Origin of the sequence: Bacillus sp. NPDC057893 (genome assembly GCF_042796455.1) — a bacterium.
GTDB lineage: Bacteria > Bacillota > Bacilli > Bacillales > Bacillaceae_G > Bacillus_A.
Window position 1 is genome coordinate 114,799 of record NZ_JBHVNG010000004.1, and the last position, 57,671, is coordinate 172,469.

At 34.2% G+C, this 57,671-nt stretch carries 53 protein-coding genes and 1 other annotated feature (1 of these 54 running past the window's edge); of the genes, 36 read left to right on the top strand and 17 right to left on the bottom strand.

Going from position 1 to position 57,671, the window contains the following annotated elements; all coding sequences use genetic code 11:
• Window positions 1–390 precede the first annotated feature (390 nt).
• The 4 genes from ACFVQC_RS19045 (at window position 391) to colA (ending at window position 7,461) form a co-directional block, all read left to right on the top strand.
• On the top strand, window positions 391–1,557 hold the full coding sequence (locus ACFVQC_RS19045) for a serine hydrolase domain-containing protein (protein ID WP_377898922.1): 1,167 nt from the start codon (window positions 391–393) through the stop codon (window positions 1,555–1,557).
• A 381-nt stretch (window positions 1,558–1,938) separates the two neighbouring features.
• The gene (locus ACFVQC_RS19050) at window positions 1,939–3,693 is read left to right on the top strand and encodes an adenine deaminase C-terminal domain-containing protein (protein WP_377893436.1); all 1,755 of its coding nucleotides are present in this window, start codon (window positions 1,939–1,941) and stop codon (window positions 3,691–3,693) included.
• 113 nt (window positions 3,694–3,806) lie between these two features.
• Window positions 3,807–4,313, top strand: a complete 507-nt coding sequence (locus tag ACFVQC_RS19055; protein WP_377893438.1) for a hypothetical protein — start codon at window positions 3,807–3,809, stop codon at window positions 4,311–4,313.
• Between the two features lie 511 nt (window positions 4,314–4,824).
• Window positions 4,825–7,461, top strand: a complete 2,637-nt coding sequence (colA, locus tag ACFVQC_RS19060) for a collagenase ColA (protein ID WP_377898923.1) — start codon at window positions 4,825–4,827, stop codon at window positions 7,459–7,461.
• A gap of 217 nt (window positions 7,462–7,678) precedes the next feature.
• Here colA and ACFVQC_RS19065 read toward each other — a convergent pair whose 3' ends face one another.
• Window positions 7,679–9,058: a catalase gene (locus ACFVQC_RS19065; protein WP_377898924.1), complete on the bottom strand. Its 1,380-nt coding sequence runs from the start codon at window positions 9,056–9,058 to the stop codon at window positions 7,679–7,681.
• Window positions 9,059–9,361: 303 nt separating this feature from the next.
• Here ACFVQC_RS19065 and ACFVQC_RS19070 point away from each other — a divergent pair, with 303 nt between their 5' ends.
• From ACFVQC_RS19070 to ACFVQC_RS19090, 5 genes are all read left to right on the top strand, one after another.
• Entirely contained in the window at window positions 9,362–10,579 is a 1,218-nt protein-coding gene (locus ACFVQC_RS19070; protein ID WP_377898925.1) for an aspartate aminotransferase family protein, read from the top strand.
• Window positions 10,580–10,934: 355 nt separating this feature from the next.
• Window positions 10,935–12,482, top strand: coding sequence for a spore germination protein (locus ACFVQC_RS19075; protein WP_377898926.1), 1,548 nt, complete (start codon window positions 10,935–10,937; stop codon window positions 12,480–12,482).
• A gap of 4 nt (window positions 12,483–12,486) precedes the next feature.
• Complete coding sequence (locus ACFVQC_RS19080; protein WP_377898927.1) at window positions 12,487–13,590, top strand: GerAB/ArcD/ProY family transporter; 1,104 nt, start codon at window positions 12,487–12,489, stop codon at window positions 13,588–13,590.
• Window positions 13,587–14,690 (top strand): Ger(x)C family spore germination protein, encoded by a 1,104-nt coding sequence (locus tag ACFVQC_RS19085; protein WP_377898928.1) that lies wholly within the window; start codon window positions 13,587–13,589, stop codon window positions 14,688–14,690. The genes ACFVQC_RS19080 and ACFVQC_RS19085 overlap by 4 nt, the downstream gene beginning before the upstream one ends.
• Window positions 14,691–15,068: 378 nt before the next feature.
• Window positions 15,069–16,520: an MFS transporter gene (locus tag ACFVQC_RS19090; RefSeq protein ID WP_377898929.1), complete on the top strand. Its 1,452-nt coding sequence runs from the start codon at window positions 15,069–15,071 to the stop codon at window positions 16,518–16,520.
• Window positions 16,521–16,588: 68 nt separating this feature from the next.
• Here ACFVQC_RS19090 and ACFVQC_RS19095 read toward each other — a convergent pair whose 3' ends face one another.
• The 3 genes from ACFVQC_RS19095 to ACFVQC_RS19105 are packed head-to-tail and all read right to left on the bottom strand — an operon-like array spanning window position 16,589 to window position 19,762.
• Window positions 16,589–17,698, bottom strand: coding sequence for a DUF4018 domain-containing protein (locus ACFVQC_RS19095; RefSeq protein ID WP_377898930.1), 1,110 nt, complete (start codon window positions 17,696–17,698; stop codon window positions 16,589–16,591).
• Entirely contained in the window at window positions 17,673–18,836 is a 1,164-nt protein-coding gene (locus ACFVQC_RS19100) for a DUF58 domain-containing protein (RefSeq protein ID WP_377893448.1), read from the bottom strand. Before ACFVQC_RS19100 ends, ACFVQC_RS19095 begins: the two co-directional genes overlap by 26 nt.
• Window positions 18,833–19,762 carry an AAA family ATPase gene (locus tag ACFVQC_RS19105; RefSeq protein ID WP_377898931.1) on the bottom strand — a complete coding sequence of 310 codons (930 nt, stop codon included), beginning with the start codon at window positions 19,760–19,762 and terminating at the stop codon, window positions 18,833–18,835. Before ACFVQC_RS19105 ends, ACFVQC_RS19100 begins: the two co-directional genes overlap by 4 nt.
• Before the next feature lie 206 nt (window positions 19,763–19,968).
• Here ACFVQC_RS19105 and ACFVQC_RS19110 point away from each other — a divergent pair, with 206 nt between their 5' ends.
• Both ACFVQC_RS19110 and ACFVQC_RS19115 read left to right on the top strand, forming a co-directional pair.
• Complete coding sequence (locus tag ACFVQC_RS19110; protein WP_001013434.1) at window positions 19,969–20,286, top strand: PadR family transcriptional regulator; 318 nt, start codon at window positions 19,969–19,971, stop codon at window positions 20,284–20,286.
• Window positions 20,287–20,293: 7 nt separating this feature from the next.
• Entirely contained in the window at window positions 20,294–20,821 is a 528-nt protein-coding gene (locus ACFVQC_RS19115) for a DUF2812 domain-containing protein (protein WP_377898932.1), read from the top strand.
• A 107-nt stretch (window positions 20,822–20,928) separates the two neighbouring features.
• Here the strand turns inward: ACFVQC_RS19115 and ACFVQC_RS19120 are convergent, their stop codons facing one another.
• Window positions 20,929–21,225 carry a hypothetical protein gene (locus ACFVQC_RS19120; RefSeq protein ID WP_377898933.1) on the bottom strand — a complete coding sequence of 99 codons (297 nt, stop codon included), beginning with the start codon at window positions 21,223–21,225 and terminating at the stop codon, window positions 20,929–20,931.
• 191 nt (window positions 21,226–21,416) lie between these two features.
• On the opposite strand from ACFVQC_RS19120, the gene ACFVQC_RS19125 reads away from it, so the two are divergent.
• Window positions 21,417–22,526: a lactonase family protein gene (locus ACFVQC_RS19125; protein ID WP_377898934.1), complete on the top strand. Its 1,110-nt coding sequence runs from the start codon at window positions 21,417–21,419 to the stop codon at window positions 22,524–22,526.
• 168 nt (window positions 22,527–22,694) lie between these two features.
• On the opposite strand, the gene ACFVQC_RS19130 is transcribed toward ACFVQC_RS19125, so the two are convergent.
• Window positions 22,695–22,943 (bottom strand): DNA alkylation repair protein, encoded by a 249-nt coding sequence (locus ACFVQC_RS19130; RefSeq protein ID WP_328043700.1) that lies wholly within the window; start codon window positions 22,941–22,943, stop codon window positions 22,695–22,697.
• A gap of 281 nt (window positions 22,944–23,224) precedes the next feature.
• Between ACFVQC_RS19130 and ACFVQC_RS19135 the strand changes: the two genes are divergently transcribed.
• The 5 genes from ACFVQC_RS19135 to ACFVQC_RS19155 all read left to right on the top strand — a co-directional run bounded on the left by ACFVQC_RS19135 (window position 23,225) and on the right by ACFVQC_RS19155 (window position 25,834).
• Window positions 23,225–23,608 carry a VOC family protein gene (locus ACFVQC_RS19135; RefSeq protein WP_377898935.1) on the top strand — a complete coding sequence of 128 codons (384 nt, stop codon included), beginning with the start codon at window positions 23,225–23,227 and terminating at the stop codon, window positions 23,606–23,608.
• A gap of 15 nt (window positions 23,609–23,623) precedes the next feature.
• Window positions 23,624–24,166, top strand: a complete 543-nt coding sequence (locus ACFVQC_RS19140) for a GNAT family N-acetyltransferase (RefSeq protein WP_377898936.1) — start codon at window positions 23,624–23,626, stop codon at window positions 24,164–24,166.
• Complete coding sequence (locus ACFVQC_RS19145) at window positions 24,166–24,753, top strand: kinase (RefSeq protein ID WP_377898937.1); 588 nt, start codon at window positions 24,166–24,168, stop codon at window positions 24,751–24,753. The genes ACFVQC_RS19140 and ACFVQC_RS19145 overlap by 1 nt, the downstream gene beginning before the upstream one ends.
• Window positions 24,754–24,784: 31 nt before the next feature.
• Window positions 24,785–25,369, top strand: coding sequence for an HAD-IA family hydrolase (locus tag ACFVQC_RS19150; RefSeq protein WP_377898938.1), 585 nt, complete (start codon window positions 24,785–24,787; stop codon window positions 25,367–25,369).
• Window positions 25,370–25,522: 153 nt separating this feature from the next.
• Entirely contained in the window at window positions 25,523–25,834 is a 312-nt protein-coding gene (locus ACFVQC_RS19155) for a hypothetical protein (RefSeq protein WP_002147034.1), read from the top strand.
• Between the two features lie 135 nt (window positions 25,835–25,969).
• Here the strand turns inward: ACFVQC_RS19155 and ACFVQC_RS19160 are convergent, their stop codons facing one another.
• Window positions 25,970–26,185, bottom strand: a complete 216-nt coding sequence (locus tag ACFVQC_RS19160) for a helix-turn-helix domain-containing protein (protein WP_377898939.1) — start codon at window positions 26,183–26,185, stop codon at window positions 25,970–25,972.
• 10 nt (window positions 26,186–26,195) lie between these two features.
• Window positions 26,196–26,678, bottom strand: a complete 483-nt coding sequence (locus ACFVQC_RS19165) for a DUF2975 domain-containing protein (RefSeq protein WP_377898940.1) — start codon at window positions 26,676–26,678, stop codon at window positions 26,196–26,198.
• A 341-nt stretch (window positions 26,679–27,019) separates the two neighbouring features.
• On the opposite strand from ACFVQC_RS19165, the gene ACFVQC_RS19170 reads away from it, so the two are divergent.
• From ACFVQC_RS19170 to ACFVQC_RS19200, 7 genes are all read left to right on the top strand, one after another.
• A complete protein-coding gene (locus tag ACFVQC_RS19170; RefSeq protein ID WP_377893468.1) occupies window positions 27,020–27,808 on the top strand; it encodes a DeoR/GlpR family DNA-binding transcription regulator in 789 nt (262 codons plus the stop codon).
• A 164-nt stretch (window positions 27,809–27,972) separates the two neighbouring features.
• Window positions 27,973–28,839 (top strand): carbohydrate ABC transporter permease, encoded by an 867-nt coding sequence (locus ACFVQC_RS19175; RefSeq protein WP_377893470.1) that lies wholly within the window; start codon window positions 27,973–27,975, stop codon window positions 28,837–28,839.
• Window positions 28,840–28,849: 10 nt separating this feature from the next.
• Window positions 28,850–29,668 carry a carbohydrate ABC transporter permease gene (locus ACFVQC_RS19180; protein ID WP_377893472.1) on the top strand — a complete coding sequence of 273 codons (819 nt, stop codon included), beginning with the start codon at window positions 28,850–28,852 and terminating at the stop codon, window positions 29,666–29,668.
• A gap of 25 nt (window positions 29,669–29,693) precedes the next feature.
• Window positions 29,694–31,055, top strand: coding sequence for an extracellular solute-binding protein (locus tag ACFVQC_RS19185; RefSeq protein ID WP_377893474.1), 1,362 nt, complete (start codon window positions 29,694–29,696; stop codon window positions 31,053–31,055).
• A gap of 79 nt (window positions 31,056–31,134) precedes the next feature.
• The gene (locus ACFVQC_RS19190; protein WP_377893476.1) at window positions 31,135–32,562 is read left to right on the top strand and encodes a CehA/McbA family metallohydrolase; all 1,428 of its coding nucleotides are present in this window, start codon (window positions 31,135–31,137) and stop codon (window positions 32,560–32,562) included.
• Window positions 32,555–33,262: an HAD family hydrolase gene (locus tag ACFVQC_RS19195; protein ID WP_377898941.1), complete on the top strand. Its 708-nt coding sequence runs from the start codon at window positions 32,555–32,557 to the stop codon at window positions 33,260–33,262. Before ACFVQC_RS19190 ends, ACFVQC_RS19195 begins: the two co-directional genes overlap by 8 nt.
• Window positions 33,263–33,323: 61 nt before the next feature.
• Window positions 33,324–34,424, top strand: a complete 1,101-nt coding sequence (locus tag ACFVQC_RS19200) for an ABC transporter ATP-binding protein (protein ID WP_377898942.1) — start codon at window positions 33,324–33,326, stop codon at window positions 34,422–34,424.
• A 476-nt stretch (window positions 34,425–34,900) separates the two neighbouring features.
• Here ACFVQC_RS19200 and ACFVQC_RS19205 read toward each other — a convergent pair whose 3' ends face one another.
• Window positions 34,901–35,491, bottom strand: a complete 591-nt coding sequence (locus ACFVQC_RS19205) for a hypothetical protein (RefSeq protein WP_002147036.1) — start codon at window positions 35,489–35,491, stop codon at window positions 34,901–34,903.
• 476 nt (window positions 35,492–35,967) lie between these two features.
• Here ACFVQC_RS19205 and ACFVQC_RS19210 point away from each other — a divergent pair, with 476 nt between their 5' ends.
• Both ACFVQC_RS19210 and desA read left to right on the top strand, forming a co-directional pair.
• Window positions 35,968–36,123, top strand: a complete 156-nt coding sequence (locus tag ACFVQC_RS19210) for a hypothetical protein (protein ID WP_377895123.1) — start codon at window positions 35,968–35,970, stop codon at window positions 36,121–36,123.
• Window positions 36,124–36,364: 241 nt separating this feature from the next.
• The gene (desA, locus tag ACFVQC_RS19215) at window positions 36,365–37,396 is read left to right on the top strand and encodes a Delta(5) desaturase DesA (RefSeq protein ID WP_377895124.1); all 1,032 of its coding nucleotides are present in this window, start codon (window positions 36,365–36,367) and stop codon (window positions 37,394–37,396) included.
• 520 nt (window positions 37,397–37,916) lie between these two features.
• Here desA and proC read toward each other — a convergent pair.
• Entirely contained in the window at window positions 37,917–38,735 is an 819-nt protein-coding gene (gene proC, locus ACFVQC_RS19220; protein WP_377895126.1) for a pyrroline-5-carboxylate reductase, read from the bottom strand.
• A 569-nt stretch (window positions 38,736–39,304) separates the two neighbouring features.
• Window positions 39,305–39,515, top strand: a binding site (T-box leader).
• Window positions 39,516–39,811: 296 nt separating this feature from the next.
• Between proC and proB the strand changes: the two genes are divergently transcribed.
• Window positions 39,812–40,915 (top strand): glutamate 5-kinase, encoded by a 1,104-nt coding sequence (gene proB / locus ACFVQC_RS19225; RefSeq protein WP_377898943.1) that lies wholly within the window; start codon window positions 39,812–39,814, stop codon window positions 40,913–40,915.
• 103 nt (window positions 40,916–41,018) lie between these two features.
• Window positions 41,019–42,266: a glutamate-5-semialdehyde dehydrogenase gene (locus ACFVQC_RS19230; protein ID WP_377898944.1), complete on the top strand. Its 1,248-nt coding sequence runs from the start codon at window positions 41,019–41,021 to the stop codon at window positions 42,264–42,266.
• An 89-nt stretch (window positions 42,267–42,355) separates the two neighbouring features.
• Here the strand turns inward: ACFVQC_RS19230 and ACFVQC_RS19235 are convergent, their stop codons facing one another.
• Both ACFVQC_RS19235 and ACFVQC_RS19240 read right to left on the bottom strand, forming a co-directional pair.
• Window positions 42,356–43,549: a NupC/NupG family nucleoside CNT transporter gene (locus tag ACFVQC_RS19235; protein ID WP_377895131.1), complete on the bottom strand. Its 1,194-nt coding sequence runs from the start codon at window positions 43,547–43,549 to the stop codon at window positions 42,356–42,358.
• Window positions 43,550–43,795: 246 nt separating this feature from the next.
• Window positions 43,796–45,031, bottom strand: coding sequence for a helix-turn-helix domain-containing protein (locus tag ACFVQC_RS19240; RefSeq protein WP_377895133.1), 1,236 nt, complete (start codon window positions 45,029–45,031; stop codon window positions 43,796–43,798).
• 226 nt (window positions 45,032–45,257) lie between these two features.
• Between ACFVQC_RS19240 and ACFVQC_RS19245 the strand changes: the two genes are divergently transcribed.
• The gene (locus tag ACFVQC_RS19245) at window positions 45,258–47,546 is read left to right on the top strand and encodes a glycoside hydrolase family 3 C-terminal domain-containing protein (protein ID WP_377898945.1); all 2,289 of its coding nucleotides are present in this window, start codon (window positions 45,258–45,260) and stop codon (window positions 47,544–47,546) included.
• Between the two features lie 286 nt (window positions 47,547–47,832).
• On the opposite strand, the gene ACFVQC_RS19250 is transcribed toward ACFVQC_RS19245, so the two are convergent.
• Window positions 47,833–48,324 (bottom strand): DinB family protein, encoded by a 492-nt coding sequence (locus ACFVQC_RS19250; protein ID WP_377895138.1) that lies wholly within the window; start codon window positions 48,322–48,324, stop codon window positions 47,833–47,835.
• Window positions 48,325–48,679: 355 nt separating this feature from the next.
• Here ACFVQC_RS19250 and ACFVQC_RS19255 point away from each other — a divergent pair, with 355 nt between their 5' ends.
• From ACFVQC_RS19255 to ACFVQC_RS19280, 6 genes are all read left to right on the top strand, one after another.
• Window positions 48,680–49,723 carry an ArsR/SmtB family transcription factor gene (locus ACFVQC_RS19255; protein ID WP_377898946.1) on the top strand — a complete coding sequence of 348 codons (1,044 nt, stop codon included), beginning with the start codon at window positions 48,680–48,682 and terminating at the stop codon, window positions 49,721–49,723.
• Between the two features lie 57 nt (window positions 49,724–49,780).
• Complete coding sequence (locus ACFVQC_RS19260) at window positions 49,781–50,995, top strand: MFS transporter (protein WP_377898947.1); 1,215 nt, start codon at window positions 49,781–49,783, stop codon at window positions 50,993–50,995.
• Window positions 50,996–51,092: 97 nt separating this feature from the next.
• Window positions 51,093–51,419, top strand: a complete 327-nt coding sequence (gene hmoA / locus ACFVQC_RS19265; protein WP_070139454.1) for a heme-degrading monooxygenase HmoA — start codon at window positions 51,093–51,095, stop codon at window positions 51,417–51,419.
• A 182-nt stretch (window positions 51,420–51,601) separates the two neighbouring features.
• Window positions 51,602–52,039, top strand: coding sequence for a VOC family protein (locus ACFVQC_RS19270; protein ID WP_000250787.1), 438 nt, complete (start codon window positions 51,602–51,604; stop codon window positions 52,037–52,039).
• A gap of 190 nt (window positions 52,040–52,229) precedes the next feature.
• Window positions 52,230–52,934 (top strand): nucleotidyltransferase domain-containing protein, encoded by a 705-nt coding sequence (locus tag ACFVQC_RS19275; RefSeq protein WP_377898948.1) that lies wholly within the window; start codon window positions 52,230–52,232, stop codon window positions 52,932–52,934.
• 207 nt (window positions 52,935–53,141) lie between these two features.
• Window positions 53,142–53,561: a VOC family protein gene (locus ACFVQC_RS19280; protein WP_219919115.1), complete on the top strand. Its 420-nt coding sequence runs from the start codon at window positions 53,142–53,144 to the stop codon at window positions 53,559–53,561.
• A gap of 455 nt (window positions 53,562–54,016) precedes the next feature.
• On the opposite strand, the gene ACFVQC_RS19285 is transcribed toward ACFVQC_RS19280, so the two are convergent.
• The 3 genes from ACFVQC_RS19285 to ACFVQC_RS19295 form a co-directional block, all read right to left on the bottom strand.
• Window positions 54,017–54,475 carry an SRPBCC domain-containing protein gene (locus ACFVQC_RS19285; RefSeq protein WP_377898949.1) on the bottom strand — a complete coding sequence of 153 codons (459 nt, stop codon included), beginning with the start codon at window positions 54,473–54,475 and terminating at the stop codon, window positions 54,017–54,019.
• 70 nt (window positions 54,476–54,545) lie between these two features.
• Window positions 54,546–55,520, bottom strand: a complete 975-nt coding sequence (locus ACFVQC_RS19290; RefSeq protein WP_377895149.1) for a helix-turn-helix transcriptional regulator — start codon at window positions 55,518–55,520, stop codon at window positions 54,546–54,548.
• A 272-nt stretch (window positions 55,521–55,792) separates the two neighbouring features.
• On the bottom strand, window positions 55,793–56,395 hold the full coding sequence (locus ACFVQC_RS19295) for a hypothetical protein (RefSeq protein ID WP_377895150.1): 603 nt from the start codon (window positions 56,393–56,395) through the stop codon (window positions 55,793–55,795).
• A gap of 234 nt (window positions 56,396–56,629) precedes the next feature.
• Between ACFVQC_RS19295 and ACFVQC_RS19300 the strand changes: the two genes are divergently transcribed.
• Window positions 56,630–57,412 (top strand): class I SAM-dependent methyltransferase, encoded by a 783-nt coding sequence (locus ACFVQC_RS19300; protein ID WP_377898950.1) that lies wholly within the window; start codon window positions 56,630–56,632, stop codon window positions 57,410–57,412.
• A gap of 167 nt (window positions 57,413–57,579) precedes the next feature.
• Here the strand turns inward: ACFVQC_RS19300 and lsrF are convergent, their stop codons facing one another.
• Window positions 57,580–57,671, bottom strand: partial view of a 3-hydroxy-5-phosphonooxypentane-2,4-dione thiolase gene (lsrF, locus tag ACFVQC_RS19305; RefSeq protein WP_002147095.1) — the 3' end only. Its footprint extends 691 nt past the window's final position; only the last 92 of its 783 coding nucleotides appear in the window; the start codon falls outside the window, past its right edge; its stop codon occupies window positions 57,580–57,582.

Below are 57,671 nucleotides of genomic sequence, written 5' to 3' on the forward strand. Positions count from 1 at the left end.
TAAGTAAGAGAACGTGTTTTGATAAATTGAAAACACGTTCTTTTTTTATTGTTAATCTTAATATGAACTCATTATATTCATAAGATAATCCAGTCAGGATAAAATATATGTTATTGAAACAAACGTATATGTACCTTTGAAGCGAACACAATTAATGAATCATCTTAAAAATAATAAAGGCGAGGTGGAATGAAAATAAGGGCAGTTAAGTGACTGTCCTTATTTTTATTTTACCTTTTTAGTTTCATACAAAACTCTTTCTCAGCTTATCGTATCAAGATTTGAACGTAAGTATTTCGTAAGGAATGGATAAGAAAAAAGAGAGATTTATCATATAGGATTAGAGTATAACTTGAATCAATACGATATTAATAGAGGAGTGAAAGCCTTATGAAAAAATGTAATTCAATTAAGTTAGCAAGTTTGGCAGTTTTATTAGCGGGTACTACTCTATTCACACCAGGTTTTACTGTGAAAGCAGAGTCTGTTCAAAATTTATCTAGTCCGTCACAATCACATGATCAAAAGAACCGAAATGGTTGGAAACAAGTAATGCAGGAAACAGTACAGCTTGGAACGCCAGGGATATTAGCTAAGACGTCTAACAACGGAAAAACTAGTAGTTATACTGCTGGCGTGGCGGATTTAAGTACAAAGCAACCGATGAAATCGGATTATCGCTTTCGGATTGGTAGTGTGACGAAGACTTTTACTGCTACGACTGTTCTTCAATTAGTAGGAGAAAATCGCGTACAACTTGACGATCCAATTGAAAAGTGGCTACCGGGTCTCATTCAAGGAAATGGGTATGATGGCAATCAAATTACGATACGTCAACTTTTGAATCATACGAGTGGTATAGCTGAATACTTAAAGTCAAAAGACGCTGACATAATGAATTCAAAAAAAACGTATACAGCAGAAGAAATAGTGAAAATGGGGCTTTCTCTACCGCCTGATTTTTCGCCAGGTAAGGGGTGGTCGTATTCAAACACAGGATACGTAATATTAGGAATGCTTATTGAAAAAATAACTGGAAATAGTTATGCAGAAGAAATTGAAAAGCGAATTATTGAACCTTTGGATCTGTCAAATACGTTTTTACCAGGGAATTCAACAGTTATCCCAGGAAAGAATCATGCTCGAGGGTATATGAAAATTGAAGGAACAAGCGAGTTGAAAGACATAACGTATTATAATCCGAGTTTAGCTAAGTCAGCTGGAGATATGATTTCTAATGCGGACGATTTAAATAAGTTCTTTTCATCTTTACTCGGTGGTAAGTTACTGAGGGAAAATCAACTAAAAGAAATGCTTACCACAGTTCCTGTAGAAGGAAAAGGTGTTGGTGATGGATATGGTCTTGGAATCTATGAGACTAAACTTCCAAACGGTGTTTCAATTTGGGGTCACGGAGGGGCAATTCTTGGATTTACAACTTTTGCTGGGGGAGTAATTGGAGGCAAACATACATTGTCTGTCAGTATTAACTCTTTAGGTGCGATTGATATTGGTACGCAGTTTAATAAAATGATGCAAATTGAATTTAATAAATAGAAAAAGAAAGTGAATTGGATTCTGCTATAGTTGTATATAAAAGAGATGGTTTTGAATTTTGTAAATATGAACAGTGTTAGCATTTATGATATGGCATCAAGTTTATGTGGAACATAAATACGATATAACTGTATTTCAAAGTGAAAGTCAATCTTATAGCTTACTATAAAAATAAAAAGGATGTCAGTTGCATGACATCCTTTTTATTTTGGAGCAAAGAGGTATACCTTTAATTCTGAAAATTGTTATTTTTGCAACCATTCCATATAATAAAGGTTATAGGGATTTATACAGGGGAGTTATGAATGGAGAATACTTTAGTTGATTAACTATTGCTCGTTTTAACCAATATAACAATTAATAGATTTGGAGTTGAGTACATTGGGACAAAATCATTATAAATGGAGTAATAAGCAATTACGAGAACATGTTGAAGTACTAGATGGCACGAGAAGTCCGCACATTTTATTAAAGAATGCAACGTATTTAAATTCATACTTACGTGAATGGACGATAGCGAATATTTGGGTATATGATGATCGAATTGTATACGTAGGAGAAAAACTGCCAGAGCGATTAACTGATTGTGAAGTTATTGATTGCGAAGGGAAATATGTAGTTCCTAGTTACATAGAACCGCATGCACATCCATATCAATTATATAATCCAGAAACTTTAGCAAATCATGCGATGCAATTTGGGACAACAACTTTTATTAATGATAATTTAACTTTATTTTTTACATTACAACGTGAAGAAGCTTTTCGTTTATTAGATGAATTTAAAAAGATTCCGGCAAGTATGTATTGGTGGTGTCGTTTTGATGGGCAGACTGAGCTGCAAAACGGGGAATCTTTATTTAATAGTGAAGAAATAATAGAATGGTTAAAGCATGAAGCGGTTCTTCAAGGCGGCGAGTTAACAGCATGGCCAAAACTATTACATGGCGATGATGAAATGTTAAATTGGGTGCAGGAAACAAAACGATTACAGAAAAAAGTAGAAGGACATTTTCCGGGGGCATCTGAAACGACTTTAGCAAAGTTAAAACTATTAGGTACGGATTGTGATCATGAAGCGATGACTGGACAAGAGGCGTTAACTCGGCTCATGCAAGGTTATACTGTTTCTCTAAGAAACTCTTCTATTCGGCCGGATTTAGAAGTTTTACTGAAAGAACTATTGGAATTAGGTGTGAAACAATTTGATAGATTCATTTTCACAACAGACGGTTCACATCCGTCATTTTATGAAAATGGAATGACGAATAGACTGATAGAAATAGCGATTGAGCAAGGGATTCCGGTAATAGATGCTTACCATATGGCAAGCTATAACATTGCTCGTTATTATAATATGGAGTATTTACATGGCGCGATTGCCACAGGGAGAATCGCCAATATTAATATTTTGGAAAGTAAAGAAAACCCGGTGCCGATTAGTGTAATTGCAAAAGGACAATGGATGAAACGTGATGGAGAAAATAAAAATAAATCATTACGTATAGAATGGGATGAATTTCAAGTAACCCCTCTACAACTAGACTGGTCTTTAAAGAAAGAAGATATGATTTTTTCTGAAACAACAGGTATAAAATTATTAAATGATGTTATTTCAAAACCATATGTAACTGAAATCGACTTAAACGTTGAGGAACTTTCCATGGAACATGATGAATGTTTCCTAATGATGATTGCCCGCGATGGTACTTGGCGAGTGAATACAGTTGTGAAAGGCTTTGCGAATGAATTAGGAGGTCTTGCTAGCTCTTATTCCGGTACAGGTGACATCATTCTTATTGGAAAAAGGAAAGAAGATATGCTTACAGCCTTTCATAGAGTAAAAGAGCTCGGTGGCGGTATGGTAATAGCAGAAAGAAATGAAGTGTTACACGAAATTGCATTACCGTTACTCGGGATTATGTCCGATTTAAAAATGAGCGCATTAATACATAAAGAGAAAATGATGGTGAAATTACTGCAAGAACGAGGTTATTCTTATAACGATCCAGCATTTACGATTTTATTCTTTTCTGCGACGCACTTGCCATTTATACGAGTAACACCTATAGGATTATATGATGTGAAAAGTAGTAAGGTACTTGCGTCACCGGTGAACTTGATAAAGCAATATTAAAAGGAAAGGACCTATAAAAAGTCTATTTTATAGGTCCTTTCTCATGCTTAGTATAAGAATATCGTAAGCCTCAAATAATATAGTATCTAAATTATTTGAGGTGATATGTAAGAATGAAAAAAATATTGTATATTTTAAGCGTCTTTGTTTTATGTGGATCTATTCAACATGTTGTACATTCCCAATCAGATGCATCAAGGTTATCTTCAGATTGTCTAGAGGAAAGTAAAATTCGTGATGAAAAGTATGTGAAAAACATAATGAAGGACATCAAATCTACTTTCGATATAAATATTAATGAAGGTGAGTTTATGGAAGTAAGTAAAAGTGATTTAGAGGCTGCGCATTTGATGTATGGTGGACGGGAAAATGATTCTTATTATAATTCGTTAACGAAAGTTTTTTCTAATGGAGGATATAGGGGAGATCTGAGATTATACGTAAAACCGTTCGAGGCTTTCTTACTATATAAAGAAATAGACGATACAAATGTTATGAAGCATTTGAAACTACAAAAAGGAGAATGGGTAGTAATCGAAACAAAAAAGAAACAAGGAAAGATTGTTGAATACAAACCGTTACAATGTGAAAAAGACTATATGAAAAAGAGAAATGAGTAGCATAACATATAATGGTGTAACGAAATACTAATTAATGTTGTTTTTATCCGCTGAAAGCTCGCTATAGAAGAAGGTATGTATACATATTAACCTTATGTATACTTACCTTCTTTTTTTGAGGTTATTAACATTTAGGATGGTGTATATTGCAAATTACTTGCTAGTAAATGTGCTTATAATTTTCAACGGATCTTTTTATCATAAAAAGAGAGCGGAGTTTGTGTCAAAAGATTTATACATTGCTGAACCATCTATGTATATTTTATTCTACAGTATTAATAAAAGAATGTTGGCTATTCATAAGAAATATCATTGGCACAGTTTTTGCTTGTATTAAATGTAAAGAAGGGGAATTGTATTTAAGGAGTCTGTATTCGTAATAGTATAAAACAAGCTACTATTGCATCATTGATCATACTTGTATTTATAGCGGAACTGTAAGTACATACAAATAAGTATGTTCTGGTTTTAAAATTCAGAATTTTCTTTTAAATTATTAGGGGGCAATGGTATGGTTAAATATTCAAAAATTTCTAAGCTGATTCTTGGTGTGGGACTAGTGACAATATCATGCAATGGTTTGCAAATTCAAGCAGAGACAAAAGAGAAAAATGTGAAGAACGTATTACAAATGGAGCCGGTAGGAATACAGAAATCCGTTGATGAGTTGGCGCACTCTTCAACAGTACAAGAAAATGCATCTTTTACAAAACGGTTAAAGTTAGCGGATTTATCGCAGCGCCCACTAGCACCAACCGATAATATTAAACCGTTAGCTGAAGAAAAAAAGTATTCGATGGCCGAACTAAATCAATTAAGCAACAAACAATTAACTGATCTTCTTGTGACGATTAAATGGTATCAAATCCCGGAGTTATTTCAGTTTAATAGTGATAGTCTCAAGTTCTATCAAGATGATAGTCGAATGCAAGCAATCACTGATAAACTAGCAGAACAAGGTCAAACTTATACGAAAGATGATTCAAAAGGGATTGAAACATTAGTAGAAGCTCTACGTGCAGCATTTTATTTAGGTTTTTACCATGATGAATTAAGCAAACTAAATGAGCGTAGCTACCATGATAAATGTTTACCGGCTTTAAAAACAATTGCAAAAAATCCGAATTTCAAACTTGGTACATCAGAACAAAATAAAGTTATTTCATCGTATGGAAAATTAATTGGAAATGCATCGGCTGATGTTGAAACGGTTTTATATGCAGGTGAAATTTTTAAACAATATAACGATAATCTTGCAACTTTCATTGAAGATCGAACGAAAGGAGACGCTATTTATGAGTTGATGAAGGGAATTGACTTTGATATTCAGACGGATATGTACACGACTGAAAAAGAGCCAAAAGATACGATGTGGTATCGAAATATTGATAACTTTATAAATGAAGTAAATCGTTTTGCACTAATTGGTACAGTAACAAATAAAAACGGCTGGTTAATTAATAATGGAATTTATTATGCTGGTCGATTAGGCAAGCTTTATAGTACACCAACAAAAGGCCAGCAAGTTGTTACCGAAGCGATGAGGATTTATCCACATTTTGGGGAGCAATATTTTGTTGCGGCAGAACAAATTACTACAAATTACGGAGGAGTAGATGCGAACGGAAAAACAATAAATTTAGATCAAATTCGAGAAGATGGTAAAAAGAAATATTTACCGAAAACGTATACGTTTGATGATGGAGCAATTGTCTTTAAAGCTGGGGATAAAGTTAGTGAAGAGAAAATTAAGCGTCTATACTGGGCGGCAAAAGAAGTTCGTTCTCAATTTTATCGTACAGTTGGTAGTGATAAACCACTTGAAAATGGACATGCTGATGACGTGTTAACGATGGTTATTTATAATAGTCCAGATGAGTATCAATTTAATCGTCAACTGTACGGATATGAAACGAATAATGGTGGGATTTATATTGAAGGAACAGGGACTTTCTTTACATATGAACGTACACCACAGCAAAGTATTTATAGTTTGGAAGAATTGTTCCGCCATGAATTTACGCACTACTTACAGGGAAGATACGAGGTTCAGGGATTATGGGGACAAGGGGAAATGTATCAAGATGAACGTTTAACATGGTTTGAAGAAGGGAATGCAGAGTTCTTTGCAGGTTCAACGCGATTAGATAGTGTAGTACCGCGAAAAAGTATAATTGGTGGATTATCTTATGATCCTGCAAAACGTTATACAGCATCACAAACATTAAATGCGAGATATGGAACGTGGGATTTTTATAACTATTCGTTTGCATTGCAATCATATATGTATAATAACCGTCCTGAAATGTTCGATAAAGTGCATGATTTAATTCGTGCAAATGATGTTTCAAGTTACGATGCATACCGTTCTACATTAAGCAAAGATAATAAATTAAATGAAGAATATCAATCTTATATGCAAATGCTTATTGATAATCGTGATAAGTATACAATTCCACAAGTATCAGATGAGTATTTAACTCAGCATGATCCAAAATCGCTTTCGGACGTTACGTCAGAGATCACAAATGAAGCAAAGTTAAAAGATGTGAAGGTAACAAAAAATAAATCACAATTCTTTAATACATTTACACTACAGGGAACATATACAGGAAGTGCGGCAAAAGGAGAAATTGAGGACTGGAAAGTGATGAATCAAGCAACGAATGATATGTTGAAACGTCTTTCAGGAAAAGAGTGGACTGGATATAAAACATTGACTGCTTATTTTGTAAATTACCGTGTTAATAATGCTGGACAATTTGAATATGATGTTGTACTTAGTGGAGTGAATACAGAAGAAGGTACGGCTGTAGAAAAAGAACCGAATAATTCATTTGAAACAGCGAATCCACTATCTTTAAATACGTTACTAAGAGGAAACTTAAGCGATCAAGATCAGGTTGACCGATTTGTTATTGATGTAAAGGACCCAAAAGATTTACAAATTACTATTACGAACGAACAAAACATTGGATTGAACTGGGTACTATATTCTGAATCAGACTTAAATAATTATGTAACTTACGCAACAAAACGTGATGGAAACAAATTGCTTGGAAATTATAATGCGAAGCCAGGGAAATATTATTTAAGTGTATATAAATATGGCGGGGGAACAGGGAATTATACAGTGGAAGTAAAATAGTTTACTATAGTTGGTTTGAGAGGCTGCTAGTTGTATTTTTTAGCGAAGTAAAGCATTTAATGTTAAATATTAAACTACTTCAATATACCCCTGTTCTATAATTAGAGCAGGGGTATATTGGCTTTATATTTTAAAATTAAATAACCTCATTGGATTTTGACAAGAAAATAATTAATATAGATTTGAATTCTCATTCGTAAAGCATGTTTTAATCTTCTTAATGCTCTTTCATTTTTGTCTCAATGCTTGTTTTCAAATCAGTTGATACTTGATTGAAATACCCCATAACTATCTTTCTAATATCCTCAGATATAACTTTCAAATTATTAGCTAAATTTTCAGCAAGATGTTCTTTTTCTATCGGTTGTAACTTCGTATAAAATTCACCAGCCTGCTTAAAGTCATCCTGTTTAGTTATAGAAATCCTTTCGAGTTTTCCTTCAACGTACCTTCCGTCACCGCTTGTTATTTGATTAGCGGGTGTCCAATTTTGCTGTTGGTTGACCGCTATTTTACGAAATTCGGGTCCAATTCTTCTTCTTTGAGAATCACTATAAATGTTAGCACGACCTTGTAGCATTTTATCATCAGACAATTCTGCACCATCCAGTAAATTAGAAGGAGAGAAGGACACTTTTTCTACTTGTTCCATATAATTTTCAGGATTTTTATTTAACACCATTTTACCGACTGGTATTAGAGGATAAGCCTTTTCATCCCATACTTTTGTATCATCTAAAGGATCATAAGAAAGATGTGCTTCATCTTTTGGATCCATGAGCTGGACATATAAACCATATTCGACTGGTTTACCAGCCTCAATTGCATCGTATAAATCTTTCCCACTATAATCAGGGTTTTCCGCAGCTAGTTTATTTGCTTCCGCACTAGTAATGAATTGTACACCTTCAAATGGATACCAATGATACTTTATATATTTTCGATTACCTTCAGCGTTTCTCCAAACATATGTATTTACACTATGTCCTGGGATGTGGCGAAGACTTTTTGCGGTACCAGCATCAGAGTATAAATGGACAACAAAATGAATGGATTCGGGTGCTGTAGCGACAAAACTCCAAAATCTATTAGGGTCTATTAAGTTATTTTTAGGTGAAGGTAAGAGTGCTTTAATAGTCTCAGGGAAACGCATCGGATCACGAACGGAAAAGACAGGAATGTGATTACATAAAAGATCAAATACGCCTTCTTTTGTATAAAATTTTGTAGCAAAACCGCGTACATTTCTAGCAGTATCAGGTGTTCCTTTCGTACTAACAGCAAATGAAAATCGAACCATAACAGGAACTTTCTCATTTGAATTTTGTAAAAAGCTCAGTTTTGTATGTTCAGACATCGGATATATCGTTTGAAAATAACCGAATGCACCGTAACCTTTTACATGAACAGGTCTTTCTAAAATTTTTTCATGAATAAATTCTTGTAACGCCTCATGCAGTACACTATCTTGCTTTAAAACAGGTCCACGTGAACCAACTGTTTGAGAGTGAAGTTTAGCTGGTTCATTACGTTCTCGATTTTTATTTAAGTCTTCTCCTAATAAAGATTGCCTCTGTTTATCATATTTTTCATTCATCGATTTAGCCTCCAAATTTTTTTCGTCGATTGTTACTAAATATGATTCTTTAGCCTTGATTATGTATTACATACAAAGTTCAAATTGGTAACATACCGCTAGATGAAAAAAACGCACATGCAGTGGACCTGTTGAAATAGAAGAAATTATGGAAAAATGAATATCGGGAAGAGAAATAACACGTTGTATTTAAGAGGTGGAAGAAAACCACTATTAAAATTTCAATCTTAAAAATTAATTTGTAAATGAATTTATAGATAATGAACATGAAAAACGGGAAAAAATAACTAGGAGGAATTTAACATGTCGGATTGGTTTCAATTAGATAAAGAATATATTATGCCTACGTATTGTCGTACGAAGGTTGCGATAGAAAGAGGAGAAGGTTGTAAACTTTATGATGTGGATGGTAAAGAGTATTTAGATTTATTTTCTGGTGTAGGAGTAAACGTATTAGGATACAATCACCCTAAAATTGTGCAAACGACCATGGAGCAAGTTACGAAGTCATTGCATCTTCCATTTCATTTTTTAAATCCAGTTGCGATTGAGTATGCAAAGAAATTAGTTGATTACTCTTTAAAAAATGGAAAAGTATTTTTTACAAACTCTGGTACGGAAGCGACAGAAACAACTTTAAAATTAATTGATAAATATAGATCTATTACGAATGAAGAACGTGACGGAGTCGTTGTACTAAAACGTAGTTTCCACGGACGAACATTAGGAGCTCTTCACTTTACAAGACAAGAAAGTATATATCAAAATTTCCCTAAAACATCCATTCCTGTATATGAAGTAGAACGAGAAAATTTAGAGGAACTAGAAAAAATAATTATTAATGAAAATCCAATTGCAATTATGCTAGAGCCTGTTTTAGGAAGCGGGGGGATTTATCCTTTATCAAGTGAATATTTACATGGTGTTCAATATCTATGTGATAAATATAATGTAATTCTAATTGTTGATGAAGTACAAAGTGGTATGGGCAGAACTGGAAAACTATTTGCTTATCAAAACTTCAATATTACACCGGATATTATTCAAATTGGTAAAGGAGCAGGAGGCGGGATACCGCTTGGAGGAATCATTGTAGGTGAAAAGTTATGTAATGTATTTTCACCAGGAGATCACGGAACAACATTTGCTCATTCATCAATCGGAACGGCTTTAGGTTTAACGGTATTAAAAACATTAATGGATGATGGTTTAATGCAAGAAGCTTATGAAACGTCATTATATTTAAATGGCAAACTACAAGAAATTCAGAAAGAAAATTCTTATTATATTCAGGAAGTACGTCATGCTGGTATGATGTTTGGTATTAGTGTGAATGATACGAATGAACATGTGAAGAAAATACAGGTAGAGCTAATGAACAAAGGGATGTTAGTCGATGTCACTCAAGGGAATATCATTCGTCTGCTTCCACCATATATTATTATAAAAGAAGAGATTGATGAATTCGTTAATGAATTTATTTCCTGCCTTACTAATTCAGCAGTCCTAGTAAGTAGTTAATGATAGTTTTTCCACGAACTTATTAAGGAATTAAAAATAATAAATCGTTTTGGAAATGAAAGGGGAACAGAGGTCCTTTTGAAGTAACATGCACGGGTAGTATCTATCGTATTTCAATGCGCTTTTGATGGTATGCATGTGTAATTATTATCGCAATGAATTTGACTATTTTTGAAGTGAAAAGCACGATACTATTCTTTTATGTTAATGAGAATAGTATCGTGCTTTTTTATGAATATACACGAAAAACCCTCTAGTAATAATTCAAAATTAAAGGCTTTAACTATTAGGATATTTTTCCTTTTTATATGCATACTAAACATACTATAGAAGGCACATAGAAAGTGAGGAAGTCATGGTTAAATTTCTGAAGCGGTTAAAATATAGAGGCAATCCTAGGGCATTTTCAATACCAGACAATACTCATTTTCAAAAACAAAATATAGAGGAAGTTATTCTAGGAGCTAATTTATCGGAAAATATAGATGAGATTCAGAACGTATTTCGTCAATCACCTGATTTAGTGATTCGTCGTTTTCAAATGACAGCAGATGGATTAGAAGCAGCTTTAGTGTATTTGTCTGGATTAACAGATAAACAATTGATTCAAAATAATGTTCTCTCCCGCTTGATGAATAGTACTTTTGATGTTAATACGGAACTTCCAATTACATTAGGACAAATTAAAATTATTAATACGTGGATTCAAATCGAAAATGCTATTTTGCAAGGAGACAGTGTTCTATTCATTCATGGCCAAACAAGAGCTCATCAATTGGATACGAAAGGATGGCCGCAAAGAAGTATTGAAGATGCTCATAACGAAATAGCTCTCAAAGGTGCGCATCAAGGGTTTATAGAAACTGGAGCTCAAAATATTGCAATGATTCGAAGATATATTCCTCATCGTGAATTAGTGATAAAAGAAATAATGATTGGTATGCGGAGCAAAACACAGATTTCTATTTTATATTTGAAAGATGTAGCCTCTGAAGAGGTGCTGAATGAATTAGAAACACGGATTCAAAATATTACGGTCGATGCAGTGGCTAGTAATGGAGAACTAGTTGAATTCATTGAAGATAATCCGTATTCGCCGTTTCCACAATTTATGTTAACTGAAAGACCTGATTTGGCAGTCTCTCACATACTACAGGGTAGGTTTGTAACTGTAATGGATCATTCGCCAAATGTATTAATTGCTCCAATAAATTTTATTTCCTTTTTTCAAGGTGTAGATGATTATGGTACAAGATGGTTAGTTGCGTCATTCATTCGTATACTTCGTTTTATTGCCTTTATGGTTGCTCTATTTTTGCCAGCGAGTTATGTTGCGTTTATCTCCTTTAATTTTGAAGTTATTCCTGTAGAGCTGTATTTATCTATTGCAGAGTCAAGAACACGTGTACCTTTTTCTCCGGTTATGGAAGCATTACTTATGGAAATAACGCTGGAAACGATGAGAGAAGGGGCCTTACGCATACCTACTCCGATTGGTCAGACAGTTGGAATTGTAGGAGGTATTATCATTGGACAAGCAGCTGTTCAGGCCGGAATTGTAAGTAACATTATGATTATTGTCGTTGCTGTTACAGCCATATCTTCTTTTATCATTCCTAACTATGATATGGGAGCTGCAGTTAGGCTTTTACGATTCCCTATGATGATCTTAGCTGCATTATTTGGAATTGTAGGGCTAGTTATTGGGTGGATGACATTAATTGGACATCTCATCAGTCTTGAATCTCTTGGAACTCCTTATGGAACACCGCTAGCACCGTTTCGCTTTGCGGATATGAAAGATACTTTTATACGCTTTCCCTTATGGGCGATAAGAAGGCGTCCTAAGGGTACAGGTGCGATTCAATCTATTCGACAAGGAAAGAATCAGAACAAAAGGTGAAACTATGAAAAAATATGCCTATAATGATATCTCGCTTATACAGTATATTCTTTTAATTAATGGAATGCAGGTCGCGACTGGTATTCTATCTCTTCCACGTGTACTCGCAGAAAAAGCTGGAACAGATGGCTGGATAGCTATATTGATTGGCTGGATATTCTCCACAATAGCAGGTGTTTTTATAGTGAAAACAGCTGCGAAATATCCTGAGGACACAATTTATGATATTCTTATACGATTTTTTGGGAAAATAGTAGGGAAAGCACTCGTTGTTATTTACATGATGTATTTCGCTTTTTACTCTTTTATTGTTCTTGTGAACGCTATGCTTTATCTTAAGGGATGGCTTCTTCCGAAAACGCCTGATTATCTCGTTATCTTTTTGTTTTCGATCCCTACCTTTCTTGTTGCACGTAAAGGCCCTAGTATTATCGGGCGGTACACCGAACTTATTTTTTATATGATGCTTTGGATTCCGTTATTTTTTTTGATCCCACTTAAAGAGAACGGAAGTTGGATGCCATTCTTTCCGCTTTTAAAAGAAGGATGGAAGCCTGTATTCATGGCTGTACCGACCACTATTTTTGCTTATTTAGGGTTTGATATTGCTTTCTTTTTATATCCCTTTTTACAAAAAAAACAGTATGCAGTTCATGGAATGGTTATTGCAAACACTTTAACGATGCTTTTTTATTTATTTGCTACTATAGTTTGCTTTGCCTATTTTAGTCCAGATAGCATTACGCAATTTAACCAACCGGTACTAAATTTACTTAAAGTAATCGAGTTTCGCTTCTTAGAACGTTTTGACATGATTTTATTGGCTGTTTACTTAACGGTTGTTTCCACATCCTGGATACCTGTCATATACTGCACTGTATTTTGTTCAAGCCAATTACTTGGGAAACAAGATCACAGCTCTCATGTAGTTGTTCTCTTAGTGCTCATTATCGGCTTCATTTTTTGGACTCGTCCTAGTTGGAATCAAGCTGAAACTTGGCAACAGGTACTTTCGAATATTGGGTTAGGGTTAACCTATATATCACCTATTATTTTATGGGCGTATAGCTGGCTATATGAGAAGTCTCATCGGGGGAGGATACATTGAAAAGAAAAGTGCTATGTTGTATTTTGTTATCGGTGTTCATGATGACTGGATGCTTTGATCAAACAAATATTGAAGATGTTTCCCTTTCTCTTGTTCTTGGTATCGATTTAGATCGTAATAATAATTTATTTGTGTACATGTCAAGCCCTGTTTTTAATAAAGAAACAAAGGAGAAAGAAGAAGTTACGGGTGTGAAATCTGTTACGATCCGAAATTCAAGAGACAAATTTGATGCTACGGTTATGGCGCTTACCTCGGGAAGTAAAACACAGGTTATTTTAGTTGGAAAACGGCTACTGAAACAAAAAAATTGGGTAAAGTATCTGGATCCATTTTACCGAGATCCTAAAAATACGGTTACTACAAGGGTTGTTGCTGTAGATGGACCTGTTTCGGACATCATTTTTTATAACCCAAAAGATAAGCCGCGTCTTCCTTTATATTTAACAAAACTAGTTGAAACTGCCGCATTAAGAAATATCACAGTAAAAACAACTCTTCAAGAATTACATGAACAAATAGCAGACAAAGGGATAACGGCGAATATTACTGAGATGAAAAAAAACAATAAAATATTTGTGATAGGTACAGCTTTGTTAGATGAAAAAGGAAGGTATAAGTTAACGCTAAATTCTGATGAAAACAAATTATTACGCATTTTGCAACAAGGAACTACAGGTGAGTTTTCATTTACAATTCCAATTAAACTAAAGCCGGATAGCCAGGAAAAAGATTGGATAAGCTTAAATGCCTATAACATTAAAGTAAAGACAAAGGTGAGATATGATAATAAATTTATATTTAATACAGATATAAAGATGAGGGTCGGCATTACAGAACGGCTTTTTTCTTTTAATACAAGAAATGATGCAGCAAAATTACAAAAGGAGATTGAAACTAAGCTGGAAGCTGATTTCAATCAATTAATGAAGAAAATACAAACTGCCAACATTGATCCCATTGGACTTGGGGGATACGCAAGAACTTACACATATCCAGAATGGAAAAAAGTCCAAAATAAATGGAATAATGCATTAGCAAAGGGTGATGTAAACTTCAAGGTAAATATAGAAATTGGTGGGATGGGAACGATTAAGTAATATGTGATTAATCATTGTTCATACAAAAATGTATGCGGATTCGAAAAGGGAAGCTGATTAGTCTAAAAATAATATGTGTAAAAAACAATAATAAAAGTATTTCATCGTTTATTTATAGAGTTTAAACATGTGTAGAGAAATAAGTGAAATTAAAGTTCAGTCATACAAATCAACATGGCTGAACCTTAGTTATTTTAATAGCGGGAGAGCAGTTGTTTTAAAGTAAAAGGCATCTCATTGGACAAATACTTAATTATGTGAAACAATAATAACAGATAAGGAGACGTTGCTTTTCCTTAAGTGCTTCGTATTGAATTTATTCTAGTAAGAGAAGGTGTGCTGAAAGAAGTTAAATTAAATAAGGGGCTGTTTTACTATATGCAACAAAATAAAGATTTAAATTTTGAACCTCAAGACGTTAATATTGTCAATCCTAAACAAGCCAGGAAAGCAGTCATTGCTACTGGTATAGGGAATGCAATGGAGTGGTTTGACTTCGGATTATATGCTTATTTAGCGGTTATTTTAAGTCAATTATTCTTCTCGGGTGTGAATGATAGTGGTTTGCAACTTGTACTTACATTTGGTACATTTGCGGCGGCCTTTCTAGTTCGACCAATTGGAGGTATTTTCTTTGGTAGAATAGGAGATAAATACGGCCGAAAGATTGTTTTAAGTACAACTATTATTTTAATGGCACTTTCTACATTATTCATCGCATTACTACCAACCTATGAACAAATTGGTGTATGGGCACCAATACTACTTTTAGTTGCTCGAATGATTCAAGGCTTCTCTACAGGCGGCGAATATTCAGGAGCAATGGTTTATATCGCAGAATCTTCTCCAGATAAAAAGCGTGGTATACTCGGTAGTGGTCTTGAAATTGGAACACTCTCAGGTTACATTGCTGCCTCGGTAATTGTTACCATTTTGACGTTATTATTAACAGATGAGCAAATGCTCAGCTGGGGATGGCGTATTCCTTTCTTAATTGCTGCACCAATTGGTTTGGTCGGTTTATATTTACGACGTCATTTAGATGAATCTCCAATCTTTCAAGAGATGGAAAAAGCACAAGAGGAATCTGAAGACAACGAACAATTTTCATTTATGGATATATTAAAATATCACAAAAAAGACTTCTTATTAAGCACAGTAATTGTTGCCTTCTTTAACATTACAAACTATATGATCCTTTCGTATATTCCTTCTTATCTAACACAAGTACTAAAAGTCAAAGAAACAACTGGCTTATTAATTATTTCAATTACGATGGCACTTATGATTCCACTGGCACTTTATTTCGGTAAATTAAGTGATAAAGTAGGTAATAAACGCGTAGTACAAATTGGTTTACTTGGTTTAGCATTATGTTCAATTCCAGCATTTTTATTAATTGGTAACGGACATATTGTAGCCATGTTTGCGGGTATTTTCGTTTTAGGTTTCTTCCTAAGTGTATATGAAGGAACATTGCCTTCGTTATTACCAGCACTCTTTTTCACCGATGTACGTTATCGTGCACTTTCTATCTCCTTTAATATTTCTGTATCTATATTCGGTGGTACAACGCCGCTTGTATGTTCATACTTAGTTCATGCTACTGGTAATCCACTGGCACCAGCATTTTATTTAACTGGTGTAAGTGTAATTGGATTAATTGTGTTTAGTGTACTGTTTGTCACAACATCAGGACGTGCACTAAAAGGTTCTTACCCTACTGTAGAATCGAAAAAAGAAGCACATCAAATTGCTAAAGAGGATCCTGAAGAAACACTTTGGTGGCATGAAGAATCTTTAGAAATTGAAGCAGGAAAAAAAGCATAATTTGTGAAAAGCAACGTGGACTTTTACACAAAAAGACTCCTAGTTTAATAGGAGTCTTTTTGTATACATTATTTTCTCTTCTTCTTTAAACTCTTCTGATATGCATAAAGCTTATGAATTTCTTCCTTAAATTTATGCAAAAGTACAGTGTTTTCACCATTTGAATACCGTACTGTATTATACGCGTCTATAATAATATGACTCTGAATATTTACCTCTTCTTCATGATTTACTCTTTCTAGCCAAGCCTCAACAGTTTCTCCTCGTTCTCGGTTTAAAGGAGGGGATAGCTTACTCTCAAGTTTGAAAATTTCTTTTCGAATTTCGTTATTTGGTGGTTTATTTTGTTTGAAGCGTTTTTGGCTAATTCCTTCTTTATCAGTAATGATTGTAGATTCAAAGACAGGCATATTTGGTAAACTTAAGTGTTTTCGTTTTTTTACTATTTTCCAAACGACGTAAATAGCGATGGCTGTACAGGCTATTATTGTAATGCTATTAATGAGAGTTGGATCAAAAGGACGCTGCCCCAATTCCTCTTTAATTTGAGGATCTTTTAAATTTCCTTTATTCGACCAAAAGTCGTCTGTATCTTTTAATGCAGCTGCCGAGAACAATGGATTTAAAGCATAACCAAATCCTAAGGCAACTACTTGTATGATATAAGAAAAAAGAAGCCGAATATAAGGAAATACCGGAATAAGTAAAGCGCTAATTATTCCAATCGTAATAATAGAAGTGAAACGTAATAGCTGTTGATTACGATTGGAACCTGTTAACCAAAATGTAATCATAATGTGTAAAGTTAATAGTAACAATTTCCACAATGGCGGAAAGGGGGCATAAAATATAGCTGAAACGACAAACCATACAATACCGCCTAACGATTTTTGTACTGGATATCCCGGTCCAACAGAGTGTACGATAAAGAAAAACAGTGGTAATAATATTGTGCCTAAAATAGAGAAAGATAGAAATAAAGAACAACCGATTATTTGAATAACTAACAGTAGTACAAAACCTGTTGTTTTTTTATTCATAAATTTATGAATAAGAAATACTCCTACATAACCGGTCACTAAAAATATAGCAATACCAACTAGTTCGTCCCTTTCTGTTAATAACGAAAGGAGGAGGAGCAGAATAAAGTCATTAACGTGATAGAGCCAAGTTTTCAACTGATTCCACCATCCCTTCATTATTAATGAGGAACGTAGGCTGAGATAGAAGAGGGAGCTCCTTTTTCTGCAAACCAATGTATATCATTGTAGATGAGCGTTCCCTTTTTCTCGTTACATAGTGAAGAAATCCTTGTTTCGGAAGTAGCGTACTATCATCTGAAATACGTGCTAATTCTTCTAACGCTTTGGCGTAATGTGTTTGTCCTTCGTTTAATGGTAAAAGCAAAGGGCCACCTTCTGCTAAAACACTAATAAATAGCTCAAACGGAATTTGATGCTTCGTTGCGAATTGACAAATGTACGTTGTAAATGAAATAAGGTCTTCTACATTTTCTTTCCAACCAAACCCACGATCAGCAGCTAAAGAAAGACAAATTGTCCAACTATAATTTTTTACAGGTTCATATTGCTTCGCTTGTAACGCCTGCATTTTAGCAGATGCTTTCCAATGAATAGAGCGGAAAGATTCACGTTCATATCGTTTAACACCGATAATGGATGTTTCATCATTGTAAAAAGAGAAATTCGTTCGATACGAACCTGTTAATAGTTGCTGAAGTTCTTGTAAACCGGCTACTTCTTTAGGGGTAGGATATACAATGATTTCAGTCTTTAATTTATCGAAAACAGGTAAATGTACAGTTAATAAATGAAAAGGATCTTTTAAAACACATTCAAACTGTTCAATTTGAAAGACACCACGCTTCGTTGCGGTTAATGTTAAATCCCATTTTTGTGCTGAATGAGCAGGTTGTGAAAATGGGAAAGAAAATAATGTTTTTGATATTTGTTCAATCCCTTGATCTTTATGCGGTATAAGAGATGAATTTAAATGAAAATAACAAACGCCGTTAACGAGTGGTATATTTGCACCATTTTTTAAATGAATAAAAAACTGTCCAGATTCATCAGGGAAAAGCCGAGTTGTTTGTTTTTCATTTATAACTTGAAATCTTTTCTCTATGTAAGCGACATATTTATAAATGAAAATCGCAAATAAATAGTAGAAGAAAAAGAGAAACATAATAATTCGTTGCGGCAGAAAAAACGTAAATAGTATAGCGCCTGGCACAGTTAATTGAATAATATGGAGTTGAAAAAATAAAGGTACAGTTACAACGCGCTGTCCATTCATGCTTGTTCAATCTCCACAGGTACGTCAACTTCTTTTAAAATCCTTTGCGTGATTTCATTTTTTGTCGTGCGTAAGGCACCTTCCATCGATAAGACGATACGGTGATTCCAAACGGAAGGAACTAAAAATTGTATATCTTCAGGTGTGCAATATTCTCTGCCGCGTAAAAAGGCTAATGCTTGAACGGCACGTACTAAAGCTAATGTAGCACGCGGGCTTACACCGTTAGCAATGTAATCATGATTTCTTGTAGCGTGAGCAAGCTTAATAATGTAATGTTCTAACGGTTCGGATACGAAAATGGCTTTTACTCGTTTCTGCGCTTCTAAAATGTCTTCTAAAGAAATGACAGATGTGACGCTTTCTAAAGGTGTATCGCTACGAAAACGACGCATCATTTTTAGCTCATCTTGAGGAGACGGATAACCAATTGAAATCGTCATTAAAAAGCGATCAAGTTGTGCATCTGGAAGAGGGAAAGTTCCTTGTGATTCAATCGGGTTTTGCGTCGCAATAACAAAGAATGGTTTCGGAAGAGGAGTAGACTGCTTTTCAAGAGTTACTTGTCGTTCTTCCATCGCTTCTAACAAACTAGATTGTGTTCGCGGCATCGCGCGGTTAATTTCATCTGCAAGTAGAATATTTGTCATAACTGGTCCAAGTCTTAATTCGAATTCACTCGTTTTCGGATTGAAATATTCAATACCTGTTACATCACTCGGAAGTACATCAGGGGTAAATTGAACGCGAGAAAAATTACCACCAATGCTTTTTGAAATGGTTTTCGCTAACAAAGTTTTCCCAGTACCAGGAACATCTTCAAGCAGTACATGGCCTTCAGCAAGTAATGAAACGAGTAGTAGATCAATAACATTCTCCTTACCAACAAACACAGATCCTATATTTTCTTTTAATTTATTAATCATATGTAACATTCCTTTCATAATAAAAGAGCTAGTATTTCTATATTTTAACAAATTATTCAGAAAATTGACATGATTTTTTAATCCGAAGAAATGGATATTTAATTTTTAAATTACACTTGCATATTTTGGAATATGATTATACAATATCGATATACGATGTATCGTAAGTCGATATATCACATATCGATGTATCGGAGGTAGTTATAATGAATGGGAAAGCACAAAAATATATTCCATTAACCGAGGCAACGTATTACATACTATTGTCACTCGTAAAGCCAATGCACGGCTATGGAATTATGCAAATGGTAGAAGAGATGACAAATGGGGAAGTAAAGCTCGGTCCTGGTACGTTATACGGGAATACGACGAAGTTATTGAAAGAAAAGTTAATTGTTGAAGTAGCATCTACAGACAGAAAAAAGTGCTATGAGTTAACGCCGTTTGGGAGAGAAGTGTTGGAACTAGAGTACAACAGATTACAGCGTTCGGTTAAAAACGGGAATAGTATTTTAGGGGAGTGAATGGAAGATGGAGACAAAGAAGATATTTAAATTTTTTGCGGGATGGAGTTTAGAAAAAGAGGAAGCTTTTTTAAGAAAAATGCATCAACAAGGCTGGGCGCTACAAAAGTATAATGTGATATATACGTTTAAGAAAACCGAGCCGAAAGATGTAATATATAAAGCGGATTTTAGATTGGATTATAAAGATTCAAAAGAAAAGCAAAAAGAATATATTGATATATATGAAATGTTTGGTTGGAAACATGTAACGAGTTTTGCGAAATGGAATTATTTTTGTAAAGAGGTAGAAGAGGGAACTGAGTTGCCTGATATATATTCAGATAAGGAAACGAAGATACAAAAACTTACTGAGGTGTTACAGTTCGTTGCAATTATGTTTGCAATGTTAATTCCAGCGCTTTACTTATGTTTTATTGGAAAATCAGAATCTGGATTATATAAAGGTATGGTAGGGTTTTTCAGTTTCTTGTATTTATATATACTTATTAATTTATATTGGAAGATTAAAAAGTTGAAAAAGGAAATATTGTAACAAAGAGTGGGATTATTAAAGAAGATGATTGTATGGGAATCATCTTCTTTAATTTTTATGTAATTCTATTTTGTTCACTCTTTTTTACACAATAAAAAACTATATATTTAAGGCATAGAATTAACAGTTACAAAGATAATACCAGTGATAATACCTAAAAAAATCATGAATGATGAAGAAACTATTAATAATAATGAACTACCGATTAATACTATTTTATTAGAATTTTGATGTTTAAAGTGGTAATAAAGTAAAAAGCCGCAAACAGTAGAAATAATCCATATAGCTAGACCGTAAGGAGTCGAGATCTTCTTCCAATCGAAAATCCAAAAGTAAAAAATGCCTATGTGACAAGTTAATAGTAGAAATGTAGATGGAATCATTAACTTTTTATTTAAAATCATTTATTTCACCTCTCTTATGTAAATATTACCAAAAGAGTGTGGGGTTGAAAATATAATAGGGAAGTGAATAAGGTTTTCACTTAAAGAAACTACGAGATGAGTAAGAGATATTTCTAAACCAATTTACATTTTTTTGCGAATTTAATTGGCAAAAGGGCCATATAAAATTATGAAGGGAGGAGGGGCAGAAAATGCAGAGAATGAACAATTATTTTCGTGCTCGTGCGAGTATGGTATACATGATGACTAATAATGAAGTAATGAATCACATTGTTGCTTTTCATATGGATACGAATGGAATGCTCACCTTTGTGGGTTCTTACCGAACTTACGGAAGAGGTACTGGTATAAAGGAAGTTTCTACAGAAACGGCAAACGATGGTATAGATCCTCTAGCATCACAAGGTTCTCTCACTTTGTCTCGTGATGGTCGTTTCCTATTTGCAGTTAACGCAGGTAGTCATAGTATTAGTAGTTTTATCATAGCAGATAACGGGGTGCCGGTTTTCGTGGATGTAAAGTCATCAGGGGGTGCTCAGCCCAATAGCATTGGTGTGCATGATAATCTTCTTTATATCTCCAATGTAGGTAATGCTGCAAACAATTTTGCATCAAATATTACTGGTTTTCACATAGATGATAAAGGAAACCTTACACCTATTCCAGAATCCACCCACGCTCTCAGTACCTTTAATGCTCAGCCCGCGCAAGTTCTCTTCACCCCGGATGGTAGTAAAATCGTTGTCTCCGAGCTTACATCAAACCATCTCAGTGTATTCCATGTAAATAAAAATGGTACGGTTACAGGACCAATTGTTAATAATTCTTACGGTAAAGGCCCATTGGGTGCTTACTTTCTATCGTCCGGAATTCTCTTAGTTACAGAAGCAGTTTCAAATGCGTTGTCATCTTATTCATTGAGCAATGACGGTACTCTTCATGTAATTAGCGGCTCTGTACAAAACGGATATAAAACTGCTTGTTGGGTTATAACAACGAAGGATGAACGTTTTGCCTACACTACGAACACTTTAAGTGGCACTATCTCCACCTACCAAATCGCCCCGAATGGAGCACTGTCAGTAGTAAGGCATATTACTAGTACACCGCCGGGGACAGCACCAGGTCTTCCGATGGATGTTGGAGTGAGTAAAGATGGAAGGTATTTTTACACACTTAATGGAAATCAGGGGACAGTGTCAGCATTTAATATTCAAAGTGATGGTAGTCTAGTAAGGTTGCAGGTTGTTGCTTCATCCAATGTGCCTTATTTTGGGTCTCAAGGTTTAGCTGTTCTTTGATTCTATTGGGCCGCTATTTTTGTCTAGAACAGAAATATATATGACGGTGTACGAATAGTAGACATGTAGATGAATTAGGAACCTTTGATTAAACAGCAATTGTGCATCTTGCTTACGTAAAACAGAAAAAACCCCCTATAGAAAATTGGTAGGGGGTAATAAAGATGTTTAAGAGAAAGACTGATTTTGCGCAGGTTTTATAAATTGCTCTGGGTTTTCAATAAGCCCGCATACAGCACATTGGACGCGGTAAGTTGGTCCTTGATAAGCCATATGAAAAGCATTCATCGTTTCGTTTGTGTATTCTTCTTCTACTTGACCAGTTTGTGGATTTAATTTCACTGGTTTTACTTGTTGCTCAAGAATATTAAAGCGAGTTCGGTTCGTTTTACAGCTTGGACATAGCATTGGTTCCATATGTATACACCTCCATTTGTAGCATTTCTTGAACGGTATGAATTTATGCAAGTAAAAAAACTTTCTCAACATAAATAGGTATTTATTATATTTAAAATTCAGAAAAAATAAAATATAATAAATGTAAGAACTGGTTATGTCCAAACCAAATCTCCTGTTTTATGCCAATAAGCTGGGGGCCGAGAAATCGGCCTCATTTTTTTGTGCTTATCTCCATAAGGTACAAGGTTTTTAAAAACATTTGTCGAATTTTTAGAGGTGAAGGTTAAGGAGGGATTATTATGAACTTAAAAATGAAATACATTATTTTATATGTAGAAAAGTTTGAGGAATGTTTAAGGTTCTATAAAGATATTTTAAAGTTACCTATAAAAGCAGAGCACGGTACATATATTGAATTTAATACTGGAACTACAATTTTAGCGATGAATACGCGAGAGGATGTAAGGGGGTTAACTGGATTACCACTTACAGAAGGTGTATTACAGTCTTCTCATTTTGAATTAGGATTCGTTGTTGAGAATGTGCAAGAAACGATTGAGCAATTCAGAGAACAAGGTATTAAGGTTTTAGTTGAACCGATGACGAAACCGTGGGGACAAACAATTGCTTACATTGCCGATCCAGACGGTAATTATATTGAAATTTGTAGTTCATTAGAATAGAAGGAGAAAAAGAGGATGGGGTTTCCAAAATTAGAAACAGAACGTTTACTATTAAGAGAACTTACACTATTAGATGCAGAAACGATGTTCCATTATTTTTCAAAAGAATCCGTTATTCGTTATTTCGGAATGGACTCTTTCGAAAATGTTGAGCAAGCGAAAACGACTATTCAAACGTTTAGAAAGCGTAATGAAGAGGGAAGCGTATTTCGCTGGGGAATAGAGAAGAAAGGAACGGATCAATTAATTGGTACGTGTGGATTTCATTTAATTAACAATCATCATAAACGGGCTGAAATTGGTTATGAGCTAGATGATACATATTGGGGGCAAGGATATGCATCTGAAGCACTACAGGCTATGCTAGCTTACGGATTTGAAACGTTGCACTTTATAAGAATTGCAGCTGTCGTATATATAGAAAATGAAGCTTCCCGTAATTTATTAAAAAAAGCCGGATTTCAAGAAGAAGGATTACTTCGAAAATATATGATTCAAAATGATGTTGCTCATGATACGGTCGTTTATTCATTATTAAAAGAAGATTGGGAAAAGTAGTGAGCACAAGTGAAATAATGAAAGTTATTAAGGAACATAAAGATGAGAGATTTATATTAGGTGTAGATGGTCTAAGTCGTTCAGGTAAAACAACTTTGGTTAAAGAGTTGGAAGAAGATATGAAGAAAAGTGGAATCCCGTTTCATATATTCCATATTGATGATTACATTACGCAGCGTAATAAACGATATGCTACTGGATTTGAGGAGTGGTATGAGTATTATAACCTTCAATGGGATATTGATTGGTTGCAGCGAAACTTTTTTTTGAAGTTACAAAGCGATATACAAATAGAATTGCCTTTCTATCATGATGAAACAGACACATGTGAAATGAAAGAAATACAGCTTCCTTTAGTAGGTGTAATAATTATTGAAGGAGTTTTTCTGCAGCGAAAAGAATGGAGAAATTTCTTTCATTATATGGTGTATTTGGATTGTTCAAGAGAAATAAGGTTTCTTCGCGAGAGTGAGGAAACACAGAAGAACCTTTCGAAGTTTCAAAGTAGGTATTGGAAAACTGAGGAGTATTATTTGGAAAAGGAATCACCGAGGGATATTGCGGATTTAGTAATACAAAATATGTAACAATGTAAGTACAAAATAGAAGGTGTATAAAATGAATATATTATGGGACTTTGACGGGACGTTATTTGATACGTATCCTGCATATACAATGATGCTTTCTGAAGTATTAGGTGATGCAGTAGATAAACGAGAAATATACAGAAACTTAAAAATATCATATTCCCACGCAATTCGGTATTACAATATTTCAAATGAGCAGGAAGAAAAGGTTAAGGTTTTGAAGAAAAAGTTTACTCCAAAAGATATGAAACCATTTGAAGGTGTCGAAGAGATTTTGAAATTCGCACATAAAAACGTGATTATGACACATAAACATAGGGCAGGAGTTATGGAAATCTTAAAGTATTATGGATGGGACAAATACTTCGTCGATATGGTTGCAATTGACGATGGCTTCCCTCGAAAACCAAACTCTTTAGCTTATGATCATTTACATAAAAAGTACAATATTGATCTAGCAATTGGAGATAGAGAGTTAGATTTATTGCCTGCAAAGGAATTAGGTATTTCAACATGTATGTTTCAAGGGGAAAGTGATGTAGCGGATTATTCTTTATCTCATTACTCTGAGTTTTTTAAGGTGGTTATTGATAGAGATAGGAAGATTTCTTTATAAATGGCTTGATTAAAACTTCTACTTTTTACTCGGAAAGTAGAGGTTATTTTCTATGTTTTAAAAAACTATAGTGGATTAATACGTTCAAGTGTATAGAAGGAGATTGTTATAACAATGTGAATTATATAGTTATAGATAAAGGGGTGTGTAATTATGAAGACAGAAATAGTTTCCAAAAAGAAGTACAGCATAATAAGCTATGTATCTTTACTCATCGGGATTATGTGCGTTTTATTCGTTTTTATAACTCCGACGAGGATAGCGAATGCGGGTAATATAGTGGGAGATTATATTACAATTGCTCTGACAGGCGTAGGTATTATACTTTCAAGCATTGGAATTACGAAACAAACAGAGAAGAAGGCAATTGTAATTATCTCATTAATACTTTCCTCATCTTTCTTCATTTTTTGGATTATCACGATTATCTTATTGTTTACTGGTCAAATAAATTTTGCGCCTTAATGAGCAATAAAAAGAGTCCTTCATACGAGAAGGACTCTTTTTTATCCCGCTATTTGTGGGCAGTAAGAGCCCGATTGGTTCATCTAATAATCAGAGGGGGATGAACAAAACCCCCCCTCTGAATAAAGTTTCACTTTATTCACTATCTTCAGGTTGATATTCTAAAATATCCCCAGGCTGGCATTCTAATGCTTTACAAATAGCATCTAAAGTTGAAATTCTAATTGCTTTTGCTTTTCCATTTTTTAATATAGAAAGGTTAGCCATTGTAATTCCAACCCTCTCTGAAAGTTCAGTTACACTCATTTTTCGTTTAGCTAACATTACATCAATATTAATTATTATTGCCATGTTATTCACCTCAGACCGTTAAATCATTTTCTGATTTTATATCTATCGCATCTTTTAAAAGTCTTTGGAGAACGGCAGCAAAGACTGCGATAACCATTGAAGCAAAGATTAGGAGCATGCCAAATATAATAATACCTGGTGCATCATCTCTTTCCGCCACAAGATAGAAGAGTGGCATACCTACCACATATAAAATACTGATTGTTAATGCGCAGTTTTTTATCTTTTTTAAAGCTCTAACAGATAATTTTGAGAAAGCGTTACCCTTGTCAAGGAAGCTTACAAGTTTAAAAGCTTGATACAGAGCAAAATAAAAAGGTACCACCGTTGCATACAGATTGATTAAAACAAGATATTTTATATATGCAATATCGGGATACAATTCCGCTGCATAATTCCCTATGTTAGGAACTAAAAATATACATAAAGCAAGAACAGGGATTCCAATAAGGATAATAGCTGTCTTTAAAAAGAGTGTTGATCCTTGTTTCATATAAAGCACCTCATTTATTAATTATCTATTTAATCTAACATGAAATTTATCGTTTAACAATAAATTTTTATTTATTATAATTTTGTTTTTATTGTTAAACCAATTTGGATTTTAGATGAAAATAAAAAGTGCTGCTCTTTATAAAAAAGGGCGCCAAACAAATAGATTTCCTGAAATAAAAAAGTATGGTGAATATGGTGATATATATCATTGTTCCTTTGACGAAATATAGTGAAGATAATCGTTCCTTCTTTCTGTAAATGATGTTATGTTAAAAGTAACGTATAATAAGAGTTTTTAGAAAATCAATATTTTTCGTAATTTGAAGAGGTGTTAATGAAATGAAATCGTACACGCAATTTGAACGAAGAAAACACATACTAGATGAGTTAGAAAAGTACAATCGAGTTATGGTGAATGATTTAGCGAAGGTATTAAATGTTACAACAGAAACGATACGAAGAGATTTAGATATGTTGCACAAGGAAGGGCAGCTTACGAAAATACATGGTGGTGCAATTAAGAAAAAAGATCAAACACTAGAATTTCATTTTGATAGGCGCCGAGCTGAGAATATTGAAGAAAAACGAAAAATTGCAATGGAAGCAAGTAAACTTGTAGAAGATAATGATATTATCGCAATTGAAATTGGGACAACCACAATGCAAATTTTGGATTACATACACGATAAAAAGAATTTGACCATTTTAACAAACTCGATACCAGCTGTAAATAAAATTATTGAGCTTAAAGAACAATATGATTCCTTTGATTGCAGGTTAATAGTCATTGGAGGAATATTGAATACAAATTCATTAGCATTGTCTGGAGAAATGACGTTAAACTATCTTGACCATTTCACTGTTAATAAGTTATTTGCTTCGTGTGATGGAATTTCTTTAGAAAAAGAACTAACATGTTCGTATATTGAAGATGCACAAATATATAAGCAGTTAAAGCATAATGCCAAACAAGTTGTAATGATGGTAGATGAGTCAAAGTTTAATTTAACAAAGTTTTATAAAAGCGGGAATTTTAGTGATATAGATGCATTATATACAAACGCTAAGCTCGATGAGGCGTGGCAAAATGTGTTAACAAGTAATGGGGTAGAAGTAATAACAGTATAGAAAAACAAAAAGAAGACTATTTCTTAGTAAGTTGAGAAATAGTCTTCTTTTATTGTTTATATGTTGTTTTATTTTGTTAATTTGTTGTTTTTACAATCAGTTAACAAATTAACAACATTGTGTTAATAATATACTCGTACAATATGAATTAGGAGGTGGCAAGAATGCAAATAAAACTATCAAAAGCTGTGTTCTTTTTAATACCAGTTGGAATACCTCTAATATTATTTTGGATTATTCCGAATTTCATTAGTTTAGGTATTAGTTTTACTGATTGGGATTTTATGACGAATGATTTTAACTTTGTTGGTTTAGAAAACTATTTCAATTTATTTACACAAGATTCTTTTATGCAAGCATTGCTAAATACGTTTTATTTTGGAATTGGAACAGTCATTCCAACGATTGCATTAGGTTTAGGATTCGCATTATTCTTCCGAAAAAAATTCAAAGGTTCTGCATTGTACCAATTAATGATCTTTTCACCTTGGGTAACGCCAACGATAGCTGTATCCATTGTGTGGTCACTTTTATATGAACCTCAATTTGGAGTTATTAATAAAGTTCTAAACTTTTTCGGGATACCAGGTTTGGACTGGCTTCAAAGTAGTCAAACAGCGATGTTAGCAGTCATTATTGTGACAGTTTGGAAATTAGTTGGTTGGACGATGATTTTCTATATCGGCGCATTAGAAAAAGTTCCAGACAGTTTATATGAAGCAGCTAGTATTGATGGAGCAAATTCATGGCAGAAATTTCGATATGTAACACTGCCAATGGTTTCATCAACAACTTTCTTCTTAGTTGTTGTCAATACAATTTCTTCAGTGCAGGCTTACGATCAAATAAAAATTTTAACACAAGGTGGACCTAGTGGTTCGACGCGTACGTTACTTTATTTATTCTTCCAACAAGGGTTTGAACAATTTGATATGGGATCTGCAACAGCAATCGCATTTATCATACTAATCATTACAATACTACTATCTATTATAAACAAAATAATAGGTGACAAGTGGGTGAACTATTAAGGTGAATAATATGAAAAAAGGTCCATTAATCGTAAAGCATCTCTTTCTAGCGTTATCAAGTATACTATTTATTTTTCCATTCATATGGATGGTGCTTGGTTCGTTTAAAACATCTAGTGAAGTATTACAAGGAGGTTTTTGGCCTAAAGAATTTCACTGGGAAAATTATCAGCAAGTATTAGATATACTTCCATTTAGCACATATTTATTTAATAGTTTCTATACTTCTTTCATCATTACTATATATGTACTTGTTTCGTCAGCGCTTTTTGCTTATATGTTGGCATTTTATAAGTTTAAAGGCAAGAATATTACGTTTAGTGTTGTGATGGCAACCTATATGATCCCTGGAGCTGTATCGTATGTTCCTGTATATGTAATATTAGGGAAGTTTGGGCTACTAAATTCACATTTTGGATACATGATTTCTATGGCTGTTAGCGTATTCGGTATTTTCTATTTGAAACAAACGTTCCACAAAGTTGGTTTTGAAATAGTAGAAGCAGCCAAAATTGATGGAGCGAGTGATTGGCGAATTCTTTGGAAGATTATTTTTCCAATGACACGATCATCATTTGTAACTCTAGGATTGGTCACATTTATTGGTAACTATAATAATTACATTTGGCCAGCTCTTATTTTGAAAGATAATACACAAAAACTAATTACGAATGGAATTGCTGATTATTTCATTAATAGTTCTTTAGGACGAGATTGGTCACACATTATGGTTGCAAGTACAATCGCAACGGTGCCGCTCTTAATCGTATTTTTAATTCTACAAAAATGGTTCTTATCTGGTGTTACTGATTCAGGAATAAAGGGGTAATTAAATAGTAAAGGAGATATGTGGGATGAAAAAACTATTCATGCTTCTAACAGTTTTAACGTTGTTTGTTAGTGCACTTGCGGGTTGCTCAGGCGGAAAAGGAAGTACTGTTAAAGCAAGTAAAGAAGGCGAGAAGGTTGTTGTTCCATTCATTAATGGAGTAGGTGGTTCTCTTGCAGATCGTGTAGATCAAATTGTAGAAGAATACAATAAAAGCCAGGATAAATATATAGTGAAAACGACAAAAGCGGGTAGCTACGATGAGTCTTATCAAAAGTTACAAAGTGGATTTGCAGCGAATAACCAAGAAGCAATCGCATTACTAGGTTCAGACGTTATTCAAGAATATGTTAAAAAACAGTTAATCGTACCTTTAGATGAATCTGTTAAAAATGATACTGATTTCAAAAAAGAAGATTATGGAAAAGGTTTTATGGAGCAAGCAACAATTGACGGAAAGTTATATGGAATTCCGTTTTACGGTACAACACAAATCTTTTATTACAATAAAAAAGCATTAGCGGAAAATGGCTTTACAAAAGATGATTTAAAGACGTGGGAAGGTGTAGAAAAGGTAGCAAAAACAGTCGCAAAACGTGGCGAAAACGGAAATGTTTCATATGCTGGCTGGATGCCAATGTGGGGAACTTCAAATTTAATTGATGCGGTTCGCAGTGCTGGCGGAAATGTATTAAGTGAAGATGGTAAAAAAGTATTAATTAACGATGAAACTTGGGTTACGGTATGGGAGAAATTCCGCACATGGCTTCATGAAGATAAAATTATGAAAATACATTCAGGTGGTACTGGATGGGAATATTGGGATAAAACAGTAATTGATTTAGTTGAAGGTAGAACACTAGGATTTACAGGCTCATCTGGTGATCAAGGATTTGTTTTTAAATCATTAGGAAAAGGAATGACTGAAGAAGAACGCCTTAACACATTTGAAGCATTACCACAACCATCTTGGGGCAATAATAAACCAGCGCCAAAACTAGAAACATATTTATTCACATTAACGAGAAATATTGATCCAGAAGTAGCAAAAGGTGCATATGACTTTATGAAGTTTGCGACAAGTACGGAGAAAACGGCTGAATGGTCCATGGCAACAGGCTATATTCCTGTTCGTAACAATGTAACAGATTACGGTCCATATGCTGAATTTGTTAAAAAACAACCACAAGCATTAATCCCAGTAGAACAAGCTAACAATAATGGAGTGGGACCATTTGTAGATCCAACGGGCGGAAAAATCAATGATGCTTTAAATGTAGCGAAAGATAAAGTAGAGATTGAAGGAGTTCCAGCAAAGAAAGCGTTAGATGAAGCAGCTAAAGTTGCGCAAGAAGAATTAGATAAAGCTCTGAAAAAGAAGAAGTAAACCGGTTTGTGGTATGAATATGAGGTGCTTTTGAGCGAAGGAAGTGCCTCTAAAATTTACTTAAAAAGGTGTGAGAGCGATGATCGAAATAACAAGTAAGATAACACTTTCTCCATTCGTAAAAAATAAACACTGTTTCCAAATGGATGAAACTGATATTACAAACTTTACATTAACAATTGATCAAGGGGATAGCCGGAAAATTCCACTTTTATTAATCTTGAGAGATCCTAACGGTTATGTACGTGTACAATATCAAACTCCAATTGTAAATGAAAAACTAGTCGTTTCGAAAGATTCAAAGTTTTGCTCAGCTGGTTGTATTGGAGGAGAAATACAGTCAGGTAATTGGGAATTAGAAGTCGTGTATATCCCTCATTGTGCAAAGAAAGTAGTAAAGTTTACCGGAGAAAAAGTTGACTATACAGTAAATATAGAAGTGAATGATTATTTGGAACGAACGTATAATAGAGAGCACTTTTGTAAGGGAAATGTTTTTATCGATGAAGACCGTTTTAATAAGGTAGTAAATGAAGAATATCGCTGGTACAAAGGGGATTTTCATGAACATACAGATTTAACTGATGGCGAGATAGATGATGAACTTGGAATGAAAGTATGTGAGAAACAAGAATTAGATTTTTTATATGCGACGGAGCACAATATTATTATGCCATCTTATGAAAAAGGAAACACATTAATTATACCATCTATGGAACTTACAACTCCTTTCGGTCATTACAACATATTTGGTATAAGAGAATTCGTTGATTTTACAGAGTATGTAGATGAATCATTTAGCGCCGAAAAAATGAATGAACTATTTGCTTTCTTGAAAGAAAAAGGGTACTTAATGAGTGTGAATCATCCATTTATGAAGCCTTGGGCGAACCAAGTTAATATTAACTTAGAAAATGTTCATACAATGGAAATTATGTGTGATCCAACTTACAAAAAAAGTAAATCATCTACTTTAGAAGCTTTGCGTTGTTTCGATCAAATGTGGGGAAATGGTCTTAAAATCTGGGGAATAGGAGGAAGTGATTCGCATTTACATCCGTCTAAAACATTCCCAGGATCAAAAGACCCATCCATTTACGGTGATCCAGGAACATATGTATTATGTAACGGTTTATCTATTAAAAACTTAAAATCTGCGATCAAGAAGGGAAGAATTTATTTCTCTCGATTTAGAAAACTAGCGATAGATATTCAAAACGAAGGTGAAACGATATATGTCGGCGATGAGGCTAAAGGAAATATTATTTACAGCATTTCTACTGACAAACCGTGTGAGTGGAGACTCATAATAAATGGGCAAATGATTGAACAAAAATCTGGCAGCGACGTAACTTTTGAATTTTCATTAAATGAAGGAGCGTATGCTAGGGTTGAGGGATGGGAAGAGGACGAATTAGTAGCATTTATTAATCCTATTCATAATAAAGTTCAGAATAAAAATATGAAAACATGGAATGAAGTTGTAGGGGGAATAAAAGGTGAATAAAGCGATTATTTTTGATAAAGATGGAACATTAATACAGTTAGATTCAGTTTGGTACAAAATTGTGCATCGTGTGTTAGATGATATATTTCAAACGTATCCAAATGAAAAAAGTAAACGAGATGACTACTTAACGATTATTGGTATGAATGATAACGATTTTGAGAGTACGAGTTTACTAGCTTGTCGTACAAATTACTTTATTGCGGCTGCATGGTATTCGTTGTTAGAAAATCAATATGTGGATAAAGAGGATTTTATTCAAAATGTATGTCTTCTATTCAAAAAGTACTCTACAGCAGATGATCTTGTATTTACAGAAGTGGAAGGTGCAAAGGAAACGTTACGATATTTAAAAGACAATGAATATATTATTGGGGTTGTTACGGCAGACGATGTTGATACAGCTATTCATTCTCTGAGAATGACTGAGTTATATGATTATGTAGATTTTTTAGGTGCAGATGATGGTGTGAATAGAACAAAACCTGAAAGCGACTTTTATCATATGTTTAAAGAAAAATTTTCACTAACTGAAGAAGATGTGCTTATGGTAGGTGATACATTAACAGACGTTACATTTGCGAGAAATAGTAACATTAAAGTAGTGGGCGTTTTATCGGGTGCGAGCAGGAAGGAAGATTTAGAAGGGAAAGCGGATTATATTTTAGACAGTATGAAGGATATTTCGAAGGTTTTATAATTCATGTCATCATAATTTTTAACAATATCTATAAATATAGCTCAAATTCTAGGAGGATATTATGGCTCAACTATCATTCAAAAACATTTACAAAAAATATGATCATGATGTGACTATCGTAAAAGATTTTAACCTAGAAGTAAATGATGGAGAATTTATCGTTTTGGTTGGCCCTTCAGGGTGTGGAAAATCTACAACATTACGTATGATTGCAGGACTTGAGGAGATTTCAGAGGGCGACTTTTATATTGACGGAAAACGTGTAAATGATGTTACACCGAAAGATAGAGATATTGCAATGGTATTTCAAAACTATGCACTTTATCCGCATATGAGTGTGTATGAAAACATGGCATTTGGATTAAAACTACGAAAGTATAGTAAAGAAGCAATTGACCAGCGTGTGCAACACGCAGCAAAAATTCTTGGACTTGAGCAGTATTTAAGCCGAAAGCCAAAAGCACTTTCGGGTGGGCAGCGCCAGCGTGTTGCCTTAGGTCGAGCGATTGTTCGAAATGCAAAGGTATTTTTAATGGACGAGCCTTTATCAAACTTAGATGCGAAATTGCGCGTTCAAATGCGTGCTGAGATTACAAAATTACATCAACAGCTGCAAACGACATCTGTATATGTCACGCATGATCAAATTGAAGCTATGACGATGGCGACGCGCTTAGTTGTACTAAAAGATGGGATTATACAGCAAGTCGGTACACCGAAAGAAGTGTATGATAATCCAGAGAATGTATTTGTCGGCGGATTCATTGGTTCTCCTGGAATGAATTTTTTCAAAGGAGTATTAACAGATAATGCAGTTATGATTGATAAGTGGAAAATTGAAGTGCCAGAAGAGAAGATGAAAGGCTTGCGAAATAAGGGCTATACGAATAAAGAAATCATAATAGGAATACGTCCAGAAGACTTTTATTATGGAAAAGAAATCGAGGATTTACCATATAACGCAAAAGTAACAGTACCGATTGATGTAGCAGAATTAATGGGAGCAGAAACATATCTATATTCTAATATTAATGGACAATCTTTTGTTGCACGTGTGGACACATCTTTAGATGTGCAAAGTCAATCAAATATAGAGCTAGGTTTAAACATGGACAAAGTTCATTATTTCGATTCAGAAATTGAGAAACGAATTGTTTTATAGATAATAATTAATATGATTATACCTTTAGAATTTCTTCAACTACTACAAATAAATGAATAGTAAAAAGCCGATTATCCTTTAGATTACAGGAAATCGGCTTTTTTATATAAAAGATCGCTTAGCGTACGAAAATCGCTTTTTGTTGGCAGTGCCCTGTCACAATCAAGCTGAGAAAAACAAATAATCCAAAACGAGAAAATTCTTAAGTTGATGGATGTGTGATGCTACTCCTATGGTAAGGTTCGAGTCATTTGAAACAGCAACCTCTATATTGAGTGGTGTTAAAGCGACGTATATGATAAAAAAGATGTATCGCTTGTAAAAAAATTGCATCACCTTGAATGAGCTAATACGACAAGAATCCGTTTCGGGCCTAATTAGGGAATGCAGTATAGATCTGTATATAGTATACAAGCATTCCCTTTCTATAAATAAGGTATGTTTTTAATATAATTAAAAGAAAATTTTTGTGTTCTTTAATATGATGTGACATAATACCAGTTTTTTTCTATTTTTGTGATTTCTTTATATTCATTATTAAAGTCGTATTTGTTTGGTCTAGTATCATTTGGTGTATAAATAAATCCTGAAAAATTATCTAATATACCACGATAAGTAAAAAAGAAAACAGAAATACCATTTTTATTTTGTTGAATAATTACATCCCCACCGTTTTTGGAAGTGGATGCAAACTGTTTAGGTAAATGAATTTGTCTACTATCATAATGAACATTAGGAGTTAACTCTTTATGTTCTATAAGTGCTATAACTTTTTCACGGTCTTCTTTATAGATAATAAAATCTAAATTTATATAAATCTCATTAAATGGTATACATATCCAAGTAATTACTATGATTAATTGAATAATTAATGGTTTCCAATTTTTGTATTTGATAAGATGTATGATTGTGAAAATTAATATTAAGAAAAACAATCCATGAACTATTATTGAAAGAAATGGCATAACAAATGGGGTAAGGAATTCAACTAAATACCATTTGAAAAAATGATAAAGTATAAGAGCGATACCGCTTATTAATGTAATTTTGGTTAAATTCTTATTCAAATTTTGAATCTCCTTTCTATACTAAAAACTATGTGATTTTAGTATGAATATAAAATATATTTTTTCATAAATTTCCCTTGTTTTCATTTTATTAACTTTGCGGGATTAATATTTTGAATATATCATAGATTTAAAATTAAATAAACGGACGTTGAATTTTTATATTTTATATAGAATAACAGTTAAATAAAAGTGAGGGAGGTTTTCAAAATAGACTAGTTTTTTATTTTAAATGTAATTTGATTTGTTTCATGAAATAGATCCGGTTCCGGTAAAATCAGTTGCAACAAGTGAATATTACATTCATTGTGCATGTTATTCGTTTTTTATCGTTTTAGAAAACTGGTTATTGTTAGTTTCCTGACAATGGGGAATTAATAATAAAAAAGAATAAATATAAGCTTGCGTAAATGTTATGGAAAATCAAATCCTTGTTTACATTGAGGATGTCGAAAACAGCTTATGGAGGAGCAACAATGATGAATATTCGTAAAAAGATAATGAGGCTAGCATTAGTGGGAACGATTGTACTAGGTACAGGAAGCATAATGAACGATAACGAGGTAAAAGCTGAGACGAAAAAAGCAGGACAGCTCATTTCTTATTGTGGAAACGGGGCAGTACAGAAGTGAAAAAAACTCTGTGTTTCTTTTTAATTAATATATTTATTGGGAAAAACTTCGAAATTTCCGGCACAAATGCTCCTGCTATCCTATAATAGAAGCTATTTTGGACGTAAGTAATTTGTAAGGAATGAGTAAGAAAAAAGAGATTTTCATAGTATAAAATATTTATTATACCTACGTATAACACCTACTACTAATAATGTGTTATAATACGAATTAGCAACATAAAGGAAAGGAATTAGAAAAAATGACATTACAAAATACTAAAAATTTAAAAAAACAAGTTGCTCCTTTTGAAAAATCAACGGCAAAAAAAAGTGTTTGGCAAATCATCAATACGGTAGTGCCATTTATTATCTTATGGTACCTTGCTTATAAAAGCCTGTCCGTTTCTTATTGGTTAGCATTAGTTCCATCTCTGTTAGCCGCTGGATTTATGACACGGGTTTTCATTATTTTTCATGATTGTACCCATCATTCTTTTTTTAAAAGTCGCCGTGTAAATAGAATAGTAGGGACATGTATGGGTGTTTTAACTTTATTCCCATTTGATCAATGGGGGCATGAGCATTCCGTGCATCACGCTACAAGTGGTAATTTGGATAAGCGAGGTACAGGAGATATTTGGACCCTTACAGTGAATGAATATTTGGCAGCGCCATTTAGACTCCGTTTAGCATATCGTTTATATCGCAATCCATTCGTTATGTTTGTATTAGGTCCGATTTATGTTTTCCTACTTAAAAATAGATTTAACCGAAAAGGTGCTAGAAAGAAGGAACGCATGAACACCTATTTGACGAATGTTTTAATTGTTGCTTTAGTAGGATTACTTTGCTGGGCAATTGGATGGCAATCGTTTCTTTTAGTACATGGTTCCATATTCTTAATAGCAGGTTCAATAGGTATTTGGCTGTTTTACGTACAGCACACCTTCGAGGATTCTTATTTTGAAGAAGATAAAGATTGGGAATATGTGAAAGCGGCAGTGGAAGGGAGTTCGTTTTATAAACTTCCCAAAATCCTGCAATTTCTAACTGGTAATATTGGATTTCATCATGTTCACCATTTAAGTCCAAGAGTACCTAACTATAAACTAGAAGAGGCACACAATAATACGCTTCCTTTAAAAAATGTACCAACGATTACTCTTGCTACAAGTTTGCGTTCAATTCGTTTCCGTCTATGGGATGAGAAAAGTAACAATTTTGTTAGCTTTAAAGACGTCAAAAAATTAGTGAAAAACAATGTTTCTATTCCAGTAAAATCAGAACTATAACTTCACCACATATAACTGACTCCCCTTAATCATTTTCGATTTAAGGGGAGTTTTTGTTTAACTAGTAGATGCACGATATGGAGAAAATTTAAATGATTTAAATTGTAATTGCGGAGGATTAGGAAATAGTAGGTATTAATATAAGGATACAATAAAAATATTATGTTAACAATTTGAGACGATTGATATTACTTTTTTCAATAGATTTATGCTTAGTCTCTGAGTATATTTCATCTGGTGTGCATCATGTCTTACAAGAAACGTGTCTGCAGCAAATACATATGAAAATGATGTTACCTTAATAAATAAAAGTGTATTACGCTATGAAATAAATGATAATAAGAACAGGTGAATTATTTTAGAATAACAAAATACAAAACGGACAAACTCAATTATCCTTGAATTTGTCCGTTCAGTTACTGGTGAAAAAGGAGGAGTATGTAAATGAAATGTGCATATAGTCTAAAACTGTTTAAAGATATGTGAATGTATTTAAAGTAGGTTTCTTTACACTTATTTATTACTTTTTAGTTTGCCTAGATAGTTCAACAGACTTTTGTGTACAACGCTGCATAGCTGAAATGATGGCTGTTCGTAAGCCTTTTTCCTCTAATGTTGCTACAGCTTCTATTGTCGTTCCGCCTGGGGAACAAACCATATCTTTCAATGCACCTGGATGCATTCCGGTTTCTAGTACCATTTTTGCAGAGCCTAACACAGCTTGAGCTGCGAATTTATATGCTTGATTTCTTGGCATACCATCTAGTACAGCAGCATCTGCCATCGCTTCTATAATCATATATACGTATGCTGGCGAAGAACCACTTACAGATGTTACAACATCCATTAATTTTTCGCTTACGATCTCTGTTTGACCAAAACTATTGAAAATGTTTAGTATATCTTCTAAATCTTTTTCTGTAACCATTTCATTAGGACATAACGCAGACATTCCTTCTCCAACAAGAGCAGGTGTATTAGGCATTACTCGTACAACCCTTAACTTTTTATGAAAAGCATCCTCAGTACTTTTAATGCTTTTTCCTGCAGCGATCGTTACGACGATAACATCGTTTTTGATCACTTCTTTTATTTCGTTAATTATTGATGCGTATAGGTCTGGTTTAATTGATAAAATTAAAATATCAGCATTTTTAGCTACTTCATTGTTGTCAGTAGTTGTAGTTAGTCCATATTTTTCACTAACATGTTTTAAATTAGTAGTGTTTAAATCTGAACAAATGATTTCATTTGAAGACACTATATTTTTGTTTATCATCCCGCCAATCATAGCCATTCCCATATTTCCGCATCCGATGAATCCAATTTGTTTGTCCATAATAACTCAATCTGGCTCCTTTTATCATAAATTATATCAATCTGATATCATTATTATTCTAAAATAACAATGATATCTCCATGCAATATAAAGAAACATTTTAAGAGAGTGTGTGCCTTTTTGCAATACAAAATATAAAAAAATTATATTCGATATTAAGTAAGTACACGCATTATATTTAAAGGTTTTATGTTATCCCGCTATTTGTGGACAGTAAAACTCCCACCTCAAAATTCAGGTGGAGCAAAGAAGTTAGGTGGGAGTCGGGCTGACTGTAAACGCCCGATTGGTGAAGGCTAATAATCAGTGGGGGATGAACACCCCCCACTGATTAAAGTTTCACTTTATATACCTTGGTATGGAGAACAATATATGTTATTAATCGCATGAATGGCAGGAGAGATTTTTTAAAAAGATTTTATGTTTATGAATATGAGTATAGTTATATCAATTTTCACTATCATCCAGTATGTCCATAATCTCATACAAGAAACTTGTCGTCATATTCATTTTGCAAAATATCTCTTGACACAAAAACGAAATATATAGCATAATATAAAAAATTAAATTAAAAATCGTTGAAGGGAAATAGTACATATGTCTTCTTGCGAAAGAGAGTGGAATTCACCGGCTGAAAGATTCCTCGTATAGAATGTATCGAACCTATCCCTGAGTCTTAAATGAAAGTTTAGGCGTACGCCTGCGTTATAGGCGCCAAGTGGATATCTATGTATATCAATTAAGGTGGTACCGCGGAACAATGATCGTTTCGTCCTTTTTATTTTATTAAGGGCGAAGCGGTCATTTTTATTTTGCCCTTTAATACTATAGGTGCAGCATTGATGAGGATAGACATAGCTGCAAACTGTATAAATAAAAGTGTAATTTATCCCGCATTAACGGGCAGTAAAACTCCCACCTCAAAATTCAGGTGGAGCAAAGAAGGTAGGTGGGAGATCAACTGCCCATAAATGCCCGATTGGTTCAACTAATAATCAGTGGGGGGATGAACAAAACCCCCACTGATTAAAGTTTCACTTTATAAAAACTTTGATTTTAGACTTGGGGGATAAAAAGTGAAAAAACAACGAATTGTTGTAAAGATTGGGAGTAGTTCCTTGGCAGCGAGTCATGGAGGCATCTGTAAAGAACAACTTTCAGATCACGTTGCCGCATTGGCACGATTGAAAGAGGAAGGGCATGAAGTTTTGTTGATTACATCTGGGGCAGTCGCTGCAGGTTTTTCTGCTCTAGGGTATCCTAGTAGACCTGTGACAATTAAAGGGAAACAGGCTGCTGCCGCTGTCGGGCAAAGTTTATTAATGCAGGCGTACACGGAGGAATTCCGTAAATATGGTATCGTTACTGCACAACTTTTACTAACGAGAAGTGACTTTTCTAGAAAAGAACAATACAGTAACGCTTACGCTACTTTAGGAGAGCTACTAAATCGTTCCGCTCTTCCTATAATCAATGAAAATGATTCCATTTCTTTAGAAGAGCTGACGTTCGGTGATAATGATATGCTGTCAGCTTTAGTAAGCGGACTTGTTTCGGCGGATATGCTCATGATTTTTACAGATGTGAACGGTTTATATGACCAAAATCCTCAGAAAAATGCGGATGCGAAAAAATATCATTTCCTTCCTGAGGTAACGGAAGAAATTGCTTCTCTTGCAGGAGATGCTGGCTCAAAACTTGGGACTGGCGGTATGAAATCAAAAATCGATGCTGCAAAGACGGCACTATCTCTTGGAGTGAGTGTATTTATCGGAACGGGATGTGGACAGGAGAAGTTTTTAGATGTTATGAAGGGAAAAGGTGATGGAACATATATCGGGAATGCTCCTCAAAAAGTGATTAAGATGAACAAGCAATGGATCGCCTTACATTCGCTCGTTAGCGGACAAATTGAAGTAGATGCCGGGGCAGCTACCGCTATCATTCAGCATGGAAAGAGCCTTCTTCCTGCTGGTGTTACAAATGTGTCAGGATTTTTCCAAGTGGGCGAAGTTGTTGAGGTAATCACGCAACAAGGGCGAGTAATAGGAAAAGGACAATGCACATATAGTGCAGAGGAACTAAGGGATCTAAAAGGTATGCAAAGCCAAGATATTCAAGCAAGAGGCGAAAGGCATAGCTATGAAGTCATCCATAGAGATCATTGGGTTTCATTTTAAGAATAGAGACCGTTCTAATTCTAATAAGTAGGATAGTGCATTACTAGCGTTAAAAAGATCTCAAATTTTATACTGATTAACCTTAAAAAAGGAGGAAATAAAAATGAATGAAGTGTTGGCAAAGGGGAAAAAGGCGAAAGAGGTTGCTAGAGAACTTGTGCTTAAATCTACAAATCAAAAAAACGAAGCACTTGCTGCGATTGCTGATCAGTTAATAGTAGAAACAGCTTATATTTTAGAGGAAAACAAACGGGATATTGAAGAAGGTAAGGCGAAAGGATTTTCTGAGTCTCTTCTTGATCGTCTTATGCTGAATGAACAGCGTATCATCGATATGACAGAGGGCATTAAGCAGTTAATTGATTTACGTGATCCTGTTGGAGAATGTGTAAGTGCATGGGAACGACCAAATGGACTATCTATTCAGGAGATGCGCGTACCACTTGGTGTTGTCGGAATGATTTACGAGGCAAGGCCGAATGTGACAGTGGATGCGGCTACAATTTGCTTAAAAACAGGAAACGCAGTAATACTACGTGGTAGTTCTTCTGCTATTCATTCTAACAAAGCCATCGTTAGCGTTATTCACCGGGCGCTCAAACAAACAAGCTTGCCTTCAGAAAGTGTACAGCTCATAGAAGATACAACGCGCGATAGTGCAAAGCAGTTGTTTACATTGAATGAGTACTTGGATGTTCTTATCCCAAGAGGCGGCAAGCAGTTAATAGATACTGTAGTGAGAGAAGCATCTGTTCCAGTACTTGAAACAGGTGCGGGAAATTGTCATGTTTTTATTGATGAAACAGCGGATAAACAAATGGCATTTGATATTATTGTAAACGCAAAAACGCAGCGTCCATCTGTATGTAATGCAATTGAAACGATTATACTTCATGAGAATTGGGCGCAGCAATTTGGTAGCGAGCTGTTTTCTTCCTTGAAGGAAAGAGGCGTGGAGCTACGTGGTGATAAGAAAGCATTGGCAATTGATTCTTCTATTGCATTAGCTTTAGAAGAGGATTGGGAAACAGAGTTTTTATCTCTCACGCTAGCAGTTAAAGTAGTTTCTACAGTAGAAGAAGCGATTCATCACATAAATACGTATGGATCCATGCATTCCGAAGCGATTATTACAGAGAACGAGGAAAATGTCAGCAAGTTTTTCACATCCGTTGATGCCGCAGCGATTTATCATAATGCATCGACTCGTTTTACAGATGGATCTGAATTCGGATTCGGCGCAGAAATTGGCATCAGTACACAAAAGCTACACGTAAGGGGACCAATGGGGCTACCTGCATTGACTTCCACAAAATATGTGATTCGTGGAAGTGGACAGATTCGGAGATAAGAATTATAAAAGAACAATCAAAATAATTTAATGAAGACACCCAATTTAATTCGGGTGTCTTTTGTAATTAAAACGAAATCAATATTCATTTACCATACAAAAAGCCCCACAAGCATAGCACTTAATAAGGAAACAGCCATTCCGCTAACAAGAAGCTTCCAAACATTTTTACCGATTATCGATGATTTTTCTCCGCCAAATAATGAATTGTAAGTTCCGTAGATCATACCTACTGTACTAAAGTTAGCAAAAGAAGCTAGAAATGTAGTTGCAACCGCAATCGTATGCGGCTGTAAAGAATTTAGGTTTGATTTTAAATCCATCATTGCAACAAATTCATTCGTTGTTATTTTTATCCCCATTAATTCTGCTACATACATAGCATCTTTGCCTGATAAACCAAGTAAAAAAGCGAAGGGACTAAAGATAATCGAGAAGATTTTTTGAATTGTTAAACCTGCTACAAAAAAGCTTAAAATACCATTTAAACATGCTGTTAAAGCTACATATCCAATTACCATAGCTAAAATAACGATAACCATATTCATTCCGACTAACATACTGTTAGAAATAGTAGAAAAGAAATCTTTTTTTTCATTTTTTGAAGGTTTATAAATAACATCTTCTTCTTTAGTAACTTCAATAGGATTTAAAACATTGGCTAAAATTAATGCGTTAATACAGTTTAAAGGAATAGCGCTGAAAATATATGTTGCTGGAACCATTGATAGATAAGCACCAAGAATGGATCCGCTGACGCTACTCATACTCATAATTCCAAAAGTCAACAAACGATTTTCTTTTAAAACAGATAATTGATCACGAACAACTGCAAGTGCTTCCGTATTTCCTAAAAACATCATTTGAATGGAAAAGAAGCTTTCTAACTTTGGTAAACGAGAAATCTTTGAAATGATTGCACCTACTTTATCAATAATCCAAGTTAAGACTCCAAAATACGAAAGAATATCAAAAAAAGTGATAACAAAAATGATAGGAAGTAATGCGCTAAAGAAGAAATCAACTGTTTGATTTTCCATAGCTGAAGGAAATGCAAATCGAATACCTTCATTCGCACATGAAAGTAGCCAACTGAAAAATGACGCAATTTTATTAATTATAATACTGCCTAATTTCGTGCCTAACATAAACCACGTAATAAAAAGCTCCAATATTATTAGAATAACGATTGGTCTCCATTTTATTTGTTTTTTATTAGGCGAACATAGAAAAACGATTAATATTACAACAAAAATCCCTAACATATTTAATATGAAATGCATGTCAACAACTCCTTGAGGCTTATTATTTGTATATAAAAAAGCCTCTATTCTTCCAAATTTGGATTATGATCAGAAGTTATGAAGAATGTAAATTATGTTTGGGATTAGTCTATTTCAATTTATGTACTAAAAATTAATGTTTTTTCGCTTTATAAAGGATATGTATTAATAATGTAAAGCAACAAAATAAATCTATTGGTAGAACGAAGGACAATAATTATTGGAAGTATGATAAAATTTTCTAAACTAATAACTGTGTCCATTTTTAAATTGTTTAGGTGAAATACCAGTATGTTTTTTAAAGACCTTTGTAAAATGACTTTGGTCATGGAAATTTAATAGTGTGGAGATTTCTGATATAGAATGTTTTGTATAGGTCATTAAGCTTTTTGACTCATCTATCTTAGCACGCTGAATATATTCGCCTAATGAAATTCCAACTTCTTTCTTGAAAAGGGAAGATAGATAACTAGGATTTAATACGACTATTTCTGCTAGATGGGATAGTGTAATATCTTCGTAAAGATGAGTAAATATATAATTTTGGCATATGTTTATAGGCTTTGAATGTTTTTGCATTTTCCCGTTTTTAACTCGTTCTGAGAACTCAAGTAAAGCATTCTCTAAAAATGGGGAAATGGCTTCACTTTTTTTTATTTCTTCGAGTTTTTGAATTAATAAATCACTGAGGGTATATGCGATTTCAGGGAATAGTCCACCATCTATAGCCGACCTTGTCGCAAGTGTAATTGCTGCGATGGCAGAATTTTTCTGGCTTCGCAGGTGACTTGTTTTTGACAACACCCCAAGATCTCCTGATTCAGGTAATTTTCTTAGATTTTTAATTAAATCATCCTTTTTTCCTTCCTTAATACACTCAAATATTTTCCTTTCAACTAGTGGATCGATATGAGTTAATGTACTTTGACGTTGCTCCGATATATGTATAGCGGGCTGTTCAATCTCAAAATCATCCTTTTTTAACAGTATATTTTTTTGCAAAATATCAGCAATGTCTAATTTTTGTTGATACAGCATGTAATAAAGAACCATGCTTATATTTAAAAATTGCAAATTGCTTAAAACAGGGAGAGATTGATAATAGCGAATCATTTCCTCTTTGTTTATTTTTAGTTGAAGATCATTAACGATTCCTTTAATTGAGGTTTCTAATAACCTGGAATAAAGGACTGGTCCAACGATGATATTCCCGCAAAGTTGATCGTTTAAACGTAAGTTAATTGAGAAAAAATTTTCAAGAAAGGCAGTCTCTTCAAGTACCGGAAAAGTATAGGGTGGATTTCCCTTAAATAGTTGATTAAATAACGCCTCTTTTGAAGAATACAAAGGGTTATGCTGAAAATTGGGCGAGATTTCAAATGCCAAATCCCCTTTGTTATCAATGAAAAAGATAGGTGTTTTATGTATGTCAAAGACTAGCTTACAAATATAATATAAATCTTCAAGTTTGGAGCAATTCATTATTTTAACCTCTATTCTTTAAGCATTAGCCTATATATGTACAAGTTAAAATCCTCTCCTAAGCAAAGGTTTTAAAATAAGAGCGAAAGAGAGTACGGTTTAACCATAAATATAATCAGCTAAAATTTTTACCAATATTCTAAAAAATATACCATAATATCTAAAGAATAATAACTATAATGACATTAAGAAAGCGTTTGCTTAATTATTTTTTAGGAGGGCTATCATGAAAAGAGATATTAAGAAAATCATTTCACAAATGACATTAGAAGAAAAGGCAAGTCTATGTTCTGGATTAGACTTTTGGAATACAAAAGGGATTGAGCGATTAGGAATTCCTTCAATTATGGTAACTGATGGACCACACGGACTTAGAAAACAGGCAGAGGGAGCAGATCACTTAGGGATTTATAACAGTATTCCAGCGACTTGTTTCCCTTCAGCGGTAGGGTTAGCAAGTACATGGAATAAAGAATTAATAAAACAAGTAGGAGTTGCATTAGGAGAAGAATGTCAGGCTGAAAATGTAGGAGTTCTCCTTGGACCAGGTGCAAATATTAAACGTTCGCCGCTATGCGGAAGAAACTTTGAATATTTTTCAGAGGACCCATATTTATCATCACAAATGGCTGCAAACCATGTGAAAGGCGTACAAAGTCAAGGGGTTGGAACGTCATTAAAACATTTCGCTGCTAATAATCAGGAGCATCGCAGAATGTCAGTAGATGCAATTGTTGATGAAAGAACATTGCGTGAAATCTATCTTGCTAGCTTTGAAGATGTTATTAAGGAAGCACAGCCTTGGACAGTAATGAGCGCTTACAACAAAGTGAATGGTGAATACGCTTCGGAAAATAACTATTTATTAAATGATATTTTAAAAGATGAATGGGGATTTGAAGGTTTTGTCGTTTCTGATTGGGGTGCAGTAAATGAGCGTGTTGCAAGTCTAGCGAACGGTTTGGAGTTAGAAATGCCTTCAAGCTTTGGAATTGGTGAGAAGAAAATTGTTGATGCAGTTAACTGTGGTAAGCTATCTGTAGAAAAGCTTGATCAAGCAGTAGAGCGTCTACTTTACATTATTTTTAAAGCTTATGATAACCAATTAGAAAACGCTGTATATAGTAAGGACGCGCATCATCAGCTTGCAAGAGAAGTTGCAAGTGAAAGTATGGTTATGTTACAAAATGAAGATTCCATTCTTCCGCTGAAAAAAGAGGGAACGGTAGCGGTAATTGGAGGGTTTGCAAAGCAACCACGTTTTCAAGGCGGCGGAAGCTCTCATATTAATCCAACAAAGCTTGAAAGTATTCTTGAAGAAATTGAAACGGTATCAGGTGAAAAAACGAACATATTATTTTCCCAAGGCTATGACATTGCCAGTGATGATGTAAATGAAAGCATGGTTAACGAAGCGAAAAAAATAACAGAGCGAGCAGATACAGCGGTCCTTTTCGTTGGACTTCCAGATCGTTATGAGTCAGAAGGCTTTGATCGAAAGCATTTACAGATGCCAGAAAATCACGTGCAATTAATTGAGGCGATCGCTGAAGTTCAAAGTAATATCGTTGTAGTTTTAAGTAACGGTGCTCCAATTGAAATGCCATGGATAGGTAAAGTAAAAGGAATACTTGAAGGCTATTTAGGTGGACAAGCATTAGGCGGAGCGATTGCTGATTTATTATTTGGTGATGTGAATCCAAGCGGGAAATTAGCGGAAACATTCCCGAAAGTGTTAAGCGATAATCCTTCTTACTTAAACTTCCCTGGTGAAGGTGACAAAGTGGAATACAAAGAAGGTGTGTTCGTTGGATATCGTTATTACGATGCAAAAAATATTGAACCGTTGTTCCCATTTGGTTTTGGTTTAAGCTATACAAATTTTGAGTATAGTAATCTTTCAATAAATAAGAAAGAGATAACGGATACGGACACTGTTTCTATCAGTGTTAACGTGAAAAATACTGGTAGTACGGCAGGGAAAGAAATTGTTCAGCTTTATATAAAAGATGTTGAAAGTAGTATGACTCGTCCTGAAAAAGAGCTAAAAGGATTTGAAAAAGTAGAATTGCAGCGGGGAGAAGAAAAAACGGTTAGCTTTACTTTAAATAAAAGATCATTTGCGTATTATAATGTTGAATTAAAGGACTGGCATGTTGAAACAGGTGAATTTGAAATTTTAGTAGGAAAGTCTTCAAAAGAGATCGTTTTACATGATAGCATGTATGTTCAATCAACGACTATAATTCAAAAACCAGTGCATCGTAATACTTTATTAGGGGACATATTTGCGGACCCAATCTTAGCACCAATCGCAAAAGGACTTATGGAAAAAGCATTAAAAGACAGTCCGTTTGGTAGTATGGCTGAAGGGGATAGTGATGTCTCTGAAATGATGGACGCTATGCTGAACTATATGCCATTACGAGCATTAGTGAACTTTAGCGCAGGTGCTTTTACAGAAGAAATGTTAAGTGAAATAATTGGGCTATTGAACGATGCGCAGATGAACTAATAAGTGTGAATGAATTGTATTAATGGGCGGTAAGACTCCTACCTCAAAACTTGGTGAATACGAGGAAGTGAGGCGGGAGATAATGGCCCGGAAATGCCCGGTTGGTTTGGGTTAATAATCAGTGGGGATGGACAAAATCCCACTGATTAAAGTTTTATTTTATCCATGTAGGACGTTTCTCCAACATAAAAAAAAGCAAATGAGAGTTAGAATCTCATTTGCTTTTTTTTGTACTTATTCTGCTAAATATAGAATCATATGCTTGTCTATCATCTTTAATCATCGCTTATAAATATGAACGATGAGCTGGCCATGAACCTTGGAGTTTACGAAGTTGTACAATTTGTCCTGTATGATAAGCATCGTGCAAAAGGATATTCAGATATTGTTGCCAAACTGGTAGAGACGGACTTGGTTGATCCAGTTCTGCTTCTTGAAGGGATGTTAATGAAGATTGCAAGGCATCATGTACTTGAAGCGTTCGCTTCACTGTTTGTTGCCACGCTTCATCATCATTAGGTCCACCTTGGACAAACGTGTCATCATTATTTTGTGGAGCAACAAATGTGTCATCTTGATGTAAGCGGGAAAGTAAGCGCTCTTTAAAGATTAGTAAATGGTTTGTATTTTCCCAAATCGTATTACTGGCCTTTCCTTCTGGTTGCCAACATGCTTGGGCAGCGGTAAGATTCTTTAACGCTTCAGATATCGGTGGATACCATTCTTCTTCGTAAAAAACTTGCTTGACCCCATTTTGTAATATTTCTTTTTTACCCATTCGTATAGCCTCCTTAACTATGAGATAGACCAACAATAAGTGTTAGATAAATTAGGTAGGAACGTACCTACTTATCATCTGATTGATGTTTGGAAGTTTTTAAAAGAACAATATGGCGCTGGTGTAGTAATTGCAGAAATAAACTTATGCTTTCTAAATCATTTTTCTTAATGCAATAAATTCTCCTTTTCCTTCAATAAACCTGCCTCATAGTTGAACAAGGAAATCAACTGCAGCTTAAGTTTAAAAATTTGTAGCAATATAAAGTTTCAGAAGGTTTTAAAATTCTAAAAAGTTAGAAGGTATAATTCGATAAATATAGAATTTAATACATAGCAAATAAGGAGGGGATAACATGGAAGTCTTTCACGTAACGAGTAGAAAGAGGGAAACGTACAACATTCAAATGAGGTATTCGATACTTTTCGAATGTGCACTTGGTATTGCGGCAATTACTCATAAGAGGTTAATCGACACGCTTGAAAAGTCTCAAAGCGAATGGGAAGAAATAAGACAATCTTTATCACATGAAATGGTGGAGCATTTGCAATTTGTTGAGAAGCACAATACGTGGAAAGCGTTGCTACAGTTACTGTATGATGGAGATTTTACGGATTTATCTCAGTTTGTTCATAATATCAATTCGTTATCGGAAGTAGATTTTAAATATGTGTGTTTACCGTTTTTAGGAGAAATCCATCAAGAAAAAAGACGTTTAGCATCTAGCGGAGAAATTTCAGCGGTACAAGAATTAATGGAGCTAACGCATGAACATCAATTTTTTTCTACGTATATTGAGTTTATATGTAATGTAGACGTCCAGTTATTAAAGAGGCATTTAATTAATGCTATGACAGGATGGTATGAGGGTGTTATTAAGAAAGAAGAAGAGCAACTGCTCTCTATATTAAAGCGAGATTATGAAGCGAAAAATGAAATGAATAAAAAGATGAAACCGGAAGAGTTTGTCGAGTGGGCGACTGGTGGAGTGAACTATATGCCAGAGCCAAGTGTCCATCACGTACTTCTTATCCCGCAAATGACGTACAGACCGTGGAACATAGAAGCGGATATTGAAGATACGAAAGTGTTTCATTATCCGGTCGCAAATGAAAGTATACATCCAGAAGATCCATATGAGCCGAGTTATTTTTTAGTTCATAAACATAAGGCGCTCGGGGATGAGGCAAGACTCCGTATTGTAAAATTACTATTTGAACAAGAGCGTACGCTGCAAGATATAACGGAAAGATTACAACTAGGAAAATCGACAGTACATCATCATTTGAAACTTTTACGTTCCGCAAAGTTAGTAGATATTCATGACGGGAAATATGTGTTGAGGAAGAAAGCAGTGCAGTCGTTAGCGAAAGAATTAGATACATTTTTGAATAGATAATATACAACGAGAATGTACATAAAGGGAGGAATTTAATAGAAAAGTTGGTGAGCTATAGTGAAAAGTGTATTGAAAAACCGTTCATTCTTTTATATGTGGATTGGTAGTGCAATTTCAGAATTAGGCGGGGCTTTCGGGACGTTATGTAATTCAATTCTTGTATATGAGTTAACAGGATCGAAAACAGCATTAAGCAGTATGTGGTTACTATATTTAATTCCTTCTCTTATACTGCAACTTATAAGTGGGCCATTTATTGATAAATGGAGCCGAAAGTGGATTATGATTTTTTCACAATGGATGCGGGCATCTGTTTTCTTACTGCCTTTGGCGATGCTAGTTACTAGCAGTATAGAAGTTTGGCACATTTACGTTGTCCAAATTATAGTTGGTCTCATTACGCCTCTTTATACCCCTGCGAGCCAAGCGATTACACCAACTGTTGTGAATAAAGAGCAGCTTCAAAACGCGAATGCGTATATTGATGGGATGACTCGTCTTATGATGTTTCTTGCGCCAGTATTAGGTGGTATCGTTATTAAATTCATTGGAATCAAATTAACAATGTTGTTCGTATGTGTTTGTCTATTCATTAGTGGAGGATTGTTACTTTTCATAAAAGAAAAAAGAGTAAAACAAGAATTGAGAAAAACGTGGCTAGAACAGTTTCTTCACGGTTTTACATACTTTTTCACAAAACCAATAATCGTTTGGCTCGGTGTATTTCTTACTTTCGTACAGTTTGGAGTAGGGGTAACGATGGTCACAAACCTTCCTTATATAAAAGATGACCTGGCAGCGGGATATGCGGAGTACGGTTACTTCATGGCAGGTTTCCCGCTTGGCTACGTAGTTGGTTCCATATTAGTTGGAAAAGTAACATATAAAAGTCGGCGTATACTTATGCTCGGAGGATTGTTTATAGGGGGCCTCACATACATTTCTCTAGGGTTCAATCATAGTATTATAATTGCGGTAATAATTGAAATAATTGCAGGGATTTGTATTGCATTTTTCAATGTTCATAACACGACGATATGCCAACAAGTCGTTCCAAATCATATGATAGGAAAAGTATTTTCAGTGCGGTTATTTTTCATACGATCCGCTATGCCATTAGGGGTGTTATTAGGAGGAATACTGAGTGAAATGTGGGGAGTGAGAGTGTTATATTTTATAATTGGTTCGATTATATGTGTCACTTCTTTAATAGGAATATTGCTCCCATATTTCAAATTTTTAGATGAGGCGATTGAGGAGAAATCAGCATAATTCTAAAAATTTGAAACTTTTTAATTGAAAATAATTATCATAATCAATTATAATGGAAGAATACTAGTAATCGTATTACAAAGAGGGAGTGGAATATATGTTTATCGAAACAAAGACATTTACAGTAAAAGAAGGCACATCTAATATAGTTGTAGAACGTTTTACTGGAGAAGGAATTATTGAAAAATTTGAAGGATTCATCGACTTAAGTGTTCTCGTTAAAAAAGTAAGACGCGGAGACGAAGAGGTAGTAGTTATGATTCGCTGGGAATCTGAAGAAGCATGGAAGAACTGGGAAACGAGTGAAGAGCATTTAGCTGGACATAGAGCGGGCCGTGGTAAGCCGAAGCCAGATCATATCATTAACGTTGAGCATGGGGTTTATTATGTGAAATCATCGAAATCGGCTTATCAGAAGTCGTAAAAATACATTTGCTTAATTATAATCTTTCAAATAAATAACCATCTATCTGTTTACTGATAGATGGTTATTTATATTGAATAAAGAGAACGATTCGCATGTGATGTAAGAAGAATTAACGGACAGGTTAAAAATAGAAATGCTATAATGTAACTCGATCAGTGAGAAAATTAGGAGGGATAATAGTGGTTCAATCGATAGTTCATATTGCATTAGTAGTAAAAGACTATGATGAGGCAATAGAGTTTTATACAAAGAAACTAAATTTCACATTAGTTGAAGATATTTATCAGCCAGAAGAAAACAAACGGTGGGTAGTGGTATCTCCTCCAGGTTCAGTCGGCACTACAATATTACTAGCCAGGGCATCTAAACCTGAGCAAGAGCCCTTTATTGGTAACCAATCAGGTGGTAGAGTATTTCTTTTCTTAAATACTGACGATTTTTGGAGAGATTATAATGAAATGATTTCAAGAGGAATAGAATTTGTGAGAGAACCGAAAGAGCAATCATACGGAATTGTTGCAGTATTTAAGGATTTATACGGGAATTTATGGGATCTGTTGCAACTAAAGGATGATCACCCAATTGCACAAAGAATTAATAGAAAGCAATGCGACTAAGCATTTCACACGTATGTGCAAATAAAATAGAGCTTGGTATGTAACAATTAGCAGTGTGTATAATGGAAATGTATGAGAAAAAATATAATTCAAAATCGTTTAAAAGGTGTTTGCTTATTTTAGAAACTGAGAAATATCGATCTATTCTTATAAGAATTATATTACGCGCTCGATAACTTGGAGGGTAGAAATGATAGAAAACCTTTCATTTATTACATATGAAAACCATAAAGAGTTAGTACATAAAACTCTAAATGAATATATGGCTAGAAATGAATTAAGTGGATTAATGCTTATCGGATCTGTCGCAAGAGGTGATGCTTGCCCTGAATCAGATTTAGACTTCTATATTCTTTTAGAGGGCGGACAAAAGAAAGATTTTCATTCTGAAATGAGAGATGATATTTTAATTGAATATAAGTATGCAGATTTTGATCAAGTTCAATTAAACTTTAAAAATAATCCAATGGAATTATACTCTTTTCTAGAAGGAGAAATTTTATTTGATAGTAACGGTGAGTTGAAAAGGTTAAAGGAAATAGCTCAACATAAATATGAAAATTATTCTGTTTCTAGTGATAAAGTAAAAGGCATTTCTCATTGGTTACATAGTTCGCTTATTAAAATTCAGGCTGCTTTGAAAGCAAACGATGAGTTAAAAGCTTCATACATAGTTCACACATCAATGTGGACATTGCTAGAGGGAATATGGGCTATTAATAACAGACCAACACCTCCAGCTGGATCTGCTTTAAGGTATATTCAAGCATTATCTATTAAACCGACTAATTTTGATGATTTACTTAATAAAGTGTTTTTAGGAGATACGACAGAGCGGATCTTTTCAGCAATTTCCTTGATTGAGTGGATTTTACTTAATTTGGAGAATAAATAATATGGCTATAACACTTGTCAACTTATATAGGTAAATCGATACTCCATGTCGAATTGTTCATATGATTGCATTCCTTTCGAAAAACGTTCTAAGCTATAGGAAAAAGCATAAGACTATAAAAAAGTCTTAGACGGTATATCTTTCTTTACATATGTAAGTGTTATCAATATGAGTATATATACCCTCTGCTTAAAAGGAGATGAGTAAATGAAGTTAAATCATATGAATCTATGTGTTGATGATTTATCAGAAGCGAGACATTTCTTTGAAACATTTTTTGATTTTCAATTTTTGGAGCAAAAGGGAAAGGCACTAGTAGTGATGAGTGATGAGAGTGGATTTATACTTGTGCTAAGCGATCCAAAAGCATTTAAGGGGAATAAGGAAGTTATGTATCCGGAAGCTTTTCATATTGGTTTTTTAGTGGATACTTCAAGTGAAGTTGATCATGCATATAATCGTTTAGTAGCTGGTGGCATTGAAATAGACAAGGAACCGTATGCAATGAGAGGTAGTAGTTATGGTTTTTATTTTACAATGTTTAATGGATTGTTAATTGAAGTGTCTTGCCTTGACTATAAAGATGGTAAGAAAGTCTTAAAACTCAATAGCAATCATCAAGAGTAATCGTTTGAAGATATATATAGCCCCTTATCCAGTTTGGAAAGGGGCTTGTTATCATAATGCTCGTTATTCAAAAAGCTAAATTTAATCATTTGAACTACTCTCACTTAACAGGTTAACTAGCTGTTTTTTTAGTTAAGGTAAATAATAGGGGAAATATGGAGGTGTCAATGTGTTGGCTTGAAATAAAGTTTAATCAAAAACACTCCACAAACCCATATTATATGGATTATTCTCTAGCAGTTTTCAGTTATGGTGTTATAAAAAAGTTTAATCATTTTCTCAAAGAAATCAGTTATATAGAAAAATTCTAGGTCACGGTTAAGTTTTTTAAGTCACATTTAAGTTGTTTACTTCACAATCAGTGAGCTAGGCCAAAAAACATAATTCTTAAAATACAAATTCGTTCAGGAGCTGAAATCCAATATTTCCTTTCTGTTAAATCATTTATGATGGACCTATGAGATTTCACCAAAGTCTAGTGTACTTCCTGTTTCTACTAAAGTCTTTGTATTATTTAATATCATCCACCAGGCCTTGTTGCTGTTCTCATAATAAGGATCATCTTCTTTCCATTGGTCATGAATGAGTATTAATTTCGTGCATGATCCAATAGGCTTTAGAATATAAGAAATTCTTGACTCAAATGCACGATCATCTTTCATATAAGACTTTCCAGGATAGTGAGTAAATCGAAGTAACTGATTTGGTTCATGTTCCAATACGTTTCCGTATACATGCACCGTTTCATTTCCATCTAATCCAGGACCTACATATTCCAAGAGATCGCCCACTTGGAATGTAGATCGAATGATGGACCCATAATAAATTTGTTTTGTACCCTCAGGAGAGATCAATGCCTTCCAAACTGCCTCTGGTGAGCCTGCAATATAAAATTCATACATCAAATTCTTCATGATTTTTATGCCTCCTAAAAATTTAATTCGCTACATGTACATTATAAAAAAACTTCACTGACAATTACGGTCAGTGAAGTGAAGGGTTTTTATAATGATTGAATAATTCAAAGCTGATAGTTGCCAATCTTTCTTGTAATAAAGTTGGTTCCAGAATGCTAATAGATTTACCATAAGGGAGAAGGAAGTAAGGTACAAAAGTATGAATAGACTCTATATCAACCTTAAAAAGAGCTTGATTGTTTTTTCGTTCTATTAAAGCATGGTTAAATAACCAATGCTGACATAAATCATCAAGCGCATGTGGCATGCCTTGGATACGGACAGAAATGAGTTCTTTAAGTTGGTTTGAATCAGGTAAAATGTCTTTTAGAAAGAAAGAACGCGCTGAAAATTCCAAGGGCCGATCAAATTTTTTATCTGTTCTGGATAATGATTGAATACGATCGATTCGAAAACTTCGAATTTCTTTACGCAGATGGCAATAAGCCACTGTGTACCACTTGCCTTTCCAATAAACAAGACCATAAGGATCAATATGACGTGATTGAGGTTCGATTTCTCCACCCTTATGATAAACAATAAATAACCTATAACTTTCGGCAACAGAAATTTCTAAATCTTGAAGAATAGATTTCAAAGAGGGTTCGACAGTAGGATGGATGACTTCAAACCCTCTTAAATGACGATTGATATGATTCAATTGTTCCTCATTTGTATACATTTTCAATTTAGAAATTGATGCATCTAGCGCTTCACTAAAGGGATACCCTGCATCTATTGCAAATTTTGCAGCATGGACAAGCGCTTTCTGCTCATCCAAATTAAAAAACAAAGGTGCCTTTGTAAACTCATTCAGTAAACTGTACCCACCATTATGCCCTGCATCTGAAATAATTGGTACTCCACTTGCACACAGAGCATCAATATAGCGGTACACCGTACGAATACTGATTTCTAATTCCTCTGCTAATTCCTTAGCAGTCAATTGTTTTCTCGTTTTGAGGAGCCATAAAATAGAAAGCATGTTAACCATTTTAGACATATATAGACATTCCTTTCGCAAAGATTCAAGATAAGCATTCTACATTAGTATAAAACATTCTGCTTCTCTATTAATCATATTCCAATTACACAATCTGGTCCTTTAGTGGAGTAACTTTATTACTACCCAATAGTTCCTTAATCAGCCTTTCAGTTCCGATCTTCTTTTCATTTTTCACTATTAATACACGCCTTTAGATAAATAGATTAAAAGGGATACAATAACGCATCTTTTAGTCAGAAATCCGACTTATGAGACAGCTCCTTTATTTATTAATCTAACTGAATTTCAAATTCAAGCACAGCTTGATCTTTCATAAACGGCATACTTTGGTCTTTAAATCGTAAGCTTATTCCAGACAAATTATCAGGAAGAGCAGGAGATACAATAAATTGGTAGCTCACATGTCCATCTGTTCCAGTCCATCCTTCTGCCCAGCAATCGTATGTAGTATTTATAGATAATTCAACAAGGCTATGTGTATTTATCTCATTAAGTGTTTTGTTTTTTGAATCCCATTCTTTATATAAGTAAATTACGCTAGCATTAGAATATTGACGAATAAAGGTTACAGTATACACAGTTCCTTTATGTTCATAAGTTTTTAAAATGGGTATATGTTTTTTAAACTTAGTCGGTTCGACGTGAGGTTTAAATTCTTCTTCATCCATCATGGAAGAGAATAATGAATTTAAATAGTCTGGATAAAATCCGTACTGCTTTGCCCAATTAGAAGTAGCCTCATCAGGCGGAAATCCTGGGTTCCCATTCGAAAGTTCTTTTCTTTCTTTTAATAGGGCGCAAATTTTTTCATCAATAGAGTATAAGCGTTCATCGTAATGATCAGTAGGGCGTTCAAAAGACATTCGCTGCATAATCATTCCTCTTTTCCTTTATTTTTGTTTTCATATTTTATTATAACTGAAACAATTCTCATTTTTTACAATATAATCAATTAATTGAAATATTGCGAAAAATAGGGTGTTTATGTGTTAAAATAAATATAGAAAACCATTTATTAACTATCGGCAGGTTAATAGAAAAATGGTATAAATAGTTAATAATGTCACAATTAAAATGCAACTAGATGGTTAGGAGGAATCATTATAATGGATACTACGCAACAAAACAGTAATGCATGGGATAAGAAGGTTGAAGAAGGTTCTAGATACACTCAACCTGTAAGTAGTGCGGTTATTGAAAAAAGTAAATCAGGTGAATGGGAAATCACAGTCACCACAGAAAAATCAGTTCCTAGAGATTGGTTTCCAAAGTCATTAGAGGGATTAAAGATACTTTGTTTAGCATCAGGTGGAGGGCAACAAGCACCAGTACTGGCTGCTGCTGGAGCAGATGTAACAGTTACTGATATATCTAAGAAGCAATTGGAACAAGATGAAAAGGTAGCGGAACGGGATGGATTAACTTTAAAAACAGTACAAGGAGATATGTCAGACCTTAGTGATTTTGAAGATGAATATTTTGATATTGTCGTAAATCCCGTTTCTAATTTGTTTGTAAAAGATGTTCATCTTGTATGGAATGAGATTTCAAGGGTTTTAAAGAATAAAGGTACTCTTATTTCTGGATTTACAAATCCTTTACTATGGATTTTTGATGACAATCAAGAACAAAAAGGTATTTTGGATGTTAAACATTCAATACCTTCATCAACATTGGATTATTTACCAGAGGATGAAGTTCAAGATTACATTAATTCAAATCAAACAATAGAATACGCACATACTCTAGAAGATCAAATCCAAGGTCAAATTGAAGCTGGTTTTGTTATAATGGGTTTTTATGAGGATGATTTTGGTGGAACAAGGATATTAGATAAGCATATTAAAACTTTTATTGCTACAAAAGCTATAAAGTTAAAGGTTGATTAAAATTTCTGGCTCGTTAGTCGAAGAAGGTAACTTGAAAACAGTAAAAGTTCAATGTATGTCAAAAAGGATGGCACTTGCCATCCTTTTCCTTGTGTATTTTGAGTGTCAAAACAAGTTTTACACCCCTGAACCGAACCGGTTATAATATATAGTCTGTCATTTTTACATTAATTTTTCACATCACTATATAGTTCCAAAGCCTCTTTCACACTAAATCCATTTTTCACAATACCATGTATCGCTTGAATCATCGCAGCTG

Coding starts and splice junctions, on each gene's coding strand:
- ACFVQC_RS19070 (WP_377898925.1), top strand. CDS start 9,362: ATGTCGGATTGGTTTCAATTAGATAAAGAATATATTATGCCTACGTAT.
- ACFVQC_RS19120 (WP_377898933.1), bottom strand. CDS start 21,225: ATGATTTTAAATAAAAAGTTAATGATTCCATCTACATTTCTACTATTA.
- ACFVQC_RS19150 (WP_377898938.1), top strand. CDS start 24,785: ATGAATATATTATGGGACTTTGACGGGACGTTATTTGATACGTATCCT.
- ACFVQC_RS19055 (WP_377893438.1), top strand. CDS start 3,807: ATGAAAAAAATATTGTATATTTTAAGCGTCTTTGTTTTATGTGGATCT.
- ACFVQC_RS19235 (WP_377895131.1), bottom strand. CDS start 43,549: ATGCATTTCATATTAAATATGTTAGGGATTTTTGTTGTAATATTAATC.
- ACFVQC_RS19230 (WP_377898944.1), top strand. CDS start 41,019: ATGAATGAAGTGTTGGCAAAGGGGAAAAAGGCGAAAGAGGTTGCTAGA.
- ACFVQC_RS19275 (WP_377898948.1), top strand. CDS start 52,230: ATGATAGAAAACCTTTCATTTATTACATATGAAAACCATAAAGAGTTA.
- ACFVQC_RS19185 (WP_377893474.1), top strand. CDS start 29,694: ATGAAAAAACTATTCATGCTTCTAACAGTTTTAACGTTGTTTGTTAGT.
- ACFVQC_RS19280 (WP_219919115.1), top strand. CDS start 53,142: ATGAAGTTAAATCATATGAATCTATGTGTTGATGATTTATCAGAAGCG.
- ACFVQC_RS19300 (WP_377898950.1), top strand. CDS start 56,630: ATGGATACTACGCAACAAAACAGTAATGCATGGGATAAGAAGGTTGAA.
- hmoA (WP_070139454.1), top strand. CDS start 51,093: ATGTTTATCGAAACAAAGACATTTACAGTAAAAGAAGGCACATCTAAT.
- ACFVQC_RS19080 (WP_377898927.1), top strand. CDS start 12,487: ATGAAAAAATATGCCTATAATGATATCTCGCTTATACAGTATATTCTT.
- ACFVQC_RS19045 (WP_377898922.1), top strand. CDS start 391: ATGAAAAAATGTAATTCAATTAAGTTAGCAAGTTTGGCAGTTTTATTA.
- ACFVQC_RS19090 (WP_377898929.1), top strand. CDS start 15,069: ATGCAACAAAATAAAGATTTAAATTTTGAACCTCAAGACGTTAATATT.
- ACFVQC_RS19160 (WP_377898939.1), bottom strand. CDS start 26,185: ATGGCAATAATAATTAATATTGATGTAATGTTAGCTAAACGAAAAATG.
- ACFVQC_RS19210 (WP_377895123.1), top strand. CDS start 35,968: ATGATGAATATTCGTAAAAAGATAATGAGGCTAGCATTAGTGGGAACG.
- ACFVQC_RS19190 (WP_377893476.1), top strand. CDS start 31,135: ATGATCGAAATAACAAGTAAGATAACACTTTCTCCATTCGTAAAAAAT.
- ACFVQC_RS19115 (WP_377898932.1), top strand. CDS start 20,294: ATGGAGACAAAGAAGATATTTAAATTTTTTGCGGGATGGAGTTTAGAA.
- ACFVQC_RS19290 (WP_377895149.1), bottom strand. CDS start 55,520: ATGTCTAAAATGGTTAACATGCTTTCTATTTTATGGCTCCTCAAAACG.
- proC (WP_377895126.1), bottom strand. CDS start 38,735: ATGGACAAACAAATTGGATTCATCGGATGCGGAAATATGGGAATGGCT.
- ACFVQC_RS19180 (WP_377893472.1), top strand. CDS start 28,850: ATGAAAAAAGGTCCATTAATCGTAAAGCATCTCTTTCTAGCGTTATCA.
- ACFVQC_RS19170 (WP_377893468.1), top strand. CDS start 27,020: ATGAAATCGTACACGCAATTTGAACGAAGAAAACACATACTAGATGAG.
- ACFVQC_RS19100 (WP_377893448.1), bottom strand. CDS start 18,836: ATGAATGGACAGCGCGTTGTAACTGTACCTTTATTTTTTCAACTCCAT.
- ACFVQC_RS19200 (WP_377898942.1), top strand. CDS start 33,324: ATGGCTCAACTATCATTCAAAAACATTTACAAAAAATATGATCATGAT.
- ACFVQC_RS19245 (WP_377898945.1), top strand. CDS start 45,258: ATGAAAAGAGATATTAAGAAAATCATTTCACAAATGACATTAGAAGAA.
- ACFVQC_RS19240 (WP_377895133.1), bottom strand. CDS start 45,031: ATGAATTGCTCCAAACTTGAAGATTTATATTATATTTGTAAGCTAGTC.
- ACFVQC_RS19165 (WP_377898940.1), bottom strand. CDS start 26,678: ATGAAACAAGGATCAACACTCTTTTTAAAGACAGCTATTATCCTTATT.
- ACFVQC_RS19075 (WP_377898926.1), top strand. CDS start 10,935: ATGGTTAAATTTCTGAAGCGGTTAAAATATAGAGGCAATCCTAGGGCA.
- ACFVQC_RS19140 (WP_377898936.1), top strand. CDS start 23,624: ATGGGGTTTCCAAAATTAGAAACAGAACGTTTACTATTAAGAGAACTT.
- ACFVQC_RS19065 (WP_377898924.1), bottom strand. CDS start 9,058: ATGAATGAAAAATATGATAAACAGAGGCAATCTTTATTAGGAGAAGAC.
- desA (WP_377895124.1), top strand. CDS start 36,365: ATGACATTACAAAATACTAAAAATTTAAAAAAACAAGTTGCTCCTTTT.
- ACFVQC_RS19285 (WP_377898949.1), bottom strand. CDS start 54,475: ATGAAGAATTTGATGTATGAATTTTATATTGCAGGCTCACCAGAGGCA.
- ACFVQC_RS19125 (WP_377898934.1), top strand. CDS start 21,417: ATGCAGAGAATGAACAATTATTTTCGTGCTCGTGCGAGTATGGTATAC.
- ACFVQC_RS19295 (WP_377895150.1), bottom strand. CDS start 56,395: ATGCAGCGAATGTCTTTTGAACGCCCTACTGATCATTACGATGAACGC.
- ACFVQC_RS19155 (WP_002147034.1), top strand. CDS start 25,523: ATGAAGACAGAAATAGTTTCCAAAAAGAAGTACAGCATAATAAGCTAT.
- ACFVQC_RS19135 (WP_377898935.1), top strand. CDS start 23,225: ATGAACTTAAAAATGAAATACATTATTTTATATGTAGAAAAGTTTGAG.
- ACFVQC_RS19130 (WP_328043700.1), bottom strand. CDS start 22,943: ATGGAACCAATGCTATGTCCAAGCTGTAAAACGAACCGAACTCGCTTT.
- ACFVQC_RS19250 (WP_377895138.1), bottom strand. CDS start 48,324: ATGGGTAAAAAAGAAATATTACAAAATGGGGTCAAGCAAGTTTTTTAC.
- ACFVQC_RS19110 (WP_001013434.1), top strand. CDS start 19,969: ATGAATGGGAAAGCACAAAAATATATTCCATTAACCGAGGCAACGTAT.
- colA (WP_377898923.1), top strand. CDS start 4,825: ATGGTTAAATATTCAAAAATTTCTAAGCTGATTCTTGGTGTGGGACTA.
- ACFVQC_RS19255 (WP_377898946.1), top strand. CDS start 48,680: ATGGAAGTCTTTCACGTAACGAGTAGAAAGAGGGAAACGTACAACATT.
- ACFVQC_RS19175 (WP_377893470.1), top strand. CDS start 27,973: ATGCAAATAAAACTATCAAAAGCTGTGTTCTTTTTAATACCAGTTGGA.
- ACFVQC_RS19105 (WP_377898931.1), bottom strand. CDS start 19,762: ATGATTAATAAATTAAAAGAAAATATAGGATCTGTGTTTGTTGGTAAG.